Genomic DNA, 57,671 nt, shown 5'->3' with positions numbered 1-57,671 from the left:
GCTTCTTAAAGGAAAACGAGTTAAATAACGTGATCTCTGCAAACCGTACGGATCGTGGTGTAGTCCTTACTTTACAGGAACAAGTTCTATTTGAGTCAGCTAAAGCTGATATTATTGACGATGGAAAACCCTTTTTAGAAAAGGTTAGTAAGTTATTAACCAATATTCCTAACCATGTAAAAGTCGAAGGCCATACAGATGATCGACCTATATCAACGTTTCGATATCCTTCTAATTGGGAATTATCTGCAGCACGCGCAAGTAGTGTCATTCGATACTTAACCCAAGTTGAGCAACTTGATACAAATCGTTTCTCTGCGGTGGGATATGGTGCTACACGGCCTGTAGCAGCTAACAATTCACCAGATAATTGGGAAAAGAATAGACGTGTTGAAGTTGTTATATTAGATCCAAATTACGATGAAAATCAAAATAGCACATCAGCACCATAGCCTTTTCTTACATAAAATCCTAATACCTCTATAGAGGTATTAGGATTTTTTTTAGGTGAGGAACATATGGATTTAACATGTGAAGCTCTAGCTCCTATTCCACCATCTTCTTTACGCAGTCCTTCTAGCAAAAACAATAAAAAGACGATTATATACCGGAATTAGGTGAGTTATATTTTAACTGAATAAACTGGAGAGCTTTTTCAAGAGCCTTTTCATTCTTTTCCGTTATTTCCTCTTTGCGAGGTATTTCCTTATACATATTCGCTGGATCATTCCAATGGTCTGGTAAAGTTACTGGGGCTTGCTGTTGCCATTTTGTTGTCCACTCTACGGGAAGACTTCCCTTAAAGGATGTGTTACTGGACATAACCTTCCATATTTGTGCCCAAGCTCGTGGTACAACGCGCCAGATGTCATAGCCTCCACCACCTAAAGCAATCCATTTACCATCACAATACTCATGAGCCAGTTCATGAGCTAGTTTAGGAATGTACTCAAATATATTCATCGTACAGCACAAATGAGTAAGAGGATCGAGTACGTGTGCATCTGCTCCATTTTGAGTTACAATTACATCTGGCTTAAAATAGTACATAATTTCACGTAGTGCTTCCTCATAGACTTGAAGAAAGGATTCATCCTCTGTGAAGGCGTCAATTGGTATATTAAAACTATATCCGTAACCTTCCTTAATTCCTCGTTCATTTACATTACCAGTACCAGGGAAAAGGTATCGACCTGTTTCATGGATGGATAATGTGCATACATTAGGGTCATCATAGAAGGCCCACTGAACACCATCACCATGATGGGCATCAGTATCTACATACAATACTTTTGCATCATAGTGCTTTCTTATATACTCAATTGCGACGGCACCATCATTATATATACAAAATCCGGACGCCTTTTGCTGAAAACCATGATGTAGTCCACCACCAAGGTTAAGGGAGTGTTTCACTTCACCTTTCATCACTGCATCAACGGCAGTTAAGGAACCTCCGACTAACAGAGATGCAGCTTCATGCATATGCTCAAACATCGGTGTATCCTCTGTACCAATTCCATAAGGAAATCCTTCATCTTCTGTAAGTTTACCCTCACTAGCGAGCTTTACGGCTTGTATGTATTTTGGGTCATGAATGAGTCTTAATTCTTCTTCTGTTGCCACTCGGGGAGGAACTAGATGTTTATCTTCAATTGCATTGCTCATCTTTAATAATTCATAAGCTAACGTAACACGCAATTGGTTGAAGGGATGACCTTCTCGAAAACGATACTTTGTAAATTGGTCTGAGTACACAAATTTGGCTTCACAGGTCATTTCTCTATCCCCGGCATATTTGGCCACAACACCTCATACCCTTCTGAATTTAAATCTTCTATGATTGGCATTGGATTCATGGTTTGCAATCGAAAAACCAGTATTTTATAGCGCTGATCTGGCTCATAGGGATAGATGAGTACAGACGTGATATTTACTTTTCTACGTCCCAAAACAGCCGTTACTTCTGGTAGAATACCTGGTTTATTTATCACTTTAAGTTCTATTTGAGAACTTTGCACATTTACTCCTGTTAATTGGATCAATGTGTAAAGCATATCTTTCTCCGTTACTATGCCCACTAGTTTGTTTGCCTTTGTTACTGGTAAACAAGCAATCTCCTGCTCATAAAAAATAGAAGCAATCTCTTCAACAAAATCTAATGGATGAATGGTTGTTACAGGTGTACTCATAATAGAACGTAATTCATTTTGGAGTTCATTCTCATCATTATCCTGATGAACATGAAAAATAGACGGACTTGCATCTCTTACATCTCGGTCTGATACAATTCCTATCACTTGATTAGAATCATCAACAATCGGTATATGCCTAATATGGTGCTCATTCAACAACCTTAAAGCGCTTTCAATTGTTTCGGTAGGTTTGCAGGTGATTACTTGAGTTTTCATAATTTGTTCGACAAGCATCTTAATCTCCTCCTCGACTAGTGCGATAACGATTACGATTCAAAAAACGTAATTGTTCAAATCGTTTAACTGATTCTGGATCCACGCGCTCTCCAATTCTAGCCATAAGACAATTTGCAGGGTGGGAGACAATTTCTTCATCATCAGTAGGATATGGTGTGAGACCACCAGCACCCATCATTTTTTCCATCACTTTACGGTAATTCCAAATATTCAAACGTGTACCTGAGAGATCCCAATGCCAGTAATACTCAGTTGAAATCACAATGAAATCTTTCATTGCATCATCCATCATGGAAACCTTAAGTAGCCATGAACCTATTTTGTAGCCCCTGTAAGCAGGGATTACTTCAATAGCACCTAATTCAATGAGGTCTTCCATTTGAAATTTTGACCATCGTTCAAGAGGATCGGGATATAGATACGTAACATATCCAACAATGGTTTCTGAAGTTCTTGCCACAATAATACGACCTTCCTCAAAGTCAGCTATTTTCTTAACAGCTTCAAATTGTTTTTCAGAAGGACGGAATGCGGTTAAATGTTCATGAAATGAATAGTTGGCTAATTCCGAAGAAGAGAGAGGACCCTCAACTATCACTGTGCCTTCTTGGGTCTCTATTTCTTTGGAATGATACTCCTTTATATGCTTCATTCCTACACCACCTATAAATTCAAGCTTGATTTTCTTATCATTATACAGGAAAAACCATGAAAAATAATCCCAAAAGTCTGAAAAAATGTCACAAACTCTAGAACAAAGTCATTAGTTGCCAAAAGGGATTAACTCACTCTAGAAATAAAAAAAGGAAGAGGAATGTACATTCCTCTTCCTAGTTAAACTATGCTCTTTGTTCACGTTATTGAGAGTTGCTGTCTCCAGAGTTCTCACTATTGCCGGAATTTCCACCACTGTCAGAGGAATCTCCTCCACTAGAATTACTGGAGCCTCCGGAATCGCCACTAGAATCGCCGGAGTTACCTGTATTACCTCCGGAATTACCAGAGTTACCAGTATCTCCTCCATCATTACCAGAATCACCGGAGTTGCCACTATCTCCTGTACCACCAGTGTCTCCATCGGAATTACCGGAGTTACCAGAATCACCCGAATCGCCAGAATTATTATTGTTTCCAGAGTTACCACTGTTCCCTGAGTTATTATCATTGTCAGTTTCAGGAGGTGGATCTGGTGTGAAGTCACCGTATTGCGCTGATGGTGAAGCACCAGAGACACGACCATAGTAGTCTACAGCTTTGACAATATAGACACCTCTACCTCTAGAGCCTAATGAGGTATCTACAGAACTTCCTGTAAGCTGGAATGCTGCTCCTGGTGAAGGTGCACGATAGACTCGATAACCTACTACGTCATTACTGGCAGATGGTGACCATGTAACAGCGCCGCCACTAGCATTAACGCTTGCAGGTGCTGCAGGTGCTTGACCATCGTTAGGCAGTTTATTTGACGCAGGGACACTTACATTCGCCCAACGTTGATTATTAGGGATTAACTGACTAAAGTCATCTAATTTGTCATAACCGTTACGTTCAATCCAATCAGGATTAAAGTATATTCCACTATTGGTGAATTCATTTGGAGTCGCTTCGTCAGCTACATACGTATTTCCATTCACCGTAACAGATCTAGTTTGGATTAAACTATCATCTCTTTTGCTTGGTACTTGTCCTGAAGCGTAAATATCACTTTTAACAAGACCGAATTCAGAACATAGTTCAGAAGGAGCTAATCCTGATGTAGCACAATAGTTAGCTGTAACAATGCCACCAGGGTTCTTAAAGCTTTCTTCTGGTACCATGAGCTCTGGTCGTATATCAGAGGCAGCATTAACTACTTGCGACCAAAGGTTAATATTACGGTTACTGTAGCTTAAGTTACAACCATAGCATTTAATGGATTTAGGGGTATCATAGCCCATCCACATTCCCATTGTTACATTAGGGTTTGTAGCAACAAACCAAGTATCACGGAAGTTTTGGGATGTACCGGTTTTACCAGCCCAATCAACACCTGGATACTTAAGGCGAGAGTTGGCGTACCTTGCAGTTCCATAATCAAGAACATCTCGCATCATATCAATTGTGAGATAGGATGTTTGTTCACTAAATACTTTTGTTTTTTCACTTTTATGCTCATACAACATTTCACCGTCTTTATTTTCAATTCTGTCGATCATATAGGCATCGACAAACTGACCCATATTTCCGAATGTGGCATAAGCATTTGTATTTTCTTCAACTGTTACACCGTTCGTTACAGCACCCAAAGCCATCGATAAATTGGTACGGTCACCTTCTGTTAGAGTAGTGAAACCCATTTTATCTAAGAAGGAAACTGGGTTTTGATTAACTATGTCTGCATAGGTTCTTGCAGCAGGTACGTTAAAGGATTTCGCTAGTGCATAACGGACTGATGTTAAACCATGATAACGACCTGTGTAGTTTCCTGGTGACCACGTTTTTGTTCCTGCTTGGAAAGACGTATCAATATCAGCAACTACTGATCCTGGTTGAGCTTCACCAAGCTCAATGGCTGGAGCATACACTAGAATTGGCTTCATCGTACTCCCGTTTGAACGTTGTGAGTCTGTTGCGTGATTTACTTGATTTTGTTCATAATCACGACCACCAATGAAACTAAGTATTTTACCTGTACTGTTTTCCATTAGTAGACCACCAACCTGAACGGGTTCTTGAATGGTCTTTTCCTCACCATCAATTACGACTGTTTCCTTTTTCTCAGGTCCATATTGGTTGTACTTGTCTTTCACTTCTTGCATTTTGTCATAAATCTCTTGATCAATCGTGGTATGGATTTTATAACCATTGCCACGTAAATTACGATCAGCAAGAATGGAATATTGTTCTTGAAGAGCTTCGTTATTCTCTAAGTCTTCTTCATTGTATCCATCTTGTTTTGCAAGTTCTTTTGCAAGTATCTTCTTAGCGCGTTTTTCAATTTCAATAGTTAAATAAGGATACTCTTGAATAGGTGAAGCCTCAGGTTCAGCGAAATCAGCTGCAATATTATAGTTACGAGCTGTTTCTAATTCTTGATCTGAAATCATACCAGCTTCATGCATTCTAGTAAGAACCGTTTGCATTCGGTCCATAGCTGGAGCAATGTTTTCTTCGCTTTTAACTTGACCATTATTTAAAAATGGTGTGTATAGGTAAGGGCTTTGTGGTAAACCTGCGATAAATGCGGATTGAGCTAAATTCAACTCATCTGCACTTACGCCAAAGATCCCTTGTGCAGCTGTTTCAATTCCTGCTATGTTTCTACCAGACGCATTACGTCCGAAAGGGACAACGTTTAAGTATGCTTCAAGAATTTCATCTTTTTCGAAGAAGCGTTCTAAACGCATGGCTAGAAGAATTTCTTTCGCTTTACGTTCGAAAGATACTTCGTTTGTTAAGATTTGATTTTTAATTAATTGTTGAGTGAGTGTACTCCCGCCAGTTTTCGTACTTGCGTTAGTTACTTCTTGGTATATAGCCCTTAAGATTGCTTTTGGAACAATACCATCATGAGTTTCAAAATATTCATCCTCTGTAGCAATAACAGCATTTCGAACATAATCCGAAACGTTTTCTAATTGAACTTCTTCACGATATAGATCAGAGCGAATTTTTCCTAAATACTTATTATCCCCAAAAAAGATTTCTGTCGTTTCTTCATAGTTGTAAATATCCTGTTTCATATCTTCTTCGGCTCGAATAGGTTCATCTTTGACTAGTGAAGCAAAATAGCCTGCACCCATGCCTCCTGCGAAAAAGAATCCTACTACACCTATGATTAAGAAGAATAAGACGACATTCCATAGGACATCGTAAGTAATCCTGGAAGCTTTTTGGATTTTTCCGTCTTGCCACCACTTCACAAATGGTGATTTATCAGAACCATTAGAATGGTTTTTACTCATATTTTGATTCCCCCCTATACTTACAACGAATATTATATCATAATCCAACATTAGGAGACATGATTCTACTATTATTTATAGTTGCTTTTTTAAAAAAATTGTGCTATAAATTAAAAATACAAATGAAAATACTTACGTCGAAGGGTATGCAGTAATAATTTGTTCCCTGTTATAGAGAGCTGGCGGTTGGTGAGAGTCAGTACAAAACAAATTGTGAATTACGTCCTGGAGTTTCTTCTGCTAAATCAGAAGACGGTTCTAACCGTTATATTTCCGAGTGGTAACAGAATAGTTGTTACAACAAGGGTGGTACCGCGAGATGAATCTCGTCCCTTTTTAGGGATGGGGTTTTTTTTATGTCTTTATAGATGCTTTTAAAAAATAGTATATCCTTTACTAGCCTTTAGTATTGATTAGATATGATATACATACCAAAAAGGAGTGACACTCATGCATATTTTAGAGGATTTACAAGCAAGAGGGTTAGTAAATCAAACCACGGATGAAGAAGGTTTGCAAAAGCATTTAAGTCAAGAGCAAGTTACATTGTATTGTGGATTTGATCCTACAGGTGATAGCTTACACATTGGACATCTACTTCCTTTGTTAATCTTAAAAAGGTTTCAAAAAGCAGGTCATCGCCCTATAGCGCTTGTAGGAGGCGGTACAGGAATGATCGGTGACCCAAGTGGACGTTCAACAGAGCGTCAGTTGAATAGCGAAGATACCGTACGCTACTTTAGTAATCAAATCGAAGGTCAAATGGCTAAAATCCTTGAGTTCGATCAAGGGGAAAACGCTGCAGTAGCACGTAATAATTTAGATTGGCTAAAGGATTTAACTATGATTGAGTTCCTACGAGATGTAGGGAAGCATTTTGGAATTAACTACATGTTAGCCAAGGATTCTGTAGAATCAAGAATTGAACATGGTATTTCGTTTACAGAATTTAGTTACATGATTCTACAATCATATGATTTCTTGAACCTCTTTAGGGAGGAGAACTGTACACTCCAACTTGGTGGAAGTGACCAGTGGGGGAATATTACTGCAGGTCTAGAGCTCATTCGCCGTACATCCTCTGAAGGGGAAGAAGCAAAAGCATTTGGATTAACCGTTCCGCTTATTACTAAGGCAGATGGAAGTAAGTTTGGAAAGACAGCAGGTGGAGCGATTTGGTTAGACCCAGAAAAAACGACACCATATGAGTTTTACCAATTTTGGATTAATACAGATGACCGCGATGTGATTAATTTCCTTCATTATTTTACATTCTTATCATTGGATGAAATTGATGAATTAAGAAAAGAAGTGGAGGAACAGCCTGAAAAACGTGTTGCGCAACGTAGATTAGCTGAAGAAGTAACGAGACTTGTACATGATGATCAAGCACTACAACAAGCACAAAAAATCACAGAAGCTTTGTTTAGTGGTGAGCTAAAAGATCTTACTGGCAGTGAGATAGAACAGGGTTTCAAAGACGTGCCAACACATTATTTAGAAGAACAAGAAAAGGGGCTCATTGATCTATTAGTGGAAGCGAAGATTTCTTCTTCCAAGCGTCAGGCAAGAGAGGACATTCAAAATGGAGCTATTTATATTAATGGCGAGCGACAACAAGATATGAAATACACGGTTACAGAGAAAGATCGAATAGACGAAACCTTTACCATTATTCGTAGAGGGAAGAAGAAATACTTCTTAATTCGTTTTAGTTAATAAAGAAGCTGTTCCATTATTGCTATGGAACAGCTTCTTTTTTCATGGCTGTGTTGAAGTTTGTGGTTGATATAATATTGAACTAGTTTTATGTTTTTTCATAATAGCACCATAATCTTGAATAACTGGTGAGGCTTCTTAATCCGTTACTTTTGTGAGGAAGGGGCTGCGGTGAAATGGTTCGCTTTCCGCGGAGGAACATGCAAGCCTCCTCGTTCGGCTACGCCTCTCTGTGGGGTCTCGCATTGTCCCTTCTTCCGCAGGAGTCTCACCATTTCCCTTCGCCCATCGATATGAGGGATAACGGATCCATCGTAGTTAATGCTAGGTGGAATGTTATGATGTTAACAGATTAGTCATTCTAATTATCGTCTTAGCCCCCTTGATATCAAAGGGATTTAAGCATGTTTTACCACCTTGAATATATGAATCAATAGTGTTGAAACTTTCCCCTTAATCCAAGTAATGAAGCACATACCTTCTTTGATAAGAACTCCAAAACATGGCGTTGATTCGGTGGGAATTTGCGAGACTCCTGCGGAAAAACGATCGAGTGAAGACCCCGCAGAGAGGCGAAGCCGAACGAGGAGGCTTCACCGATTGTCCGCGGAAAGCGAGTGAATTCCCACCGAATCAACCACTCAGCACCAAAACTCCATATTCCAGATTATGCTTCTTATCTTGAATAAGCCTATTTTGATTAGTTAATTCAACAATCAATACGAAACTTTAACAGAGCCTATTTCTAAGATTTGTGTAATTAAAGTACAGTATAGTCCCGCCATTCTGGAGGGAGCAGTGTTTTGTAGCTTGCTTGTAAAAAGCGGTCATCTATCAACACTATAAATCCTTTATCACTCTCGGTACGAATTAACCTACCGCCTGCTTGGAGCACTTTATTCATACCTGGATAACGATAGGCATAATCAAATCCATTTTTATTTATGTTCGCAAAATAATCTTTAATAATATTACGTTCTAATCCAATTTGAGGAAAGCCTACACCTATGATAAACACACCAGAAAGTCTGTTACCTTTTAAATCAATACCTTCTGAAAAGATCCCCCCTAATACGGCGAAACCGATAAGCGTCTGAGTTGGGTCAGCCACAAAATTATCTAAATAGGCAGCTCTATTTTTTTCATTCATATCTTGATGTTGAAGAATTGTTTCTACTTCTGGATAAAGATCCTGAAATGCGTCATAAATACGATACATATACTCATAAGAGGGCAAGAAGACGATATAGTTACCTGTCTCTTCCATAGTAAAATTTCTTATGGTTTTGGCAATTTGATTAATAGACTGATCGCGGTCCCTATATCTTGTTGAGATTGGCTTAATAAACGTTTGTGTATGCTCAGAAGCGAAAGGGGAAGGTATAGCTAATTGATAATCCTCTTCTTTAGCTCCCAACATATCCTTGTAATAATCGAGAGGTGTTAATGTTGCAGAGAAGTAGGTCTTCGATTGAAAATCCTTGCCGGCCTTCTTTAACAATAAAGAAGGGTTCACACAAAACATCTTCACTACAACTTCTTGTCTCCATTGTTCTAAGTAAGTTACGTAAGACTCATTGTATAGTTGACCAATTTTAATAAAAGAATTAGCTGTGAAATAGGTTTCGAGTAAATGCTCGGATTCTTCTCCTTCTATTTTGGGATCTAGTAACTCTTCTTCAGCGGCTTTAATGAACGGAGAAAGTAGAGTTAGTAGACTAGAAGGTGCGCTAGAAAAAACCTCTTGCTTATTCTCTGCCTGTTTTTCAAAAGTAGAAAATGCTTCCTTAAGTGCTGATGCAGTTTCGACAAGGTCATTGTTATGATGGTTGTACATTGTGATTATTTTAGTAAAAGATGACTTGAATAGTTCTGCAGAAAACATTGTCCGAGCTCGGTCCACTAAATTATGAGCTTCATCAATTAATAGAGCAGTGTGTTTCTTTTGGTCATTACCTAATCGTTTTAATGATACTCTAGGGTCAAAAATATAATTGTAATCGCAAATTACAGCATCAGCTGAGTAAGCAAGATCTAGTGACAGCTCAAATGGACAAACCATGTGTTTCTTAGCATACGACTCAATAACGGGCTGATTTAATAAGGATTCATTCGTTAAGACATCGATGATGGTGTCATTTATGCGATCATAATAGCCTTCCGTAAAAGGGCAATGCTCATTTGTACAGCCATCTTCTTTGAAGCATATTTTGTCTTTAGCGGTTATGGTAACAGCTTTCACTTCTAGACCTTTTTGTATCATAAGTGTTAATGCTTCCTCTGCGATCTGTCTCGTAACCGTTTTAGCTGTTAAATAATAAAATTGGGTTAAATGCCCTTCTCCCATAGCCTTAATGGCAGGAAAGGTGGTTGAAATGGTTTTCCCTGTTCCGGTAGGGGCATTTGCAAACAAATCACTCTGTTCTTTAATTGATTTATAGACAGCTCCAGCAAAATAGCGTTGACCATCGCGAAAGGTCGGGAAAGGGAAAGTTAATGCTTGAGCACTCTTATTTCTATTTTTTTGATGATTGTGAAGTAAAATAGCATAGGGATAAAAACCTTCCAATACATCATTCAAAAATGCTTCTAACTCATTAAAAGAATACGTTTCTTTAAAATGAAGTTGTTCATATGTTTCTACTTGAATGTAAGTTAGTTGAATATCAATTTCAGTAAGCTTATGTTGAAAAGCATATATATAAGCATAAACTTTAGCCTGCGCCCAGTGGACTGGTTTATCTTCCTTGCTAATTTCGTGGATGTCTTTTTGAGTTGATTTTATCTCCTCAATAACGACCTGGTCATCGTGAAAAAGTAATCCATCGCATCGACCTTCTATCTCGAATACAAGGTCTCGAAAAGGGATGCTTTGTTGGAATAAGACTTCTTTTTTATCCGTGTCCTTGTATTGGGACTGGATATATTGGTGAGCTTTTGTACCTTCCGTCATGGTACTTGTACTTTGGAAGCCACTAGTTATACTCCCGCTACGAAATACATACTCTACTAAAGGGCGAACGGATGTATGTATAATATGTTCGATAAAAATCACCCCTAATTCTTTAACAATACTCTTTATTATAGCATGTACTCATAAAGTTTTAATCCACACACGATGGATGGACGTTCGCAAAATATATCTATAAAAAAATCCTGATCGAAGAATTCGATCAGGATTTTAATCAATCTATTAACGAGAGTAGTACTCAACGATAAGCGCTTCGTTGATTTCAGAAGGCATTTCATTACGTTCAGGGTAACGAGAATACGTTCCTTCTAGCTTTTCAGCATCGAAAGAAAGGAATTCTGGTACATAGTTACTTGCTTCAAGAGCATCTGCAATAGCAGAAAGCTTTTGAGACTTTTCACGTACTGCAATAACTTGACCTGGTTTAACACGGTAAGATGGGATGTTCACACGACCACCATCTACTGTGATATGACCATGGTTTACAAGTTGACGTGCTTGAGCACGAGTACGAGCAAGACCGAAGCGGTAAACAATGTTATCAAGACGAGATTCTAATAGCATTAAGAAGTTCTCACCATGAATACCTTGCATGTTACCAGCTTGTTCGAAAAGGCTGTTAAATTGACGTTCGTTTAAACCGAACATGAAACGTAGCTTTTGCTTTTCTTGAAGCTGTAAACCGAACTCTGAAAGTTTTTTACGTTGATTAGGACCATGTTGTCCTGGAGCGTATGGGCGCTTTTCAAGCTCTTTCCCAGTACCGCTTAATGAAATACCTAGACGACGAGACTTTTTCCAAGTTGAATCTGTATAACGTGCCATTGGAAATTTCTCTCCTTTATTTTATATTTGCATAAAATAAAAACAGTGTGTCCTTCTTCACGCTGCTCATTTTGTTTTCATGTACCTTCGCCCCAGCAGCAGAGGGTTACACAATACACCTCATAGTAGAGGAACAAAATGATTACAACGGCGGCTCACCTAAGCTGCCTTTTATTTTACACAAAGGCTATTATAATGTCTCTATGTATATAAGTCAAGGGGATCATAGTAAAAGAATTGTGAAGGATGTATGCTTAGAAGCTATGATACAATGATAACAGTTAATTTTTATTGATGGAGGGGGTTATTTGCATTCAACTGGCCCTTTTACTGAAACAAAGCGAGCTAAAAGAATAAGGTTCGTTGTTATAGGTATTTCTATTATTAGTGTTATCTTTGCCTTTACTGTACAGAATCAACTGCTTGTTAGTATTACAAAAGATAAAAAACAAGAGCAAATGATAACTTCTTCAGTTAAGCCTGATGGCATAACTGAGGTTGCAATGATAAAGAATAGAGACAATCAATCGTTCTTAGTACTATATGAAGTAGAAGAAAAAAGCTTTAAGTTTAATACCAAGTCATATGTTAAAATTCAAACACCTATCTCCAGCATTTTGTATGATCGACAAGATCGATTATGGATGAAGCAGAAGGACAAATGGGTTCGACTCAATCAGTCATTAGAAAAGGTAGAATTCAATGAATCTTCTCCAGAAGAAAAAGGGATAGATAAACGTATTTTAAAAACTACAAAAAAAGATAACGTTTATAAAGCCAAATTGAAATATGATCATAACTTAGTGTGGTCTAATACGTTTACTAGTAATCCTATCCAAACCGTTCCACTGGATAAGGAACAAGAGGTTTGGTTGGTACTTTTCCAAAACGGAGAAACGAAAGTTATAACTACTACATAATGGAAGCGTTTCTTCCTCTTAATTAAAAGTTTATTAAAAATAGTCGAAAAGAATAGGAAAATAAACCTATGACCTATATAATAGAGAAAGGTTAAGCACAATGATATTGCTTGGAAAAGGTGATGGATGAATGCAATCAAATAATTACCTATCACATATATCGAAAGAGCTTAAGTTACATTTTTATGATCTACTTACTAGCGGAAAAAATCGCTCGTACCATGAGCTGTTGATAGAGGTAGCTCGTGTGCTGGAGGATGTACTTACTGCGCAATATGTAGGGGTATATGTATATAACGCTTCAGAAGGTCAATTTTTCCTACATAGTTCTAATGCGAAATTGACTCAACAAAAGCTTGATTATCAAGATTGGATTTCATTTCAACATGGTCATTCGGATATTGGTCATAAAGTAATGGATGGTCGAGCATTTTTTAACAAAGAGAACAGTTATATTATTCCCTTGTATGATGCCCAAGAAGTTATTGGTTTTGTTTATATTGTACACCCTAGTGAAAATTATGAAGAAATTGTTCAATCTACCCTTCATTTAATAGTAGATGAAGTAGCAAAAGTGGTATGGAACATAAAAAGAAATTATCAAACATTGGGTAATGAAAAAAAATACAAACAACTATTTGAAGTAACTGCTAAATTTCACTCCTCTATGAATATGGAAGAGATCCTAATGGGAATAATGGATACGCTAAGGGAAGTATATTCACAGTATGAATATTACTTATTACTTTCTCATGACTATTCAAGTACACAACACCTTCCTATTAAAGAATTAAATTTTGATAATAATGAAATAGAATCTGCTAGTGCCAAAGCATACTTAACAGGTGAGATTCAATTTGAGGATATCGACGAACAATGCTCTTGCTTTTATGCTCCATTAAAAGGGAAGCAAGGTGTATATGGCGTTCTTCAAATCGTTTCTGCAGTCGACATGTTTTTTAATGAAGAAGATGTAGAGTTTATTAAATTATTATCTAACACTGCAGGTAATGCGTTAGAAAATGCAAGACTCTACCAGCAATCAAAACGATTAATATCAGACTTGCAATTAATAAATGAAACATCACATAAGTTAAATTCAAACTTACGCCTTACAGAAACAATTGCGTTTATGGCAAATCAAATTAAAACCTCCTTCCATGCAGAGGAAATAGGATTCATTTTATATAAAGATTATCCAAATCGTAATCAAGATGTTTTGAGTGGTAGTACAGCACATTTTTATGAAGTAGACTCAGATGCTTTAAAAGAGTTTGTTAGACATAAGGTTAGTACTACACATGATTCATTATTTATTGGAGACATTTCTACTAAGATAACTAGTAAATATTGTTCTGTAATGGCAATTCCTATGATTCAAAATGGATCATTAAATGGAGTCGTAATTGTGCTGCATACAGAACCTTACTATTTTTCATTTGAAACATTTAAATTATTACAATCATTGGTGCACCATTCTACACTCGCCTTTGCAAACTCTATGCTTCGTGAGGAGTTAGAACAACTAGTTAGAACAGATTACTTAACTAAGTTATGCTCGAGGAAATACTTAGATGAGACGATTCATAAACACATTGAAGAACATAATGATGGGTCATTCCTGATAATAGATATTGATGACTTTAAGAAAGTTAATGATTGTTTTGGTCATCAAGTTGGGGACAGGATTTTGGTGCAAGTTGCAACTATTGTGAAAGAACATATTGGTTTTAAAGGTATTGTGGCTAGATGGGGCGGGGAAGAATTAGCTATTTACCTACCTCACACATCCTTGCTAGAAGGGTATGTTATTGGAAGGGAATTAGTAGAAAAAGTAAACCAGCACACCAATCCGAACGTTACTATTTCTTGTGGAGTTTCATATTGGGATCCAACCCTACACACAGAGGTGAAGGACTTCTTTATTCGAGCAGACCGTGCTCTTTATGAAGCTAAGGATGCGGGTAAAAATGCAATAAGAAGAGATGAAGTATCAAATGTATAATTCATGCTACTTTGGTTTGCATAAAAAAATATAATCATTTAGAGAAGTACTGGGTTAGTTATAAGCTAACCTGGTACTTTTTTGATTTATGGGAAAGAGGTGAATCAACGTTTATTTCATAAAAGAGGCATAATCTTTTATATAGAGGGGGGGCACGCTGAAGTTTTGCAATCAGATTCTAGACAATACGTAGGACATCTTCTACCGGACATACGTTCTCTTATTTACTGTGAAAACCCTCTTTTGGAGGAGTTGACGGACATATGGTACCTTATTTGTGAAAGAACACCCTTCATTAAGGTGATTTTGGCTAAATAGCGTACTGAATGTCCGTTACAAATGGAAAAAAGCCTTGAAATTGAAGAATAAGAGACTATATGTCCGTTGGCATAACATCACTTTGTGTCCAGAACCATTCCTCGCTTCGTGATACCACGATTCAGAAAATGTCCAACTCTAATCGGGTCATGCTTCCGTTCATCACAATATCGCGGGAGGTAGCCTTGGACAACATAACAGGGCGATTATTAAATAAAAAACGTCTAGGCTATTAGATAGCACTAGACGTCTTTGCGGTGATTCAAGCGTATTAATACTTAATTAGTACGCTATACATATTGTTTCACGACTTCAACAAATTGTTCTAGATATTGTTCGTCTGTTTCGTCAAAGCGGTTTTTGATAGGACTATCAATATCAAGTACACCAAAGATTTCACCATTTTTATAGAATGGTACTACAATTTCTGATTGGCTGGCTGCGTCACAGGCTATATGACCAGGGAATTGATGTACATCAGCGACGCGTTGTGTTTTACCTTCAGAAAGGGCTGTTCCACAAACGCCTTTTCCGTATGGGATTCGTACACAAGCAGGTAGTCCTTGAAAAGGTCCTAAGACGAGCTGGTCATTCTTCCATAAATAAAATCCAACCCAGTTTACTTCATCTAAAAATTGATTTAAAAGTGCTGATGCATTAGAGAGATTGGCCACTTGGTCAGGCTCATCCTCTAGTAACGCTTTAAGTTGCTTAAGTAAGAGGTCATAATTTTGATCCTTCGTACCTGTATAATGTTCAACATTAAACATTTAATATACCTCCTTAGGTAAAATGCTGGTTAGTAGTGGTTTTTTCGACAATTCCTATGCAGAATATGGCGAGCGAAACATGCAGGAAATCCACTCTTCAAGACGAAATTATTCGTTAGTAGGAGGAGGATTTAAGCATGACATCATCAAATACGAAACAAAAAGTAATGGATGCTGCTTGTTCCCTTTTTTATACAAAAGGGTATAATGGTACTTCTGTAAGGGATATTGCCGCTAAAGCTAAAGTGAATGTTTCTTTAATTAGCTATCATTTTAAAAACAAGCAAGGATTATTGGAATACATGATGGTTCATTATTTTGAGTCCTATATAGAACTTCTAGATACTGTTCAACTTGAAGAAGCGGAACATTCTCCTAGAGAATCACTCCGCCGAATGATAGAAGTCATTATACACTATAAACAAACAAACTATCAATTTACTTGTTTTATTCACCGTGAATTAACACTTGATAATGTGCTTGTTAGAGAAATGATGGTTACTTATCTAGCGAAAGAGAAGTACTTATTATTTGGTATGTTTAAACGTTCCCTCCAAACACTCGGACTTAAAAACCTGCAAATTAACTACTATTATATACAATTCAAAGGAATGCTAATGACCCCATTCTTGATGCCTTATGAGATGAGAGAACATGTATCCTTTGACCAATCTCATGATTATTTCATGAAGCAGTATTCCCTTACAATCATCAATTGGTTGGAATATATTTATCATACGAATCAGAAACCTGGTTTTAAACAAAGTATTATGTAACGCTATAAAGTATAATATGGTAAGACTAATGAAGCACTATTCCTGTTTAGGGAGTAGTGCTTCATATATTTTCTAGAAAAGTATCAGTTTCTTCTACAAGACTAGTTTAGCGTATCCCTAAAGGTCTTAAGTCAATCTCCGCAGTAGTAATAATACAACTTAGAGGATTTCCGTAAGCAACCAAGCGCATATGCCTTTACTTTATGTAAAGGTCAAAATACCTATTTTTCCATTTTACATTAAAGGTGTTGTATGTTTTACTGAAAAATCATAATTGTACGTTTCCAAGCGTTCAAGATAGGGTATGGCAAGGTTAAAGATTACGAGAGGAGCAATGCTACCAGAGCAATACAGTTCATAAATCAGGTAGATTGTGTAGAACAATGTGATGCAATAAACAACGCTTCGAGCTTATGCGGTAGCAGAAATTGTAAATCTCTTAATTATTTTGAAAAATTTTAGCCAAAATGAAGGTTTACATGGTATCATTATTACCATACATATACATAATTTGTCGTTAATTTAATAGATGTACTTGACAAGTGTTAGGAGGCTTTTTATGGAGTACGTCATCATAGTGGTACTAGTATTAATTGTAGCATTTATTTACGGGTTAATATTACGTAAAAAGATTTATGATGAAGTGGATCGTCTTGAAAATTGGAAATTGAATATTACAAATCGAAACGTAACAGAAGAACTTTCAAAAGTGAAGAACTTAAACTTGTCAGGTGAAACACAGGAGCGTTTTGAAAAGTGGCGTTCAGAATGGGATGATATTCTGTCAAAACATCTTCCGGACTTAGAAGAAGGGTTGTTTGATGCAGAAGAGCATGCAGACCGTTATCGCTTTAAAAAAGCAAAAGCGGTTTTGAACAATATAGAACAGTCACTACAATCTATTGAAGCCTCCATAGAAGGAATGTTTGAAGAGTTAGATACTTTGTTGAACTCAGAAGAGAATAGTCGGAAACATGTCGAGGAGATTGAACCTAGGCTCAAAGAATTAAAAAAGAAATTGCTACAACAACGTCATTTATTTGAGAAAGCAGAAACATATTTCGAAAAAGAGATAGAGGAAACCCAAGAAAAGCTAACGAAATACTATGAGCTTATTGAAGAAGGAAATTATTTTGAAGCAAATGAAATGGTCCAAAATCTTCAAGAAGAGTTAACCACTATCGAACAAAGGATAGAGTCTTTTCCTGCCCTTTATAAATCTTGTAAGAAAGAGTTACCTGATCAAATTGATGAGTTGATTAGTGGAGTTCGGGACATGAGGGAAGATGGATATCGTATTGATCATTACGAGTATGAAGCAGAGGCTCTGGAGTACCAGGAACGTTTAAATGACTATTTGAATCAGTTAGAAAAAGCTGAAATGGAAGAAGCTCAACACGGTATTCAAGAAATTGAGGAACGAATAAAGGAAATGTATGCTCAACTTGAAAAAGAAGCCTTAGCTCGAAACTATGTTGAGAAATATCATCCTCAATTAGTGGAGCAGTTAAATGTCATTAAAGATGAAGTAGCTGAAACCAAGAATGAAGTAAATATACTCCAAAATTCCTACCATGTTGAAGAACGGGATTTAGAATTACACTTGAGTTTAGAAAAGTGGATAAATAATTTAACAAAACAACTAGATGACATTAAGTTGAACTTGGAAGATGAAGAAACATCACATGTTACCATACGTGCTCAGTTAGAAACTCTAACAACTCAATTAGATGAGCTGGTTGACCAACATGAGCAATTTAAAGAACGTTTACATACGTTGCGTAAGGGTGAAAGGGATGCGAAGCAACAACTTTCCCAAATGAAACAAGAATTGCTAGCTGTTTATCGTAAATTACAAAAGAGCAATATACCGGGTGTACCAAACTATATAGAAGATGTATTAGAGAAAAGTCGTTCTTCTTTATTAAATGTACAACGTCAAGTAGAAGCACAACAACTAGATATGACAAAGGTTCAAAGTGCTATGGAGGATGCTGTAAAAGATACAGAAAACGCCAAACAGCAAACAGAAGATTTGTTAGAGACAGCATATATGGCTGAAAGTGTTATTCAATATGGCAATCGATATAGAAGTAAATACCCATTGTTGGCTGCTAAATTATCGGAAGCAGAACAAGCTTTTCGCTCCTATCAGTATGATGTGGCTCTAGAAGAAGCATCACATGCGTTAGAAGAGGTTGAACCAGGAGCTATAAAACGAATACAGGATATGGTCCAAACCCCTGTAGGATAAGGAGATAGATATGCAAAAAAAATTAGTACTTAGTTTATCTCTTAGTTCCATTATAGTTTGGGCGATTGCAATTAGTATATTGTTCGTTCAAGGGGAAACCTATCAAGTGATTTCCCATTCCGAAAAAGAACAATACCAACAGATGACAAAAGCACCTATGGATTCTGATTCATTCCTTCAAGCAGAAAAAAAGGATAGTGCTGATACTACAAAGACAACCAATTCTAAGCAGCCCACAAAAATGAGTATTAAAGAAGTAGGACTAACTAAAGAATGGGTAACTCAACATTCAAAAAATCAGGTATTATCCATAAACAAGCTTCTAGCTACTTTAGAAATTGATCCTAAAAACCCCCTTTCTTCTAATTGAAGGAACGGGGGTTTTATATTGAGAATCTAAAAAAATCATTGCACTAAGGATGGCACGATAAAATCGTTTGTTATAATAATAGGAAATAACAAGGATGATTGACATTTAAAGCTTTAGGAAAGTATGATAATATAATTGATTGCACAAGAAAATAAAAAGGGGTCAGGCCAAATGATCTATTTTGATAATAGTGCCACAACAAAGCCATATCCCGAAGTATTACAAAGTTTTCACCAAGTAGCCGAAACCTATTATGGTAATCCTTCCTCTATTCATCGCTTTGGAAGTGATTCGGAACGGTTATTAAATCAGTCAAAAAAACAAGCTGCTCAGCTATTATCGATTGATCCAGAGGAAATCATTTTTACATCGGGTGGAACAGAGGGAAACAACTTAGCCATTAAGGGCATTGCACTTCAACATCAAAATCGCGGTAAGCATATTATTACATCATCCATTGAACATCCTTCTGTATTAGAAGCATGCAAAGCTCTAGAAGGATTAGGATTTGAAGTAACTTATTTACCAGTGAATGAACAGGGAATTATTGATATATCTGATTTAGAAAAGTCTATAAGAGAAGATACGATACTGATTAGTGTTATGCACGTGAATAATGAACTCGGGTCGATACAACCTATACAACAAATCGGTAAGATTGCCAATCGTTATCCGAAGCTATATTTCCATGTCGATTATGTACAAGGACTAGGAAAGGTCCCATTAGATTTCCATAAAAGTAAAATTGATTTATGTACAATGTCGAGCCATAAAATACATGGATTAAAAGGTACGGGAATACTGTTCGTGAAGAAAAACACATCCCTTTTTCCTTTAATGCATGGAGGTAGCCAAGAAACATCCTATCGAGCAGGAACAGAAAATTTACCAGGTATAGTATCTATGGTTAAAGCATTAAGGATGACACTTGAATACCAACGAAGCCATCTATCTTCCTTAAAGAAAATGCATGAAAAAATCAGGCGAAGTTTAGAAGAAATAAACGGAGTGGTTGTGAATACACCAGAAAATAGTGCTCCGCATATTCTTAATTTCTCTATGCCAGGGTTTAAGCCAGAAGTGGTTATTCATGCGCTAGGAGAACATGGTGTATTCATATCAACAAAATCAGCATGTTCTTCTAAGGATGCTGACGAGAGCGCTATTCTTAAAGCCTGTGGTGCTGATCATGAACGAGCGTCTTCTGCACTTAGGGTTAGTCTCTCTTATTTTAATACAGATGAAGAAGTGGATACTTTCCTAAGTACGTTTAGAACTGTAATCGATCAATTAAGTGAAGTAATGGGGTAGATAAAATGCAATATGATCATATATTAATCCGTTATGGAGAAATGTCTCTAAAAGGGAAGAATCGCAAACACTTTGTAGCAAAGCTATATGAAAATGTGAAGTCGAAGTTGCAATCTTTCCCAGATATAAAAATCAAACGAAATCGTGACCGTATGTATATCCTTTTAAATGGTGAAGACCCTCAACCAGTTATGGATCAAATTAAAGATGTCTTCGGAATTCAATCATTTAGCTTAGCTGTAAAAGTGAACAGTACAGAAGAAGAAATTAATGAAGGAGCTTTGTTCGCTTTGACAAAGCCAGAGAATGTGAAGACATTCAAAGTATCTGTTCGCAGAGTTGATAAGCAGTTTCCTGTCAGCTCACAAGATATGAACCGTGTCATTGGCGGACATCTCTTACGAAACACAGAGGGGTATCAAGTCGATGTTCATCAACCTGATATGGAAATTATGGTAGAAATAAGAAGGGATGGCACCTATATTACTTCTGAGAAGGTTAAAGGTGCAGGTGGACTTCCGGTAGGTACCACCGGAAAGAGTCTCCTCCTTTTATCGGGTGGCATTGACAGTCCTGTAGCAGGTTATTTGACTATGAAGCGAGGCGTTGAAATTGAAGCCATTCACTTTCATTCACCTCCATATACTAGTGAAAGATCAAAGCAGAAAGTATTAGAACTTGCACAGAAGTTAACACGATTTGGTAATAAAGTGCGTGTCCATGTTGTTCCATTCACGAAACTTCAGCAGTCGCTATATCGACAGGTACCTGAACATTATGGGATGACGGTAATGAGACGTCTTATGATGCGTATTAGTGAACGTGTAGCGGATCGAGAAGGTATTTTGTCCTTTACAACAGGGGAAAGTCTTGGTCAGGTAGCAAGTCAAACAATGGAAAGTATGAATGTTATTAATGAGGTTACGAATTATCCCATTATACGACCATTAATATCAATGGATAAACTTGATATAATCGAACTTTCCAAGCAAATCGATACGTACGAAATATCCATTCGCCCATATGAAGATTGCTGTACAGTCTTCGTTCCTAGTCAGCCTAAAACAAGACCTACACGTGAAAAAGTTAATGAGGTTGAAGCTAAAGTGGACTTTACTCAAGAGTTAGAAGAAACGTTAGAAAATATTGAAACACTAGAGTTCAGTGAAGAACATAGTGAAAAAGAGAATGAATTTTCTGATCTGTTATAACTAACAGAATTGCCAAAAATTGATTAGTATTTCCCTCGGGTTGCTGCACAAGCTAGTAGTAACAAGGAGGTGAATTCATCATGGCATATAACAACTCTAACGAACTTGTAGTACCTGGCGTACAACAAGCTTTAGATCAAATGAAAACTGAAATTGCTCAAGAATTTGGTGTGCAACTTGGTCCAGATTCAACTTCTCGTCAAAACGGATCAGTTGGCGGTGAAATCACGAAGCGTCTAGTTCAAATGGCAGAGCAACAATACGGTGGTAAACAATAACTGAATACAGTTGGCTAAGAGGAGAGTAGCAATATTGCTGCTCTTCTTTTTTTTTGGGAGAGTTTTTAGTTGCGGCTTTAAAATGTCTGAATACAATACTCACTAACAAAAAAGGTTCTCTACCTTCTTATGATTTCTGTAAATTACTTAAAAGAAATGGAGCAGAAGTTTATGGCGTTTACGTTTCTTATTCCAGCACTTCAACTCCTTTAAAGTGAAAAAGGCTCTGTGAGCTTATCTTATATCAATCACCACTTCCTTTTTACAACAACATGTGCTATGGTACATAAAAAGTAGCAGAGGGGATGAACGTATGGGAGAGCTATGGTTTGGTGGAACAATATATACGATGGAGATGCCTGAGGAGACAGTTGAGGCTTTATATGTACATAATGGAATGATAATAGCTACCGGAGCGGTAGATGAACTTCGTTACAAATATAAAAAAGAAATCGAACAAGAACATAATCTGCAAGGTCATGTAATGTACCCAGGGTTTGTAGATAGTCACTTACATATTATTAATCATGGGGAAAAGTTACTTCGTTTAAACCTTGCATATTTTAAAACACCAGAAGAGGTAAAAGATGCTTTACGGACTCAGGTTCCACATTTAGAAGATGGAGAATGGATGATAGGAGAAGGTTGGAATGAAAATCAATGGGAAGAGCCACGAATTATTCATAAAACAGAATTAGATGAAATCTCAACCACACATCCAATTATGCTAACTAGAGTTTGTCGACATGCGCTTATAGCAAATAGTAAGGCAATGGAGTTAGCAGGGGTAACTACAGAAACAAAAGATCCACAAGGTGGGAAGATAATCCGTGATGAAAATGGCATAACAGGCTATTTCTTAGATACAGCACAAGATTTAATTAAAAAAGCTATGCCTACTCATTCTCAATCTTTCCTACAAAAAGCAATTAGAAGTGCTGTTGAGGATTTAATGAAGAACGGTATTGTCGGAGGTCATAGTGAAGATTTAGCTTATTATGGTGACTTCGGTAAGACTTATAATGCTTTTTTGGAAACCATACAAAACGATTTTCCTTTTCGTGCTCATTTGCTAGTACATCACCATGTAGTAGATGACATGCAACAGGTAAAAGAGCTAGCACATAATCCTTATGTAGAGTTTGGAGCGATGAAGGTTTTTAGTGATGGAGCCCTCGGTGGCAGAACGGCTTGGTTATCAGAGGATTATTCAGATGACCCTGGAAACAAAGGGATGCCTATTCATACAGATAAAGACTTATCAGCATTAGTTCGAAAAGCTCGGGAATATAATATGCCGGTGGCTATTCATGCTATCGGAGATGCTGCAGTAGAGGCAGTAATCGAGGTTATGGAAGAACACCCTGCAAATCGTGCTAATATACCTGACCGTATTATACATGCTCAAATCATGCGAGATGACTTGTACGAAAGGTTACGTTCGTTGCACGCTATTGTAGATATTCAGCCAACATTCGTTGGTTCTGATTTTCCTTGGGTGATTGAGAGGATAGGAGAAGGACGCATCCCCAATGCATATCCTTGGAAAAAGTTGCTTCAACACGAAATACCTTGCGCAGGTGGGTCAGACGCCCCTATTGAAGAAATAAATCCACTCTTAGGTATTCAAGCTGCAGTTTTAAGACAATCCTATCATGACCATGAAGCATATGGTGATGAACAAAAACTAACGATGTTTGAAGCGATTTCCTTATACACTACAGGAAGCGCATATGCGATAGGAAAAGAAAAGGAAACAGGAAAGATCCTTCCTGGTTATAAAGCAGACTTAACCGTGTTAGATCGTGACCTTTTTTCTATGACACCAGAGAATTTACTACAAGTAGTGGTTAGTAAGACAATTATAGCAGGAAATATTGTTTATGACGGCTTTGCTTAATAGACAAATGACTTAATATAAATCAAATTTTTAACGGACATCTGGTTAGCTTATGTGGATGAAGGACCCCTTTTGATAGGGGGCAACTTCCACAAAGAATCAGATGTCCGTTCTATATTTCTATCTTTATATCAATTAGGTTGAGAAAGCAATCATGGTGCTTGTATGTTTTTTTATAAAAAAGTACGTTTAACGCGTTCCCAATAAGAATTATTTTTTAGCTTAATGGTCTTTATGAGCTTGTCACTTAGTTTAACGGTTACATCATGCACATTACGAATCGGTAATGCCTCATTATCTAATCCGATAATTGGATGGTCGTTTCCGTCTTGGGTGATTTGTAAGGCTAGTGTTCGTTCTGCCCCTAGAATAAAGGAGGAGCCAAGTGTACGGTACCGATTGTTGTTTAATGAGGCAAGCTCTGAAACTTGAAAGCATGGTAGCTTAGGATCTACTACTGCCCCATTAATTGACTTGTTATAAGCAGTACTACCAGTTGGTGTGGAAACGATTAATCCATCTCCTTGGAATGTTTCGAAATGTAAATCATCGATATATACATCCATGGTAATCGTTTTGATTAAGCTAGAACGAATACTAACCTCATTCAAGCAATAGAACGATGTATTGTTGTTTACATTCGTTTCGATAACAGGGAAGCGTCTTACCTCTAATTCCTCATGCATCATAGAATGCACCATTTCATCAAATCGCTCTAAATTAAAGTCGCAGTATAAGCCTGCCTCACCTTCTGCTCTTGTAATACCAGTATATAAACAATCTTGCCTAAATCCAGTTTTTCGAACAGCTTGTAAGAACATGCCATCACCACCAACACTAATGATGATATTAGCTTTATCTGCATGATCTACAATGTCAAATCCATTTTCTCTAGCAAGCTCAAATAAGGGCTGTAGTTTTTTCTCTAATTCATCATCTTTCTTGTAATAAAAATATAAATTGCTTCGTTCAGCCACAAGTATCCCTCCAAATCCATCATTGCCCTCATCATATCACGAAAGAAATCGATTTCATAGTTTCACTTCTAAAGTTTCAAAATATGTTTAAAAGTTTGTATAAAAGCTGACACTAATGGGGAGGAGGGCTGAAATATGTGGTGGATTATCGGTATTATCTTATTCTTAATCATCAATATTTGTATTATTATTCTATCTCGTTTGTATATTACCCTACTATATCTACATCGTGATGATCGTGATTTTCTACAAGTGGAATTGCGTTTTCTTCGTTGGGTCAAAATAAAAAAAGAAGTTCCACTTATCGCGATTGACAAGGAAGAGATGTCCATAAAAACAAAAGAAAAGACAGAGGTTGGTAGCAAAGATAAAGGGGAGCAATCTAAATCTTATACCCCAAAGGATATCTATAATCAAATCAAATCTATCCAGGATTTTCTTAAACGTGTAGTAGGGCTTCACAAAATAATAAGGCGATTTTTACAGAAAGTGCACGTTGAATCGTTTAAATGGGATACGCAAGTTGGAACTCCAAGTGCAAGTACTACTGGCACAATTTGTGGTGCCATTTGGTCCGTGAAAGGCTGTATAGTTGGAATCCTTTCTCAATACTTACAATTAAAACAAAAGCCTGAGATGTATGTTACACCGTTTTTTCAACAAAAACATTCCGTTACTAGATTAGAATGTATGATTTCGTTCAGATTTGGGCAAGCTATTTTCGCAGTATTTCAAATCGTCCGGTACACCAAAGGGAAAATCCCGAAGTGGAGAAAAAAGACGGCATAATGAATTAAAGGAGGACTTATCATGTCAGAACACCCAATTCAAGGTCTTATGACCACAGCTATGGAAAACTTGAAAGATATGATTGACGTGAATACAATTATCGGTGATCCGGTTGAAACTCCTGACGGGAGTACACTAATCATTACAGTCTCCAAAGTAGGTTTTGGTTTTGCTGCTGGAGGCAGTGAGTTCCATATCAATAGCAATAACGATCAAAATAATGGAGGCCAAGGTAGTGACTCAGATAGTGAACTGCCATTTGGTGGAGGTAGTGGTGGTGGTGTCTCTATCACACCAATTGCCTTCTTAATAGTTAATAAATCTTCAGGTGTGAAGATGATTCATTTAGATGAGCATACTCACCTTTATGAGCGGCTATTGGATTTAGCACCTCAAGCTGTAGAAAAAATACAAGAGGCATTAGGCAAAAAATCAGATCAAGATAAGAAGGATGGACGTCATTCTTCTAAACAACAATCTCAACATAATAACCAGGATAACTCACAACATAATCCAAACGGCTCGCAAAATAATCAAAACTTTTCTTGGTAAGCTATGATTAGACATCAGAGAAAACTGCCTTCATAATTAGATGTGGAGGCAGTTTTTTATTTTAATAAAAACTGCTAATTTCTAATGGACGATAATCATAAAGGAGGATATATGAATGGCAAACGTAACATTTAAAAACAACCCAGTAACACTAGTAGGCGAAGAAGTAAAAACAGGTGACAAAGCTCCTAATTTCACAGTACTTGCGAATGATTTATCAGAAGTTTCATTAGAAGATTACAAAGGCAGTGTAAAACTTATTAGTGTTGTACCATCCATCGACACAGGAGTTTGTGATGCTCAAACTCGCCGTTTTAACGAAGAGGCAGACAAGCTTGATAATGTAAAGGTACTTACTATTAGTATGGACCTTCCATTTGCTCAGAAGCGCTGGTGCGGTGCTAATGGTATTGAAAATGTTGATGTTCTATCCGATCATCGTGACGCTTATTTTGGTGAGGCATTCGGTGTACTAATTAAGGAGATGCGCTTACTTACTCGCTCTGTTTTTGTAGTAAACAGTAACGATGAAGTTGTATATGCAGAATATGTACCTGAAGCTACGGACCATCCAGATTATGAAGCAGCACTAGAAGCGGCAAAACAAGCAGAATAACAACAAAGCCCGGCAAATAGCCGGGCTTATTCATGCATATGTGGAACGACTCAAGAATTTAGAGAAACATTCAACAAGAAGAAAGTTGTCTATAGATGGTAAACCTCACTCTTGGTAAATACCAAAACCATTTGCTAGAATGGGTAAGGTTAACGTCTGGATTAGAGGAGGATGAAGAACGTGGAAGAATCAAAAATAGAACAATTATATACATGGTTAGATGAAGCAGCAGAGAAGATGGGAGAGGAACTAGACCTTTCCTACTTAGAGCTACTTCCTCTAGCAGGAAGAATTTTATTCGATCAGGAAATCCCTGAAGAATATAGTGAAACCATTAGAAATTACTTGAGTGATAAACTAACTAGTATTTCTCTTGAGGACTATAAACGAGAAGAAGTCCGTAAAGGAATACAACTTGCAATCCTTAAAGGAATGAAAGGGTCTACACAACAGCAACACATGATAACACCAGATTCTGTAGCCATTTTTATGGGGTATATTTTAGAAAAGGTTATGGACACTAAGAAAACCATTCGAATATTTGATCCTGTAGCAGGAACTGGTAACTTGTTAACAGCTGTCGTGAACCAAATAGATAAAGATGTAGAGGCATACGGAAGTGACGTTGATCAAACACTACTTCAATTAGCCTTGATGAATGCAAACCTTCAGCATACAGAAATTGAGTTTTTCCACCAGGATAGCTTGCGTTCCTTTTTACTAGAGCCTGTGGACTATGTAATTGCTGATCTTCCTGTAGGTTATTATCCTGATGATGTGCAGGCAAGTGAGTTTGAATTAAAAGCAGAATCAGGTCACTCCTATTCGCACCACTTGTTAATGGAACAAAGTTTAAATTACATGAATGAAGGTGGATATGGATTATTCCTCATTCCAAACTTTTTATTCGAAGGAGATCAATCCGCTCAACTCCATGCGTTTCTTCAAAAACATGTGCACGTAGTAGGTGTATTGCAATTACCTGACTCTATGTTTAAGAATGAGCAGTTTGGAAAGAGTATCTTCATTGTGCAGAAAAAAGGAGAGTCAACGGAAGCTCCAAAAGAAGCATTAATTGCGAAATTACCTTCATTCTCCAATCCAAACTCTATGAACGAAATGGTTGAAAAGATTAACAATTGGTTCCTAGAATATACCTCGTCAAAATAGTGAGAAAATAAAGATTTTGGGTGGAAAGCGTTAACAATAACACATGTGTCTTGAAAACGTTCATGACGGGTGTTTAAATGGATAATGGTAATCATGAACCTAGTGTATAAGGGGATGAATAAAGTGAGCAAAATTTTAGCCATAAACGCAGGCAGTTCTTCTTTAAAATTCCAGCTAATCGAAATGCCATCAGAAGAAGTGGTAACCAAAGGATTAGTTGAACGAATTGGACTGGATGACGCGGTATTCACTATTGAAGTGAACGACGAAAAAGATAAAACCGTAACAGATATACCGAATCACGAAAAAGCAGTTGAAATTCTAGTGGACAAGCTTCAAACAACAGGTGTCATTGAATCCTTAGAAGAGATTGAAGGTATTGGCCACCGTGTTGTTCATGGAGGAGAGCGTTTTAGTGATTCTGCACTAGTAACAGAAGAGGTTCTTAAAGAGATTGAAGAAGTATCAGATTTAGCACCTCTTCATAACCCAGCAAATATTACTGGTATTCGAGCATTCCAAGAAATCTTACCGAATGTTCCTGCTGTTGTTGTATTTGACACAGCATTTCACCAGTCAATGCCAGAACAATCATATTTATACAGCCTTCCATATGAATACTACGAGAAATATGGAATCCGTAAGTATGGTTTCCATGGAACATCTCACAAGTATGTATCTCAACGTGCTTCAGAGATGCTTAATCGCCCTGAAGAGCAATTACGCATTCTTTCTTGCCACCTAGGTAACGGTGCGAGTATTGCTGCTATTGAAGGTGGAAACTCTGTTGATACGTCAATGGGATTCACACCACTTGCAGGTGTAACAATGGGAACGCGTTCTGGTAATATTGACCCTGCATTGATCCCATATATCATGGACAAAACAGGTAAATCTGCAGAAGAAGTGCTTCATGTACTAAACAAAGAAAGTGGTCTTCTAGCATTATCTGGATTCTCTAGTGACCTACGTGACATCGAAGATAAGGCAAAAGAAGGCGATGAACGTGCTGAACTAGCACTTGAAGTATTTGCTGCTCGAGTGCACAAGTACATTGGCTCTTACGCTGCTCGTATGCACGGCGTTGATGCGATTGTCTTCACAGCAGGTGTTGGTGAGAACAGTACAGCAATCCGTGAACGTGTTCTAAAAGGTCTTGAATTCATGGGCGTGTACTGGGACCCATCCCTAAACCAAACTCGCGGCGAAGAAACATTCATTAACTACCCTCATTCTCCAGTAAAAGTGATGGTTATTCCTACCAATGAGGAAGTAATGATCGCTCGTGATACGGTTCGTTTGATTGAAGAGAATAAATAATAATTGAAAGCTACTGATTTTATTCAGTAGCTTTTTTTATGGTTAATTATAAACTGCTTTGTTCAATAAATCAGGCATAATATTGAAGACTTGGATTCGCGAAAAATTAGGTTGGTCCGATTCTCAAGCTACCTTCTGGAAGAACGCCCCTAGGGTATCTTGCCTACCTCTTTCTCCGGCGGGAGTCTCTCCGTTTCCCACCCATTCCTGCTGAAATGTTACGATCGGACTCTTGAAAATACGTTGGACATCTTCAAACGGACATATAATCTCTTATTTTCAGTAAAAGCCCTCTTATGGAGGGCTAACGGACATATAGTATCTTATTTGTAAAAAAACCCATTATATTAAGGTGATTTTGGCTAAATAGCGTACTGGATGTCCGTTCCGAATGCAAAATAGCCTTTAAATCGAAGAATAGGAGACTATATGTCCGCATAGCATCACTTTTGTGTCATGTACCTTACCTTGCTTTGTGAAAACCAATATTCAGTCTAGCCTGGCTACGTTTCCGTTAAGCCACATGAACCCAAAGATTGGCCGGGAAATGGCGGGACTCCAGCGGAAGAACGGTTGTGTCGAGAACCCACAGGGCCGCATTTTGGCCCGATGAGACTCTTTAAGTAATCAAGGAAGGTCGAGTAAGTTCACTGCATCCTGAAGCAAACGCGACCGTCCTCACGTCGTGTGAGGCAACAGGAAAGCGAGCTATTTCCCGACCCATCTTTTTTCTGATTAACACAACGAAAACATCTCTCTTAAAATTATCTCGATTCCAAGTCTTCAACATAATGAGATGGGGCAATTATGAAGTATCAAATGATATAGCTAAAAAACCCCTTATGATATCGATGAAGCAAAAATACCTCATATTCACATAAATATTATCCTCAGTAATGTTCGCAATTTTATGGAAATAAGCTAGAATAAAGATAACAAACCTGTTAAGGGGTGACGGTATTATGAGTGAAGAAAAAGTGTACCAGGATATTCTGAAATGGGAAGAGCAGTGGCAGGATTATCGTGCTAATGACTTTGAAATGATTTATGAGCAATGGATGAATAAAACTTTCTCGAACTTAAATCCAAAAACGAAGAAAAAAGTCTTTCACCAGATGGATCAAGGGCTTTTTCACACACACGCCTACATACAAGGAACAGCATTTCAAAATGAAGCTAGAGTACGAATTTTAACAAGTGGCCGTATATTCCGCTCAGACATTGATAATTTAGAAGATATGAAAGAATTATCCATTGATCAATTAACCTACTTAGCTCACCAACATATCGCAAAAGGTAAGCTGTATTCTTTTGCTCAAGGGGGGCTTACAGGAACAGGAGGGTACCTTCTATTAGGAGTAGACTTTCCGCTAATGATGATATTAAACTTACGAGCTGTTCAGCTTATAGGTTTAACGTTTGGATATGAAGTTAATCACCCTTATGAAATGATGCTTTCCTTAAAGATTTTTCATGCAGCTACCTTACCAAAACGACTTCAAAAAGGAGCTTGGGAGAAATTGAAGAAAGAGCTAGAACATCATACCTCTCCATTTATTTATGAAGGAGAGGACGAATTTACAGATGAAACATGGTTGGAACAACCACTTAAGCAAGGAATGAAATCATTATTTATTTTAACTTTCCGTAAAAAACTCATTCAAGGCATGCCAATTCTAAGTATGGTCATAGGAGCTACATTAAATTATCAATTAACCCGCCAAGTGACCGATTTTGCACTTCGATTTTATCAATACCGTTATCTTGTCGAGCAAGGAGAAATCGAATAATGTCTGTCTCAGAACATAAACAGCATTCAAAAGCATCGATTACCTGTAAAGTAATTACCATTTCCGATACAAGGGACCAGTCTACTGATAAAAGTGGGAAGTTAATGATGGACTTTTTAACAACTTCTGGTCATGTGATTAAAGATTATGTAATTGTAGAAGATAATCAGCAAGCGATTAGAGAAGCAATTGATCTAGGGTGTAAAGATGATGAAATTGAAGCCGTTTTAACCAATGGAGGAACTGGAATGGCAAAGCGAGATGTAACCATTGAGACCGTTGAAGACATGCTTGATAAAGAGATGGTTGGCTTTGGTGAACTGTTTCGTATGCTTAGCTACACAGAAGATATAGGTTCCGCTGCAATCCTATCAAGGGCCATAGCAGGTGTGCGAAATAAAACCGTTTTGTTTTCAACTCCCGGATCCACTGGAGCGGTTCGTCTAGCCATGGAAAAATTGATTATACCAGAATTACCTCACGTCGTTTGGGAATTATCAAAGTAATAAATAGCTGAGTCATTATTTTTCATGTAATATATTATTAATATAACACTCCAATTTATCATAGATATTGGAGTGTTTTTTCGTTTGGGAAAATCGGGTCGTTATGGGTGCTAGCGCGCTTAATATGATATTTTTTCAAACTATCTACATACATATTTTCTACATGAAGAGGCTGTTACGTATTATTAAAATTCAAAACATGAAATAAGGAATAAAATGGAATTTCAAACCAAAATATAGTAGAATTGTTATTAACAGAAAATTTAATAATTTCGACAAAATTATTGTAGGAAAAAATATTTTGAGAACAAATTCTAACAATCTTTTTAGGACAAGTTTTGTATAGTGGTTTTATACTAATCCTTCAGAAAAAGGCAAACTAATTGAAAAATTAGGACGCAAAGTCACAGATCTAACGTAACTATTACTAAGATGGCTGGTCTACCTGAAAAATTCAGGTTTGGAGGAGTAATATGCATACCAATAAGGTTACTAAGCACGAAGAACTGGATGTTGAATGGGTAGAGTTGATTAAACAGGCAAAGGAGTTGGGATTAACTAAAGAAGAAATTAAAGGTTTTTTCTATCGGAATGAAGATCAACTGGTTGCTTATAAAAAGTGAAAACGTAAGGATTTAGGAATGATTTTTACTAATATTTTTTATAGCAGGAATGAAACCTTTAATTCAAATATGGTATACTTCATTGCAGGAAGAAGGTGAAGTGCCATGATAGGAGAACAAATAAAGGCTTTACGGAAAGAAAAACAACTATCCTTGTCAGAATTAGCAGAACGAGCCGGTGTTGCTAAATCATATCTTAGTTCCATTGAACGTAACCTACAAAAAAATCCCTCTATTCAATTTCTGGAAAAAATTTCTAAGGTACTACATGTCCCTTTAGAACAGTTGCTACATAATGACCAACAGCGGGAAGAAGGGTCATCCTCTTTAGATGAAGATTGGGTAGACTTGGTTAGAGAAGCCCAGGACTCTGGAGTAACTAAAGATCAATTTAAAGAATTTCTTGAGTTTAATAAATGGCGACTACACCAGGGTGAATACACCCAGGAAAAAAACAATAATTCAAAATGAAATAAGAAAATGTAGTACACAATAAAACGAAGCTGTCTCGGTAACAGCTTCGTTTTTATTATAGTAATATGATATAAAGAACTCCCAGTAATAGCGAATATTTGGAAAATACTACGTCGAGTTTTCTTTAATCCTGTTGAAGTCCTACATTGCATCCCCAATCCTTTAATCTTGATCCGCTCTTATAACTAATACATCACAGCTGGCGTAGCGAGTGATATGTTCAGATACGCTGCCAATAAAGAAGCGTTCTACAGCGTTTAATCCAGTTGCTCCACAGATAATTAAGTCTGCTTTGAATTTTGGTGCTACTTCTTTTGCAATTTTCACCTTAGGAGACCCATATTCTATATCCACTTCGACTTGCTGCACGCCTGCTTCTTTAGCTTGTTTTTCATATTTATTTAAGAGTTCTGTCGCATACCCTTCCGCTCTTTCAGCTAAAGAGCGATCATAAGCTTCCACCGTTGCAAAAGCTCGAGTGTCCACGACGTGACAGATAAATAGGTGTGCATCATTCCGTCTGGCAATATCAATTGCTTTTTCAAAAGCATGTTCAGAAGCTTCCGAGCCATCTACTGCAATAACGATACGTTTGTACTCAAATGGCATATGGTATCCCTCCCTTTACTTTTATTATAACATGGTAACGCTTTCATTTGGAAAAAGATGTAGCGAAGAATAAGGCGATTATGTGACATACTAATAGTGGGAGGTGCTTTATGATGGATAAAAAGAATAAATTAGGTTTACAATTTGATCCTGAAGGGGAAAAGATTGTAGCAGAACAACTTTCTGATAGCTATCAGAGTGGTGTTATTGATCAGTTTGAGCAACAGGAAAGAAGCAAGAAAGGTAAAAAGGAACAGAAACGTTCTTAGTGATGACTAATATAAATTAATACCCACCCTTCACCTTACACGAGTGAAGGGTGGGTATTTGTTTATGACGAGGTTAATTTTGAATGGTTGAATGCAGCTAACACGCCATAAACTATTCCAACGATAACAAAGGTAAGAAAGCCAGGAGAATAGCTTTCTGGTATGACGAAATAAATCGCTGTACCTATGAGCACAGAGATGAACGGTAATCGATAGACACTCCCTGTTTCTTGTAGTGATAACAAAGCTGATGTAGGTATGCTTGCTCGCTTTACCCATAAATAATCCACTACAATAACGGCTGAAATAGGTATGATTAGCCCTCCTAAAGCGGATATGAATTGTTCTGCTTGATTAACAAGCGTAGGAGTGGCACTTAACACTACACCTAACACCCCAAAGATGACTGCGCTTTGGACTCTTGATAAACGAGAAAAGGTATTTAAAAGGCTGTATCCCCCTGTATAGGCATTACTCATATTAATGGAGAGCATTGAAACCATAGCGGTTAAGGTGATGATTGTAATCATCCATGGAGATGATGTTACTGCTGTTGAAGAAACATAAGGATTAACATCGTTAAATAAATAAGCCGAACCACTACCTAAAATAGCAGTTAACAAGAAACCAAAGCTATTCCCTAAGAACAATCCAAGAGCACCTTGGTTTGGCGTTTTTGCATAGCGAGTCATATCAGCTGAAGCACTAACCCCCGATACATATTGAACAAATGCTAAACTAGAGAAGAATGCCATCATCGTAAAGCTACCGTGTCCACTTTCTGGTGCAAGTTCTAATAGTGAACGATTGGTTTCATTTGTAGTAAAGTATATATAGAGCATAGTTCCTTCTCCTACTAATAATAAAGGGAGAAAGTAAGACGTAGCTTTTTTAACTGCTTCAAAGCCTATAATGGCTAGGATGACCATGACAATGGAGATAGGAATGGAGAACATTAAGAATGGATATTCTGTTCCTGTTAGACGTAAAATGAGTTGTTGTAGGACATATGTACCTCCAATGGTTTGTACGCTAAACCAATATAGCGAAGTAAGACTTCGAATGGGAGAGGAAAGAAACCTTGCTCCTTTGACACCAAGCATGGTACGAATAGCGTATTGCGCTGGGATACCATGTATGCTTCCGGGGTATGAAAGCAAGGAAACAAAGATAAAACCGAGCACAGCGCCAATTGTTGTAGCAATAATAGCTGCCAAGAAAGATAATCCACCTTCCATGACAGCTAAAGCTGGAATAAGGAAGTTCCCTGCGTTTGCAGATATGGCAATTTGAATGATCATATATCGATACCATGGAGTTTTTCTTGAAGCTACTGGTACTGCTTCTAATCCCATTTTTTCTATAATTGTTGACTTTAATTCGCGTTGATTAGTACTCATGATTACACCCTTTCATAGCACACATATTGTACATAAGGAACTTCAGGTTGTAAATGAATAAGGAGGGATTGGATATGCAACATGCAATTATTACAGCAGGCTCAAAAGGGCTAGGAAGAAAAGTAGCAGAGGATTTCCTTAATAAAGGCTATTCTGTTACTGTAACGTACCGACAAGATAAAGAAAAAGCAGAGACATTATTCACGCAATATCCTACCTATACAGATCGCATTCAATGTGTACAAGCTGACGTTACCAATCAAAATGATCTATCAAATCTGGTGGAAGAAGTCATGAAACGATTTGGTAGGATTGATGTTCTTGTGAATAACGCTGGACCATATATCTTTCAACGTAAAAAAGTAATGGATTATTCCGAAGAGGAATGGAATGATATGATAAGGGGAAATTTAGATGCAGTCTTTCATCTACTGAAAAAGGTCATTCCTGTTATGAGGGAGCAACAGTTTGGGCGAATTATTACTTATGGGTTTCAAGATGCGAGTTCTGCACCTGGTTGGATGTACCGGGGAGCTTTTGCAGCAGCGAAAACGGGTTTAGTTTCTCTTACCAAGACCATCGCATATGAGGAAGCAGAGAATGGAATTACAGTTAATATGATCTCACCAGGAAAAATTGAAGGTGAGCTTAAAGAAGGCACAATTGACCAAAGCCGTAAACACACGGATCCCAATACCCCTGTTGGCCGACCAGGTTCCGGAGAAGATATTTCTAGATCTATTCTGTTTTTATGTGATACAGAGTCCGATATGGTGACAGGAACGGTGTTAGAGGTAACAGGTGGAGTGGATGTTATTCATAAATATCGAACAAAAAAATAAATATGAAAAATGTTATTTGATTTGTTACAATGAAAAGGCTTACATTATAAAGGTGAAAACTATTCTTCCGTCCACCTTGATTGGAATGCTATAGTTATATCAATCCATTCGTACAAGGACGATAAGCTAAAGTTTTTAATGGGAGGTTGCATAGCATATGAAAATTGGGGTACCTAAAGAGATTAAAAACAATGAAAACCGTGTTGCAATGACACCAGCTGGGGTAATTACATTAAAAAGTTCAGGACATGAAATTTTTGTGGAATCTACAGCAGGTGAAGGATCTGGATTTACAAATGAGGAGTACCAAGAAGCAGGAGCGACAATTGTTTCTACTGCGAAAGAAGCTTGGAGTCAGGATATGGTGATGAAAGTAAAAGAACCACTTCCAGAAGAGTATGAGTACTTCCATAATGGACTTATTTTATTTACTTATTTACATTTAGCGCCAGAGCCAGAGTTAACAAAAGCTTTAATTGAAAATAAAGTTGTCGCAATTGCGTATGAAACGGTTCAATCGAAGAAAGGCTCCCTGCCATTGCTAACTCCGATGAGTGAAGTTGCCGGTCGAATGGCTTCACAAATAGGGGCGCAGTTCTTGGAAAAATCAAGAGGTGGCATGGGCATTTTATTAAGCGGTATTCCAGGTGTAAAACGTGGACGAGTTTCTATTATTGGCGGAGGCGTTGTAGGCACAAACGCTGCTAAGATAGCTATGGGTCTTGGTGCAGACGTAACCATTATAGATTTAAACCCTGAGCGTCTTCGTGAGTTAGATGATATTTTTGGTTCTAAAATAAATACCCTAATGTCTAACCCACTTAATATCGCTCATGCTTTGAGTGAGTCTGATTTAGTAATAGGAGCTGTGTTAATACCAGGAGCCAAAGCTCCGAAGCTAGTTACAGAAGATATGGTGAAGGACATGCAAGACGGATCTGTTATTGTAGACGTGGCCATTGACCAAGGTGGCATTTTCGAAACAACCGATCGTATTACGACACACGACAATCCTACGTATGAAAAACATGGTGTTTTACACTATGCAGTAGCCAATATGCCTGGCGCTGTACCTCGTACATCTACAATTGGCTTAACCAATGTGACTGTTCCTTATGCACTTCAGTTAGCTAATAAAGGTTATCAAAAGGCTTGTTTAGATGATGAGTCATTACTTAAAGGAATTAACACCCTAGATGGATATGTAACTTACAAGGCAGTGGCAGAAGCACATGGACTTGAATACTGCGATGCGCATTCTTTATTGAAATAGTCTATCTTGAAGCGGACAAGCTATTCATGCTTGTCCGCATTTTTTTGTCTTACATCATAAACGGAGTGAGGTTCTGGATAACTTTAAAATGGCCATCGACTAGCAACCTTCCTGCTCCTCCTAGCCACTCGAACCAAAAGAGAGAATTGAGCATATATTCGCGCATTTTTTATTACTTATGTAGAGTGATATTGGACTATTAAGTACAAAATCATATATGATGAAAGAAATAATAAAAAAAATGAAACATTTTGATTAATAAGTCGTATTACACTAATGACTAAGGAATCATCCATGAAAAAGAGGTGAAGAAATGGGTTTGTTTTCTAAGCTTTTTTCCAAACAGAAAAACCGAAATCAACCCGAAGTTCAAGAACGAACTCCATTGAATATTCAAATAGGCGATATTGTTTCGTATGATCTCGTTGATTATGAAGTTGTAGGAAAAATCACGTATCAAGATGGCTCGTATAAGTGGTATTCTTACCAGCTACTAGAAGGTCGAAATACAATATGGCTAGCAGTTGAAATGGATGAGGAGTTAGAACTAGGAGTATATAAAAGCATTGTCTTGCCAGTATCAGAACCTTTTCCGAAAAAATTGGAACATGATGGGGTAACCTATTATCTAGATGAGAAAGGGGAGGCAAATGTAACAGGTGAGGGCCGAAGTGAAAATGTGAATGGTCGGAAAACACGCTATGCGGATTATTGTGATGAAGAAGAAGAGCAGTTCTTAAGTGTGGAAACTTGGGGGTCAGAAACTGAAGTTAGTCATGGTCACCCAATTGAAGAATATGAAATTAAAATTATAGCGGGATCAATGTAAAGGGAGGAATTGTAAATGTTTAAATTTTTTAAACGTGTAGGTACAGTAGTCAATTCTGAATTAAATTCGATGCTTGATAAAGCAGAAGATCCAGTGAAAATGCTAGATCAGTTTATGAGGGATATGGAAACAGATATCCGTGAAGCCGAAAGTGCTGTAGCTAAGCAGATTGCAAATGAAAAAATGCTAAAAAGAAAATATGATGATGCTCAAGCCTTGGCCGAAAAGCGTCAAGAGCAGGCAGAGAAAGCTGTAGAAGCAGGGAATGAAGACTTAGCAAAACGAGCACTTCAAGATAAGAAGAATCATCAAGAACAGGCTGATTCCTTAAAAGAATCCTACGATCGTGCTCAAGCTGATTCTCAAAGTTTGCGTACGAAGCTTGAAGAAATGAAAAAAGAATACCAAGAAATGAAGCTAAAGAAAGATTCCTTAAAAGCGCGTGCAGAGTCAGCTAAGACACGTACAAAAATGAACCGTTCCATGTCTAATATAAGTAATGATGAATCAAAACGAGGCTTTGAACGGATGGAAGAAAAAGTTATGCAACATGAAGCGGAAGCAGAAACAAGTGAAGACTTATCAGAATCGAATCGTTCGCTAGATGATGAATTTGATGAGTTAGAAAAAGACGATGTGGATGATGAATTAGCTTCCCTTAAAAAGAAATTAGGAAAAGAATAGCCCTCTCCTAGATTGGCCTACCTTTTAAGGATAGGCCAATCCTTTAATGTACACTATATAATAGAGAAGGGAGGGATTATAGTTGAGAAAGAATATGGCCATCATACCGTTATTTTTATCTGCTTTACTGGTACTATCCAGTTGTGCACAAGGTGGTTTACTTTCAGAATCAGATGAATTCTTTGGAGATGCTGGTAGTGGAATGTCTGGTACGCAATCCAATACATATACATTTCCAGATGAACCTACCAAGGAAACATTACAGCAAGAAATTAAAGATGGGAGTTTTCAAGACCCACAGGGCTTGGTGTCCAACGTGTTCCCATTAATTGATACTGTCAGGGGTCAAAATAATCAAGAAGCTCGAATTTATGCTACCCAGCAATTCACTATTGAAGAGCTATCTACTATTCTTACTGAACGATTTAAACCTGATAGGGAAAGTGACCTAGTAGATGGTAAAAAAGCTTTGATTTACTCTAATTATTTTATAACTCTACAACAAAGTGAACAGAATCAAGATGCTATCTTGATGGAAATTGCTTCTGATCGATTTGTAAGAGACAACTATTCGCCCAATTTCTTTAATGGTTTATTTGCGTTGTGGATTTTAGATGAAGTTCTAGATGTAGATGATTGGCATAAAAAACGAAAACGAGAGTGTTTAACAGGAAATTGTTATGGAGGATATTCCAGTAGTAAATATCGTCCAGGCAGTACAGGTGGTATTAGAGGATCCTCCGGTACTCGCGGTGGAGGTCCAAGTACAGGGAAATAATAAAAGGAGGGGTTTTACATGGGTGTACTACAACCATTCATATTAACGTTGTTATATTTCATTGTTGCAATTGTAATCGTAGTAATTGGTTTGTTCATTTTTGAAAAAATTACACAGAATTATAAGGATTGGGATGAAATTAAAAATGGCAATACGGCTATTGCCTTGTCGATTACAGGAAAGGTCATTGGAATTTGTATTATTTTAGCATTTGCTATTTATCATTCTACTCAAGTTTGGGATACATTGATTTGGGGAGCATTTGGAGTCATTTTACAAATGATTGCTTACCTCATATTCGAAGGATTAACACGTAAGTTTTCAGTGGAAACGCAGCTGCATAAAAATAATGTAGCAGTAGGTGTTGTGACTATGGGTGTTTCAATTGGCTTAGCTTTTGTAATTGGTGCATCCATCACCTAACTAAAAAAGGAATATAATTATTTTGTGAGAACCTCACATCATTTACTAAATCCTGCTGCTTATGTAGCAGGATTTCCTTTACATATGAGTAGAATAGAATGACGTTGGGTTATTCTAAGAAGCAGCGGAGTGATGGAATATGAACAAGGAAGCTGAACGGAAAAGTAAGTTTATTTATTGGGCTTCAGGAATCGTATCGATATGTGGAATTATCTTTGAGGTTTTATTTGGAGCATTAGGATCGTACATATTAGGAGATGGAGTGAAGCAATATACACTAACCATTTCGTTATTTTTAACAGGGATGGGTGTTGGAGCTTCCCTTAGTGAACGGGTACTAAAGAATTTAATTGTAGCATTTGTGCTGGTAGAATTTGCTGTTGCATTTCTTGGTGGCTTTTCAAGTTTAACGATGTTTGCTATCACTGCCTTTACATCTTCAGGTACAGATGCATTGTATTTATATTTTATTACATTTGTTATTGGAGCTTTGACAGGAATTGAACTTCCGATCCTTATTCGTAAAGCAAATGAAATTGGCGTAGAGTTGAACAAAAGTACAGCTAGGGTTTTGTTCTCAGATTATGCAGGAGGACTTATTGGTGGCCTATTATTTGTATTCCTGCTTCGACCGCAAATGGGAATGGTGCAGAGTGCATTTGTCGTAGGTTGCATCAACTTAGCAGTAGCCCTCGTAATTGTTTGGCTGTTTCGACATGAAATTAAACATGTCAAAAGGTTAGTGACTATCGGTGCTTTAATTGGGATAAGCTTAGTTTGGGGTGTGTTGTTTGGGGAGGAGCAAGCCGTTTCTTTTGAGAAGAAATTATATCAAGATCCGATTATTCATCTTGAGGATACAGCTTATCAAAGAATTGTCTTAACGAAAGAGCAAGGAGATACGAGGCTTTATTTAAATGGAGCACTACAATTTAGTTCTTCTGATGAATATCGTTACCACGAGCCGCTCATCCACATACCTATGGGACAAGCAGAAAAGCGTAAGAAAGTTTTAATATTAGGTGGAGGCGACGGGATAGCTGTAAGAGAAGTTTTAAAACATGAAGAAGTAGATTCTATTACGCTAGTTGAGCTTGATCCCAGGATGACTGAATTAGCAAATAATAACTTTCACCTTCTGCAAGTAAATAAAGGATCATTACAAAATGAGAAAGTAAACATTGTTCATCAAGATGCGTTTGAATTTATGGAAAATAATGATGAATGGTACGACATTATAATTTCAGATCTTCCAGATCCAAACAATGAAAGCTTAAATAAGCTTTACACAAAAGAATTTTATTCATTGCTTCGAAATCATTTAAATCCTGAGGGAGCCATGATGGTGCAATCCACAAGCCCTGTTTTTGCAACATCTGTGTACTGGACTATCTCAAATACAATAGCTGCTACAGGGTTATACACTGAAAATATACATGTTGATATACCTAGCTTTGGGAATTGGGGATTCGTACTGGCAAGTAGAAGGCCGATTCAGGTAGAATCTATTAACATTAATGTCCCGACTGAATTTTTAACAACTGATATGATTCCGAGTCTAACGTATTTTGGAAAGGATGAGGATGAAGTGATTGAAAAAAATGGCTCAACGCTCCCACTTCAACCCAACACACTCATTGATCCTCATTTAATTCAAAAATATGAAGAAGCATGGAATAACTACTAAACGGGTAGAAGGACAATGGAGGTTCTATTGAATGAATTCAATAGATAGCAAACTTATAAAAGGAGAGGTTATTCATGAAGGTATCTTATCACGGACATTCAGTAGTAAAGATTGAAACAAATGAGAATACTATTCTCATTGACCCATTCATTACGGGAAATGGGAATTGTGATTTGGATGCGAGCACTGTGAAAGCTGATGTAATCCTACTCACCCACGGTCACAACGACCACGTTGGTGATACAGTGGACATAGCGAAGCGAAATGACTCCTTCGTTGTAGCTCCATTTGAGCTAGCTACTTATTTAGGATTTAAAGGGTTAAATACTCATCCAATGCATATCGGTGGAGCACATGAATTTGATTTTGGTAAAGTGAAGCTAACTCAAGCATTTCATGGTTCAGCTTATACAGAAGAAGAAAATCAGCAAATTGTTTACACGGGCATGCCTACTGGAATTTTATTTACGTATGAAGGAAAAACATTATTCCATGCAGGCGACACAGGGTTATTTTCAGATATGAAATTAATTGGAGAGCGCAATGACATTGATCTTGCTTTCCTACCAATTGGCGATAACTTTACTATGGGACCAGAAGATGCTTCTGTTGCGGCAGAATGGTTGCAGGCAAAACAAGTGGTTCCGATTCACTATAATACGTTCCCATTAATTGAGCAAGATGGTCAGGCATTTGCCAATTCTTTATCAAGTGGAATGGGGAAAGTCATGGAAGTGGGAGAATCAACCGAATTATAAATACTATTAAGCTGGCATCTCACATGAGGTGCCAGCTTTTTGTATGTTGGGAAGAACTTTAGAACGAATGAACACATATTAGGAATCATACATTAGGACAAGGAGCGAATAATAAAGGAGGAGTTTGGTATGAGACAAAATGCCATTCTACGTTTAATGCTAGCTTGTTTCTTGTTATATGTTGCGTGGCCATATTTACGAGTACAGGGAAGTCCAATAGGTTCTTATTTTTGGTTAACATGGCTTTTTTTCTTTTTACTAGTTGCAGGTGCAAACTTGGCTGTAATATTAAGAATCCCTAATAAAATGGACGTTTCGTCACCGTCTCATGAAAAGAAAAGGCAACAATCCTATGGAAAAAATTGAAGCTTCTTTCATTCATCTGTATAATAACAATAGATTAACAAATGACTAGTACAGTTCAGAATAGAAAGATTGGTGAATGAAGTGGCTACGAAGCATGAACAAATACTTAATCATATAGATTCCTTAACGGTAGGTAGTAAAATCTCGGTTCGAGGTATTGCGAAAGCGTTATCGGTTAGTGAAGGAACAGCATATCGTGCGATTAAAGAAGCAGAGAACCAAGGTCTTGTAAGTACGATTGAACGGGTAGGTACCATTCGAATCGAACGAAAACAAAAAGATAACATTGAAAGACTAACTTTCGCAGAGATTGTTAATATTGTGGAAGGTCAAGTGTTAGGGGGAAGAACTGGTCTCTACAAAACGTTAAATAAATTTGTCATTGGAGCGATGAAACTTGATGCCATGATGCGTTACACAGAGGCGGGTTCTTTACTGATTGTTGGGAATCGAACGAATGCTCACGAGTTAGCATTACAAGAAGGCGCAGCTGTACTAATCACTGGTGGTTTTGATACAGATGAGCATGTTAAGCGTCTCGCAGATGAAAAGGAGCTGCCAATCATATCTTCAAGCTATGATTCATTTACGGTAGCCACGATGATCAACCGAGCCATCTATGATCAAATGATTAAAAAAGAGATTGTACTAGTAGATGACATATACACGCCACTTGATCGGTCCTATTTCTTATACATTGATGATAAGGTTGAAAAATGGCACGAACTGAATGAAGAAACGATGCATAATCGCTACCCTGTTGTGGATTTCCAAATGAGGGTTGTTGGAATGGTAACGTCGAAAGATATTATCGGGAAAGAGCGAAATGTTTCGGTTGAGAAAGTCATGACGCGAAATCCAATGACCGTTCAAACGAAAACTTCGTTAGCTAATGCTGCGCATATTATGGTTTGGGAAGGGATTGAGGTAATGCCTGTCGTAAACCAATCCCATAAAATTCAAGGCATTATCTCTCGTCAAGACGTATTAAAAGCTCTCCAACACATTCAAAGACAACCACAAGTAGGTGAAACCATTGATGATTTAGCAACTAGCCAACTTGTAGAATCGGTGGACGATACAGAGGAGACCGTTTATCAGACGGAAGTTACACCTCAGATGACGAACCAGCTTGGAACGTTATCCTATGGTGTTTTTACATCTCTTGTTATAGGGGCAAGTAGTCGTTTGCTTCACCACTATAAAAAAGGAGATCTTGTCGTAGAGAATTTGTCTGTGTATTTTATTAAACCAGTTCAACTTGAGAGCATGTTAGTCATAAAACCTCGAATCTTAGAAGTGGGACGGAAGTTTGCCAAAGTAGATGTAGAGGTGTTTAACGATGGAGCTTTAGTAGGGAAAGCACTGCTCATGGCTCAGCTCATTGATAAATAAACGAACGTAATCTGGATAGAAAAGATTATGTTTCATTCTCAACTATAGACATAAATTAAAAAGAGCTTGGATTCGTCCAAGCTCTTTGGTGGTTCTATAAGGATAAGAATACGTTTTTAGTACGGTTCAGATTCCATTTGAAGTAGAAATAATGCCGATCACGCACTTGAATCCGCTCGTTCAATGATTTGTTTTCCATAGAATTTAGTCGTTTTCACACCATGAACTAACTGCATGATGCCAAGTATAAGTAGTACCAAGCAAATATATAGAGCTACTTTTGTTTGGTAGAAAGCATATTGGTTTATTGCAAATGCTATTAGGAGGCTGCCTAAGGCAATGCGTGCTTTGGAGTTTGTGTACTCTTGATACAATGGGTCACTTTGGCGAAGTATAGACACTTTGAAATATAAATACAATGTAGCTGAGAGTACAATTATGATTGGGAAGATTACCATTCATCATCGACCTTTCTAAGTATATAACTTTAACTCTACTCATTGTATCGATATTCACAAAATTATGCTACCGGTTTTTTTCATGATATGGTTTAATGGAAATTAAGGATTATAGGTAAGGAGACTAGTTATGAGCAAACAAGAAATCGTGGAATTGATTGAAGAGTATCAAACGATTATTGTACATCGCCATGTGAGACCAGATCCAGATGCATTAGGGTCTCAAGGTGGGTTGGCGCAGCTAATACGTGATACATATCCTGAGAAGCAAGTATTTAAAGTTGGTGAGGAAGATGAGTCACTCACTTTTTTATCAAAAATGGATGACGTAAGTGATGAACAGTTTGAACAATCATTAGTCATTGTTTGTGACACAGCCAATCAGGCTCGTATTAGTGATCAGCGATACAATAAAGGAAAGAAATTAATTAAAATTGATCATCATCCTATTGTGGATACTTATGGAGATGTGCAATGGGTAGATACCAATGCGAGTTCAGCTTCAGAGATGATTTATGAGCTTTTTGAGGCAGGTAAACATAAAGGGCTAACTCTTACGAAAGAGTCTGCTCGATTATTGTATGCGGGAATTGTAGGAGATACAGGACGCTTTTTGTTTCCTAGCTCCACAAAACGTACCTTACAAATTGCAGCCGATTTAGTCGCTTATGATTTCAATCGACCTGAATTGTATGAAAGTATGTATAAAACACCACATGACATCGCGCGATTAAAAGGATATATATTGCAACATTTTTCGGTCTCCCCATCAGGGTTAAGTACCGTGAAATTATCAAAAGATCTGCTAGATGAGTATGGGATTGCTCCTTCACAAACTTCAAGTCTAGTAGGTGTTCTTGGAGATGTTGAAGGTATTATTGCATGGGTTATATTTGTTGAGGAAGAGGAACAAATTAGAGTTCGATTACGCTCAAAAGGTCCTGTTATCAATGAAGTAGCTGCAAAGTATAACGGGGGAGGTCACCCGATGGCTTCGGGAGCAACCATCTATTCCTGGGATGAGATGAGTAATGTTACTGCAGACCTCGAAAAAGTATGTAAAGACTATCAAAAAAAGCATGAGTAGTTTTTACTCACACTCGAAATCCTTAATTCTGAAATAAAAACGTCTGGGTTTCTCCCAGACGTGCTTCTATGTTTTGGTACTTATTGAGCTTGTTTTTGTTTAGGTATAAACCAGCAGCCGCTATCTGTTTCATCCATGTACACTGGTAGGTTTTGACGTTCTAATTCTCTTTTGACTAGGCGGATGAGTTCTTTTGATTCAGCATATGCTGTTTGCCCGCTAACAATTCTTTGGATTTTATCCTCGACTAATCTTCTACGGTTCATGATAAGCATTTACCCTCACCCCTTTCGTAATAAGTAAAGAAAAATAAGTTTCAGGATCTTGCGCTTTTCTTATAATACTTATCTTCATCTTTATTGTATAAAAGAACTACAGAAAAAGCTATTGTTTTCAGAATTCTTCACATATTGTTCATTATTTAGCTCTTTGTGGGAATGATATTAACTCCAATTTTTAGCTCTTGTGAAATTACAACTCGTTCTACCTTAAGTTCATACAGTAGATCATCAATTTTGTACCGTTTGTTTTCAATAGATGTATATAGAAGGGTGACATTTTCTGATAAACTTGTGATGCTTTTTCCAACTAGGTCAGGAAGTTGGTCCTTCGTTAGTTCTCTTAGCTTATATATGGTGAGACGATCGATTGTGTGCTGACTCAGTAGTTTTTTTTCATTTAGAAATATGATTTCTACGGAATGTATCCTGATTTTTTCTTTCTGTTTTTCGTCTAATTCATTCTTATCTTCCCTTAGCATGGAATATTGATCCTGTAGATCATTTATGTCCTCTCTTAGTTGCATATTTTCTTTAATCCATCTTTCAACATAAGTGCCGTACATAAAAAGGAATACTGCGTATGCGATTATACCTCCTAGAAAAACCCCAGCTAAGAACCTCTGCCAATTCCTTTTCTTATAATATGGAGGAATATGCATTATGTGATTTCCTCCTGTATAAGCCACTCAATAATGAGTAATGCAGTTTGGACGCCTCCCATGGCTGATATGATACAAAGAATTTGTTTAAACATATCAATTGTAGACCCTTCAAAAAGTCCTTTTTCAAATGTTGTAATCGCATCGAATGTACCTCCTATTGCTGCAACAATAGCCCAAATTCGTAGACTCTTGGCTAGACGTGCTATATATGTGTATGGGGCTTCCCCGGCTGCAAATGCACCAATACTACCAATTAAAGTACCTCCGATCATAACCCCAAGAGCAATAAAATAATATTGAAAAATGGTTTCAAAAAAACGTTGTTCTTCCATTTGTTGGACCCTCTCCTTAAGGTTTGTACATAAGTCCTTATTGTATGTCTATGGAAGGGAAGAGCAAGGTATGTCATGGATTTCAGTATATATTAGTAGAATTAAGAGGATTCGTGTTTTCCTATTGCCATGTGGATACGCTATAATGAAACAATAATTAAACTTTGAGGCAGGAGAATCAATATGGATTTTGTTCACTTACAGGTTCGAAGTGGATATAGTTTTATGAAAAGTACCAACACCATAGAAAAGGTTGTCGAACAGGCTAAGCAATATGGGTACACCTCCCTTGCACTTACAGATGAAAGTGTTATGTATGGAGCTATTTCGTTCTACCAAACCTGTAAGAAACACGGGATTAAACCAATCATTGGCCTTTCTGTGCCTGTATACATAGATGAAGAACAGGTGGATGAACTTATTTTATTAGCTCAAGACCAGCAGGGATATGAAAATCTCATGCAACTGAGTAGTTATGTGCAAATGTCTAAGGAATCTGTAGAGCGAAGAGAGCTTTCTCAGTACACTCAAGGTTGTATTGGTATCTTGCCTATCTATAACTCTCATTTACAACCTCTTATTTTACATAACCAGCGTGATGAATTAATCAAAGAGTTAGATCAGTGGAAGAACATTATAGGTCCTTCTGATTTTTACTTAGGTGTGGAAGACCATGGTATCGAGGGTGAGAGACACTTACAAGTGGCAACGGAACAAGTCATGTCTGCCATTGGAACCCCTATGGTAGCAGTGAATGATGTTCGCTACATAAAAGAAGATGATGTATTAGCCTATGACTGTTTGCAAAGTATTCGAACAAATAAACATTGGTCACAACAAATAGAAGATTATTCTATTAAGTATCGTCACCTACGTAGTAAGGAGGAGATGTATGCTCTTTTCGGAGAGTGGTCTAATGATTTACTCAAAAACACAAGGGTGATTGCTGATCGCTGTAATTTGGAATTGACTCTGAATAATATGATGCTTCCTGAATACCCTGTCCCACATGAATTAAGTTCTGGGGATTATTTAAGACAGCTCTGTGAAAAAGGATTAAGACGTAGGTACAGTCATCCAGATGAGCAGGTTAAATCCAGGCTAACTCATGAACTACAGGTTATTGAATCCATGGGGTTTAGTGATTATTTTCTTATTGTTTGGGATTTTATTTCCTATGCAACCAAACATAATATTTCAACAGGACCAGGGCGTGGGTCTGCTGCGGGGTCACTTGTATCGTACTTATTAGGTATTACAGACGTAGATCCAATACAGTATGATTTATTATTTGAACGGTTTCTAAACCCTGAACGTGTCACCATGCCCGATATTGATATTGACTTTTCTGATGTGAAGCGAGACGAAGTTATTCAGTACGTCGTGCAGAAGTACGGAGCTGATCACGTAGCACAAATCATCACTTTTGGTACATTTGGAGCACGATCCACTATACGTGAATTAATTAAGGTGATGGGAGTAGATAGTCAAGAAGCTAGTTACTTAATGAAATTTATCCCTCAAACTACGTCACAATCCATTGTGCAGATTGTACAAGATTCTAAGGATTTACAAACATATATTCAACAATCCCAAACCTTAAAACGATTATTTAAGATTGCTGCTAGACTTGAAGGACTTCCAAGGCATGCTTCTACACATGCTGCAGGAGTAATCATAAGTAAACAACCATTGATGAAGCATGTTGCATTAACCGATGGACATGATGGTGTCCCACTAACACAATATGCTATGAATGAGTTAGAAGCGATAGGTTTATTAAAAATGGATTTCCTTGGTTTGCGTAATTTAACGCTAATCGAAAAGATGACACAGACTATTTATGAGAACGAGGGGAAAGACATTTCATTTAACCATAAAGAAATGGATGATGAAAAAACATTTGCTTTACTAAGAAGTGGTAAGACGACTGGAGTTTTTCAGCTTGAGTCTAAAGGGATGAAGGATGTACTAATGCAATTACGACCTACCCACTTTGAAGATATTGTGGCTGTAAATGCACTTTATAGGCCAGGTCCAATGGAATATATTCCAACTTATATTCGTAGAAAACATGGAAAAGAATCTATATCTTATCCTCATCCAGACTTAGCACCTATACTAGAAAAAACATATGGTGTATTAGTCTATCAGGAACAAATTATGCAAATCGCAAACAAAATGGCTGGATTTACGCTAGGACAAGCAGATTTACTAAGGAGAGCGGTTAGTAAAAAGCAACAGGATATCATGGCTGACCAACAAAAAGCTTTTGTAGCTGGATGTATAGAAAATGGATACTCAAAAGAAGTTGGAGACCAACTCTATCAATGGATTGTCCGCTTTTCAAACTATGGGTTCAATAGGAGCCATGCAGTAGCTTACAGCGTAATCTCCTATCAATTAGCTTATTTAAAGGCTCATCACCCTGCGTGTTTTATGGCAGAATTAATGAGCACTGTTTCGTCAGACAAAATACTTAGTTACCTTCGTGAAGCAAAAGAATTAGGGCTCTCGGTCCAAGCTCCTTCTATTAATCAAAGCTTTGGAAAGTTTACTGTAGAAAATGGTCAAATCCGTATGGGGCTTGGCATGATTAAAGGAGTAGGCAGGAATGCGTTATTAGAAATCCTCCAAGCACGAAAGCAGAAGCCATTTTTAAATCTATTCGATTTTTGTAGGCGTGTTTCCTTAACGGTCATTAATCGTCAAGTACTTGAATCACTAATATTAGCTGGTTGCTTCGATGAAACCTATAATAATCGGGCTTCTCTGTTGGCTACCATTCAACATGCGATGGAACAGGGAGAATTATTCAGTGATATGAATGACCAGGAATCCTTATTTGATGATGAAATAGAATTAGACGCTACCTACGTAGAGTCTGAACCCTTTGATATACTAAAACGTCTTTCATTTGAAAAAGAAGTGCTTGGTATGTATGTTTCCTCTCATCCGCTAGAATCTTATCGATCCTTGTTAAGGAGCACAGGTTACCTTTCCTTACAAGATGTAGTTAAGTCTGCAAGAAAGAAGCGACTTAAGGCGGCAGTGGTCGTAGAGGAAATCAAAACGATACGTACTAAAAGAGGAGACCCTATGGCCTTTCTCTCTATTATTGATGAACATACAGAAATGGAAGCCGTTATTTTTCCTGATGTATTTCGAGATGTAAAGAGATGGCTGGTAGAAGAAATGCTTGTTTTTATAGAGGGGAGAGTAGAGGATAGGAATGGGAAGCAACAGTGGATAATTGAACACATAACCCCGTTTGATTCAGAAAGCTTACAAGAGTCTACACAACAAAGATTATTCTTGAAGATAGAAGGGGAAGAGGCAGATAGCATTACGCGCTCTATTAAGGCTATCTCTAAACGTTATCCTGGAGAAGTCCCAATTATCCTTTATTATGCTTTGCGAAAAGAGACATTTAAATTAGCCCATGATTATTCGGTGTCAGCAAATCGAGAGTCATTGGAACAGTTCAAACAGCTGTTAGGTGATGCTAATGTTGTTCTGAAGTGAGGACTTCCATAGACAGCTGGAGCAATTCTTTTACATGCTGAGCGTTATATTCTATACTTTACAAGCAAAAGCCATTTGTTATAATGAAGTAGATTAGTGGTCAGACCACTCAACGCCAATAATTACAACAAATATAAATACTCTTTATTCATAAAAGGAGCGGGTTGCTTTGTCAAACATTCGCGAAGAGGCGCTACATATGCATCGTGTTCACAAAGGTAAATTAGCTACACATTCTAAGGTACGTGTGAGAAATAAGAAAGATTTAAGTTTAGCTTATTCACCTGGTGTGGCTGAACCTTGTAAAGAAATCTATGAACAGAAGGAATCTGTATATGATTACACAATGAAGGGGAATATGGTAGCGGTAGTTAGTGATGGATCTGCCGTTTTAGGTTTAGGGAATATCGGTGCAGAAGCCTCTTTACCAGTAATGGAAGGTAAAGCTGCTTTATTCAAAAGTTTTGCCGGTGTAGATGCTTTTCCAATCTGTTTAAGTACCAATGACATTGAACAAATTGTACAAACAGTTAAATTGATGGAGCCTACGTTTGGCGGAGTTAATCTTGAAGATATAGCTGCTCCAAATTGCTTTATTATAGAAGAACGCTTAAAGAAAGAAACTAGCATTCCTATCTTCCATGATGACCAACATGGCACAGCTATTGTAACAGTAGCAGCTTTAATGAATGCATTGAAGCTTTCCGGCAAAAAATGGTCCGATATAAAAGTGGTAGCAAACGGAGCTGGAGCTGCTGGTATTGCAATTATTAAACTTTTATATCATTTCGGAGTTCGTGACATTATTATGTGTGATTCAAAAGGTGCCATTTTTGAAGGTCGTAGTTATGGTATGAATGACATTAAAGATGAAATCGCCAAAATGACAAACAAAGACCGTCAGGAAGGTAAGCTAGAAGACATGATGGAAGGGGCAGACGTATTTGTAGGTGTTTCTGTTGGAGGGTTATTATCCAAAGAAATGGTACAAAATATGAATGATGACCCTATCATTTTTGCTATGGCAAATCCAGAACCTGAAATAATGCCAGAGGATGCTAAAGAAGCTGGAGCTAGTGTTATTGGTACGGGACGTTCTGACTTCCCAAATCAGGTAAACAACGTACTAGCCTTTCCTGGTATATTCCGTGGAGCACTAGATGTACGCGCTACAAGAATTAATGAAAAAATGAAAATAGCAGCTGCAGAGGCGATTGCATCTCTAGTAAGTGAAGAGGAATTAAATGCTGATTATGTTATTCCAGCTCCTTTTGACCCTCGAGTAGCACCTGCTGTAGCAGCTAGTGTTGCAAAAGCAGCGATGGATTCCGGTGTTGCACGTCACCATGTCGATCCTGAAGACGTAGCTGAAAAAACAAGACAGCTTGCATTAATCGACGAATCCTAAAATAAGGATTTGATGGAAGGAGTGATCCTAATCCGTGACAATGCCATCTAAATCCAAAGTGTATGAAGAGGTATTGAAAGAGCTCCGTCGCTTTATTGAAGAACAAGGATTATCTCCGGGAGATAAGCTTCCCTCAGAACGAGAACTAGCTGAACGATTGAACGCTGGTCGCTCCTCTGTGAGGGAAGCTTTGCGTGCAATGGAGCTTCTTGGTCTGATTGAAACACGAAGAGGAGAAGGAACGTTTCTTAGTTCTTATCAGCCGTATCATATGGTCGAAATTCTTTCAGCATTCATACTCCAAGAGGCTAAAACGAAAGAGAATCTTAAAGCTACCAAACAATTAATAGAAAAAGAAGCGTTAAAGATTGCAAAGAATCATTTAACAGATTACGACTATCAAGTACTGCAATCTAAGATTGACCAGTTTGAACCAGGAACAGAGACATTTCATTACGAGTTCTTCTCAATCATTTTCGAGGTAGGAGAGAACCAGTTGTTAATGAAAATATGGAGACTTATGGAAGAGTTCTCTCGTACATTCCATAAGCCAGCCTATGATATAAATCTTTATATACGTTTAGTCCAAGCCCTCTCTGACCAAGATAATATCCAAATAGAAACACTAAGCAACCAACTCTATCAGGAGAAATTGTCGAAATAAAATAGACATCGTTCTACAACACTTTCATAGTACTTTAGCTAAAGTAGGATAGACAGGCTCTATTTGTTTTAAAGGAGGAATCCCCTTGCTTAAAGACTTTTTTAGCAAGAAGAAAAAATACGCATCGATTCCAAGGGAAGAAGCTAAACAAGATATTCCTGAAGGTTTAATGCAAAAATGTCCAGATTGTCATAAAATCTTCTATCGTAAAGAATTGAAAAAAAATTTAAATGTATGCCCAAATTGCGAATATCATCATCAAATGACAGCTTATGAGAGAATTGACAGCTTGTTTGATGAAGGTACCTTCGAAGAATGGGATCAAGAGATAATATCTGAAAATCCTCTCGGTTTTCCAGAGTATCTTGAGAAATTAGAGAAGGATCGTAAGAAGACAGGATTAAATGAAGCTGTCGTGACAGGCAAAGCACAAATGGAAGGCTTGGAAACAGCCTTTGCTGTAATGGATTCTCGTTTTCGTATGGGAAGCATGGGTTCTGCAGTCGGTGAAAAAATAGCCAGAGCTGTTGAACGGGCTAAAGAATTACATATCCCATTTATTATCTTCACTGCTAGTGGTGGTGCCCGCATGCAGGAAGGCGTATTGAGTTTAATGCAGATGTCTAAAACCTCCGTTGCTATTCAACGATTCAATGAAGCTGGAGGATTAATGATTTCTGTTATGACTCATCCAACAACTGGTGGGGTTTCAGCTAGTTTCGCCTCAATCGGAGATTATAATTTTGCAGAACCAGGAGCATTAATAGGTTTTGCGGGACGTCGTATTATTGAACAAACCATTCGTGAGGAATTGCCTGAAGACTTCCAGACTGCTGAATTTTTACTAAAGCATGGACAACTTGACCAAGTTATTCAACGACACGATATGAAAAATGTGTTATCAACTCTTCTAGACCTTCATGCAGAGGGGAGTCAGCCATCATGAAACAAAAACAAGTATTAGAATTTGAAAAACCAGTTATGGAGCTTCGTGAAAAAATTGCTGAACTAAAAGAGTTTACAAGTGAAAGTGATATGGATTTAACAGATGAAATTCGTACATTAGAAGCTCGACTCGTTAAAGTTGAAGAAGACGTTTATGGAAACATGAGGCCGTGGGACCGTGTTCAAATGGCTCGTCATAGTGAACGTCCTACTACATTAGATTATATCAATGAATTGTTTACTAATTTCCTTGAATTTCATGGAGATCGATTATATGGGGATGATGAAGCTATCGTTGCAGGGATAGCGAAATATAATGATCAGCCTGTTACAGTAATTGGTCACCAACGAGGGAAAGATACAAAAGAAAATATCCGCCGCAACTTCGGTATGCCTCATCCAGAAGGATATCGTAAGGCATTACGACATATGAAACAAGCAGAGAAGTTTAACCGTCCTATTGTGTGTTTCATTGATACAAAAGGAGCTTATCCAGGTAAAGCTGCTGAAGAGAGAGGCCAAAGTGAAGCCATCGCTCGTAACTTAATGGAAATGGCAGGTCTTAAAGTACCCGTTATATGTTTCGTTATAGGTGAAGGGGGAAGTGGAGGAGCTCTTGGTCTTGGAGTTGGAGACCGAATCCACATGCTCGAAAACTCAACCTATTCCGTTATTTCCCCAGAAGGAGCTGCTGCCTTATTGTGGAAGGATTCTGGCCAAGCTCAAAAAGCTGCAGAGACGATGATGATTACGTCTTATGATCTTAAGAAACTAGAAGTCATAGATGAAATAATTCCCGAGATTAAAGGTGGCGCCCACCGTGATATAAAAACACAAGCTACTTATATTGCTCCCGTTCTGGAACAATCTCTTAACTATTTAAAAGAATTAACTCCAGATGAATTACTTGAGGAAAGATGGGAAAAATATAAAAAGATAGGTTCCTACACTACAGACTTATAGTATTTGAAATACCTAAGCGTGCAATCCAACCTTGCACGCCTCTTTAGTTTTACATAACATGACGGTTAAATTCTTATGTATAGAAGCAATGGTGTTTTTTACAAATGAGATTCCGTTTTTCCAGGCTTTGTAATATAAAACGTTTACAACTATTTTTTCTGAAGATTAATGAAGTTCTAACATTTGCTGATTGATGGATTATGGTTGTCAAATAAAGCGTTTAGCATTATCTTTGAATGGGGAGACAAGTAGAAGAATGACTACGATATAGTTCAATGAGGTGATGAGGGATGAAAAAGATTGGTGTGTTAACCAGTGGTGGAGATGCGCCTGGTATGAATGCTGCCATTCGTGCAGTTGCGCGTAAATGTATCTATCACAATGTAGAAGTATATGGTATTTATTATGGATATCAAGGATTGATAGAAGGACATATCAAGAAAATGGAGTTAGGCTCGGTTGGTGACATCATTCAACGTGGTGGTACTACACTTTATACAGCGCGGTGCCCGGAATTCAAGACAGAGGAAGGGCGAGCAAAAGCTATTGAGCAATTGAAAAGCCATGGTATTGAAGGCTTAGTTGTTATTGGCGGAGATGGCTCTTTTATGGGTGCAAAGAAATTAACAGAACTAGGTTATCCTTGTATCGGTGTGCCTGGTACAATTGATAACGATATACCAGCAACTGATTTTACAATAGGATTTGACACGGCACTAAACACAGTAATTGAAGCTATTGACAAAATACGTGACACAGCTACTTCACATGAACGTACCTATGTTATTGAAGTTATGGGTCGTAATGCGGGAGATATCGCATTATGGGCTGGATTAGCTGATGGTGCGGAAACGATCATTATACCTGAAGTGGACGACAGCTTTGATGATATCGTCGACCGATTAAATCGTGGACATGAGCGTGGAAAGCGTCATAGTATTATAATTGTGGCTGAAGGTGTTGGTTCTGGTTTTGACTACGGGAAACGTATTCAGGAAGCTACAGAATTAGAAACACGTGTAACAGTACTAGGTCACACTCAGCGTGGCGGATCGCCAACTGCATTCGATCGAGTGCTAGCTAGTCGTCTAGGTGCTCAAGCTGTTGATTTATTACTCGAAGGAAAAGCAGGCCGTATGGTGGGGATACAAAATAATCAACTTGTTGATCATGATATTATTGAAGCATTAGAAACCAAGCATGAACTTGATCTAAGCATGTACCAGTTATCAAAGGAACTATCTATATAAGACATATCGAGATTTTGGGAACGATCTCAGGATTCAATGTGATATATGGATGAGGAGGATATAAGAAATGAAAAAGACGAAAATCGTATGTACGATTGGACCAGCATCTGAGTCTGTAGAAACGTTAAAAGAGTTAATTGAAAATGGAATGAATGTAGCACGCTTGAACTTCTCACACGGTGATTATGAAGAGCATGGTCAGCGCATTAAAAATATACGCGAGGCTTCTCGCCAAACGGGTCAAACGGTAGGGATTTTGTTAGACACGAAAGGTCCTGAAATCCGAACAGGAATTCTAAGAGAAGAAGAAGTATATCTAGAAAAAGACGCTATTGCTTACGTCACAATGGACGAAATCGAAGGAGATGCAGAGCGTTTTTCTGTAACATATCCTGGATTGATAGATGACGTCCATATTGGTGGTAAGATTCTATTAGATGATGGATTAGTTGAACTAGAAGTTCTTGAAATACTTAAAGATAAAAATGAAATTAAAACTCGAGTACTAAACTCTGGCCCATTAAAAAATAAAAAAGGTGTTAATGTTCCGAATGTAAGCGTAAGTCTACCTGGCATTACTGAAAAAGACGCCAATGACATCGTATTTGGTATTGAGCAAGGAATTGACTTTATTGCAGCTTCCTTTGTACGCCGTGCATCTGATGTTCTAGAAATTCGCGAACTTCTAGAAAACCATGAGGCAACGCATATTCAAATTATTCCAAAGATCGAGAACCAAGAAGGTGTAGACAATATCCGCGAAATTATTGAAGTCAGCGATGGACTAATGGTTGCTCGTGGTGACCTTGGTGTTGAAATTCCAGCTGAAGAAGTACCACTAGTGCAAAAGGAATTAATTCGCCAGTGTAACACTGCTGGTAAGCCAGTTATCACGGCTACACAAATGCTTGATTCTATGCAGCGCAATCCTCGACCAACTCGTGCGGAGGCAAGTGACGTAGCGAATGCTATTTTTGATGGTACTGACGCTATTATGTTAAGTGGTGAGACTGCTGCCGGAACGTATCCTGTTGAAGCTGTAACAACAATGTTTAACATCGCGGTTCGTGCTGAATCAGCCCTAGATCATCAGGTTATCTTAAGCAATCGTTCCCGTACGAGTGATATGACTATTACGGATGCAATTAGCCAATCTGTAACACATACTGCAATGAATTTAAACGTTACGGCTATTCTAGCTCCTACCGAAAGTGGTCATACAGCACGTATGATTTCTAAATATCGTCCTAAGGCACCTCTAGTTGCTGTAACCTTTAATGATAAGGTACAACGCATGCTAACCCTAGTTTGGGGTGTTCAAGCTGTTATGGGTGAACCGTCTGAGACAACGGACGATATGTTATCTGTTGCAATTGACAGTGGACTGAAAACAGGTGAATTCAACAGAGGCGACCGTGTTATTATCACTGCAGGTGTACCTGTAGGTGAAAGTGGTACAACGAACATGATGAAGGTTCATGTAGTTGGAGACGTTCTTGCTAAAGGACAAGGTATTGGTAAAAAGTCCGCTTACGGTAATGCAACAGTTGCAAAAACTGCAGATGAAGCAATCAACAATATCCAAGATGGTGAGATATTAGTAACCGTAAGCACGGATAAAGATATGATGCCTGCCATTGAAAAAGCAGGAGGCATCGTAACCGAAGAAGGCGGCCTAACATCTCATGCTGCTGTTGTAGGTCTTAGCCTTGGTATTCCAGTTATCGTAGGTGTGAAAGACGCTACTAACCTTGTAAAAGATGGCGACGAAATCACAATCGATTCGTCCCGTGGAGATATCTACGAAGGACATGCAAGCGTACTGTAAAAGAAGAGGTTTCTCCTCTTCTTTTTTTTGTCTAAATGAGTTCAGTTGTATTGGTATTAGATATCAGAAGATATATTCTATAATCGCCCCATTATCTTGAAGACTTGGAATCGAGATATTATGGATTAGAGAAA

The 57,671-nt window shown here is 37.7% G+C and carries 53 protein-coding genes, 1 riboswitch and 1 other annotated feature (1 of these 55 running past the window's edge); of the genes, 39 read left to right on the top strand and 14 right to left on the bottom strand.

Features of this window, described 5'->3' with window-relative positions:
* On the top strand, positions 1 to 452 hold the 3' portion of the coding sequence (motS, locus tag N782_RS05560; protein WP_036817200.1) for a flagellar motor protein MotS. It extends 346 nt beyond the left edge of the window; only the last 452 of its 798 coding nucleotides appear in the window; the start codon falls outside the window, past its left edge; it ends in the stop codon at positions 450 to 452.
* 148 nt (positions 453 to 600) lie between these two features.
* On the opposite strand, the gene N782_RS05555 is transcribed toward motS, so the two are convergent.
* The 4 genes from N782_RS05555 to N782_RS05540 form a co-directional block, all read right to left on the bottom strand.
* Positions 601 to 1,779, bottom strand: a complete 1,179-nt coding sequence (locus N782_RS05555) for an acetoin utilization protein AcuC (RefSeq protein ID WP_036817197.1) — start codon at positions 1,777 to 1,779, stop codon at positions 601 to 603.
* Positions 1,776 to 2,429, bottom strand: coding sequence for an acetoin utilization AcuB family protein (locus N782_RS05550; protein WP_036817195.1), 654 nt, complete (start codon positions 2,427 to 2,429; stop codon positions 1,776 to 1,778). The genes N782_RS05555 and N782_RS05550 overlap by 4 nt, the downstream gene beginning before the upstream one ends.
* 1 nt (position 2,430) lies before the next feature.
* Positions 2,431 to 3,084, bottom strand: coding sequence for a GNAT family N-acetyltransferase (locus N782_RS05545; protein ID WP_036817192.1), 654 nt, complete (start codon positions 3,082 to 3,084; stop codon positions 2,431 to 2,433).
* A 205-nt stretch (positions 3,085 to 3,289) separates the two neighbouring features.
* Positions 3,290 to 6,376 (bottom strand): transglycosylase domain-containing protein, encoded by a 3,087-nt coding sequence (locus tag N782_RS05540; protein WP_052111192.1) that lies wholly within the window; start codon positions 6,374 to 6,376, stop codon positions 3,290 to 3,292.
* Positions 6,377 to 6,504: 128 nt separating this feature from the next.
* Positions 6,505 to 6,713 (top strand) — a binding site (T-box leader).
* Positions 6,714 to 6,826: 113 nt separating this feature from the next.
* On the opposite strand from N782_RS05540, the gene tyrS reads away from it, so the two are divergent.
* On the top strand, positions 6,827 to 8,095 hold the full coding sequence (tyrS, locus tag N782_RS05535; RefSeq protein WP_036817189.1) for a tyrosine--tRNA ligase: 1,269 nt from the start codon (positions 6,827 to 6,829) through the stop codon (positions 8,093 to 8,095).
* Positions 8,096 to 8,855: 760 nt separating this feature from the next.
* Here the strand turns inward: tyrS and N782_RS05530 are convergent.
* Entirely contained in the window at positions 8,856 to 11,150 is a 2,295-nt protein-coding gene (locus tag N782_RS05530; protein WP_338048240.1) for a helicase C-terminal domain-containing protein, read from the bottom strand.
* 138 nt (positions 11,151 to 11,288) lie between these two features.
* Positions 11,289 to 11,891 carry a 30S ribosomal protein S4 gene (rpsD, locus tag N782_RS05525; protein WP_036817187.1) on the bottom strand — a complete coding sequence of 201 codons (603 nt, stop codon included), beginning with the start codon at positions 11,889 to 11,891 and terminating at the stop codon, positions 11,289 to 11,291.
* Between the two features lie 308 nt (positions 11,892 to 12,199).
* Between rpsD and N782_RS05520 the strand changes: the two genes are divergently transcribed.
* Together N782_RS05520 and N782_RS05515 are read left to right on the top strand one after the other, a co-directional pair.
* Positions 12,200 to 12,811: a hypothetical protein gene (locus N782_RS05520; protein WP_036817185.1), complete on the top strand. Its 612-nt coding sequence runs from the start codon at positions 12,200 to 12,202 to the stop codon at positions 12,809 to 12,811.
* 130 nt (positions 12,812 to 12,941) lie between these two features.
* Positions 12,942 to 14,816, top strand: a complete 1,875-nt coding sequence (locus N782_RS05515; protein WP_036817183.1) for a sensor domain-containing diguanylate cyclase — start codon at positions 12,942 to 12,944, stop codon at positions 14,814 to 14,816.
* Between the two features lie 608 nt (positions 14,817 to 15,424).
* Here the strand turns inward: N782_RS05515 and N782_RS05510 are convergent.
* Positions 15,425 to 15,904, bottom strand: a complete 480-nt coding sequence (locus tag N782_RS05510; RefSeq protein WP_036817180.1) for a GAF domain-containing protein — start codon at positions 15,902 to 15,904, stop codon at positions 15,425 to 15,427.
* Positions 15,905 to 16,041: 137 nt separating this feature from the next.
* Here N782_RS05510 and refZ point away from each other — a divergent pair, with 137 nt between their 5' ends.
* The 7 genes from refZ (at position 16,042) to N782_RS05475 (ending at position 24,004) form a co-directional block, all read left to right on the top strand.
* Complete coding sequence (refZ, locus tag N782_RS05505) at positions 16,042 to 16,680, top strand: forespore capture DNA-binding protein RefZ (RefSeq protein WP_036817177.1); 639 nt, start codon at positions 16,042 to 16,044, stop codon at positions 16,678 to 16,680.
* Positions 16,681 to 17,239: 559 nt separating this feature from the next.
* Positions 17,240 to 18,934 carry a septation ring formation regulator EzrA gene (ezrA, locus tag N782_RS05500; protein WP_036817174.1) on the top strand — a complete coding sequence of 565 codons (1,695 nt, stop codon included), beginning with the start codon at positions 17,240 to 17,242 and terminating at the stop codon, positions 18,932 to 18,934.
* Positions 18,935 to 18,944: 10 nt separating this feature from the next.
* Positions 18,945 to 19,304 (top strand): hypothetical protein, encoded by a 360-nt coding sequence (locus tag N782_RS05495; protein WP_036817171.1) that lies wholly within the window; start codon positions 18,945 to 18,947, stop codon positions 19,302 to 19,304.
* Between the two features lie 171 nt (positions 19,305 to 19,475).
* Positions 19,476 to 20,615, top strand: coding sequence for a cysteine desulfurase family protein (locus N782_RS05490; RefSeq protein ID WP_036817169.1), 1,140 nt, complete (start codon positions 19,476 to 19,478; stop codon positions 20,613 to 20,615).
* A 5-nt stretch (positions 20,616 to 20,620) separates the two neighbouring features.
* Positions 20,621 to 21,826 (top strand): tRNA uracil 4-sulfurtransferase ThiI, encoded by a 1,206-nt coding sequence (gene thiI / locus N782_RS05485; protein WP_036817166.1) that lies wholly within the window; start codon positions 20,621 to 20,623, stop codon positions 21,824 to 21,826.
* An 80-nt stretch (positions 21,827 to 21,906) separates the two neighbouring features.
* Positions 21,907 to 22,104 carry an alpha/beta-type small acid-soluble spore protein gene (locus N782_RS05480; RefSeq protein WP_036817163.1) on the top strand — a complete coding sequence of 66 codons (198 nt, stop codon included), beginning with the start codon at positions 21,907 to 21,909 and terminating at the stop codon, positions 22,102 to 22,104.
* Positions 22,105 to 22,417: 313 nt separating this feature from the next.
* Positions 22,418 to 24,004: an amidohydrolase gene (locus N782_RS05475; protein ID WP_036817161.1), complete on the top strand. Its 1,587-nt coding sequence runs from the start codon at positions 22,418 to 22,420 to the stop codon at positions 24,002 to 24,004.
* Between the two features lie 173 nt (positions 24,005 to 24,177).
* On the opposite strand, the gene N782_RS05470 is transcribed toward N782_RS05475, so the two are convergent.
* Positions 24,178 to 24,981 carry an NAD kinase gene (locus N782_RS05470; RefSeq protein WP_036817158.1) on the bottom strand — a complete coding sequence of 268 codons (804 nt, stop codon included), beginning with the start codon at positions 24,979 to 24,981 and terminating at the stop codon, positions 24,178 to 24,180.
* Between the two features lie 135 nt (positions 24,982 to 25,116).
* Here N782_RS05470 and N782_RS05465 point away from each other — a divergent pair, with 135 nt between their 5' ends.
* The 9 genes from N782_RS05465 to N782_RS05430 all read left to right on the top strand — a co-directional run bounded on the left by N782_RS05465 (position 25,117) and on the right by N782_RS05430 (position 32,818).
* Complete coding sequence (locus N782_RS05465; protein ID WP_036817156.1) at positions 25,117 to 25,770, top strand: DUF2953 domain-containing protein; 654 nt, start codon at positions 25,117 to 25,119, stop codon at positions 25,768 to 25,770.
* 21 nt (positions 25,771 to 25,791) lie between these two features.
* On the top strand, positions 25,792 to 26,322 hold the full coding sequence (gene ytfJ / locus N782_RS05460) for a GerW family sporulation protein (protein WP_036817153.1): 531 nt from the start codon (positions 25,792 to 25,794) through the stop codon (positions 26,320 to 26,322).
* A gap of 115 nt (positions 26,323 to 26,437) precedes the next feature.
* A complete protein-coding gene (gene tpx, locus N782_RS05455; RefSeq protein WP_036817152.1) occupies positions 26,438 to 26,938 on the top strand; it encodes a thiol peroxidase in 501 nt (166 codons plus the stop codon).
* Positions 26,939 to 27,109: 171 nt separating this feature from the next.
* Positions 27,110 to 28,108 carry a class I SAM-dependent methyltransferase gene (locus tag N782_RS05450; protein ID WP_338048239.1) on the top strand — a complete coding sequence of 333 codons (999 nt, stop codon included), beginning with the start codon at positions 27,110 to 27,112 and terminating at the stop codon, positions 28,106 to 28,108.
* Positions 28,109 to 28,231: 123 nt separating this feature from the next.
* Positions 28,232 to 29,428 carry an acetate kinase gene (locus tag N782_RS05445; protein WP_036817147.1) on the top strand — a complete coding sequence of 399 codons (1,197 nt, stop codon included), beginning with the start codon at positions 28,232 to 28,234 and terminating at the stop codon, positions 29,426 to 29,428.
* Between the two features lie 962 nt (positions 29,429 to 30,390).
* Positions 30,391 to 31,218 carry an EcsC family protein gene (locus N782_RS05440; RefSeq protein WP_036817144.1) on the top strand — a complete coding sequence of 276 codons (828 nt, stop codon included), beginning with the start codon at positions 30,391 to 30,393 and terminating at the stop codon, positions 31,216 to 31,218.
* Entirely contained in the window at positions 31,218 to 31,724 is a 507-nt protein-coding gene (locus N782_RS05435; protein WP_036817141.1) for a MogA/MoaB family molybdenum cofactor biosynthesis protein, read from the top strand. The genes N782_RS05440 and N782_RS05435 overlap by 1 nt, the downstream gene beginning before the upstream one ends.
* A gap of 363 nt (positions 31,725 to 32,087) precedes the next feature.
* A riboswitch (cyclic di-GMP riboswitch) is annotated at positions 32,088 to 32,173 on the top strand.
* Between the two features lie 24 nt (positions 32,174 to 32,197).
* Entirely contained in the window at positions 32,198 to 32,347 is a 150-nt protein-coding gene (locus N782_RS20950) for an anti-repressor SinI family protein (RefSeq protein WP_084102989.1), read from the top strand.
* 105 nt (positions 32,348 to 32,452) lie between these two features.
* Entirely contained in the window at positions 32,453 to 32,818 is a 366-nt protein-coding gene (locus tag N782_RS05430) for a helix-turn-helix domain-containing protein (RefSeq protein ID WP_036817139.1), read from the top strand.
* A gap of 165 nt (positions 32,819 to 32,983) precedes the next feature.
* Here the strand turns inward: N782_RS05430 and N782_RS05425 are convergent, their stop codons facing one another.
* Entirely contained in the window at positions 32,984 to 33,430 is a 447-nt protein-coding gene (locus N782_RS05425; protein WP_036817138.1) for a universal stress protein, read from the bottom strand.
* 110 nt (positions 33,431 to 33,540) lie between these two features.
* Here N782_RS05425 and N782_RS21455 point away from each other — a divergent pair, with 110 nt between their 5' ends.
* Positions 33,541 to 33,699: a hypothetical protein gene (locus N782_RS21455; protein WP_161783074.1), complete on the top strand. Its 159-nt coding sequence runs from the start codon at positions 33,541 to 33,543 to the stop codon at positions 33,697 to 33,699.
* 62 nt (positions 33,700 to 33,761) lie between these two features.
* On the opposite strand, the gene N782_RS05420 is transcribed toward N782_RS21455, so the two are convergent.
* Positions 33,762 to 35,099 (bottom strand): purine-cytosine permease family protein, encoded by a 1,338-nt coding sequence (locus N782_RS05420; RefSeq protein ID WP_036817135.1) that lies wholly within the window; start codon positions 35,097 to 35,099, stop codon positions 33,762 to 33,764.
* Positions 35,100 to 35,152: 53 nt separating this feature from the next.
* On the opposite strand from N782_RS05420, the gene N782_RS05415 reads away from it, so the two are divergent.
* The 10 genes from N782_RS05415 (at position 35,153) to N782_RS05370 (ending at position 44,134) form a co-directional block, all read left to right on the top strand.
* The gene (locus tag N782_RS05415) at positions 35,153 to 35,941 is read left to right on the top strand and encodes an SDR family oxidoreductase (RefSeq protein WP_036817133.1); all 789 of its coding nucleotides are present in this window, start codon (positions 35,153 to 35,155) and stop codon (positions 35,939 to 35,941) included.
* A gap of 157 nt (positions 35,942 to 36,098) precedes the next feature.
* Positions 36,099 to 37,214 carry an alanine dehydrogenase gene (ald, locus tag N782_RS05410; RefSeq protein ID WP_036817131.1) on the top strand — a complete coding sequence of 372 codons (1,116 nt, stop codon included), beginning with the start codon at positions 36,099 to 36,101 and terminating at the stop codon, positions 37,212 to 37,214.
* Between the two features lie 313 nt (positions 37,215 to 37,527).
* On the top strand, positions 37,528 to 38,043 hold the full coding sequence (locus tag N782_RS05405) for a DUF4178 domain-containing protein (protein ID WP_036817128.1): 516 nt from the start codon (positions 37,528 to 37,530) through the stop codon (positions 38,041 to 38,043).
* Positions 38,044 to 38,058: 15 nt separating this feature from the next.
* Positions 38,059 to 38,727, top strand: a complete 669-nt coding sequence (locus N782_RS05400) for a PspA/IM30 family protein (protein WP_036817124.1) — start codon at positions 38,059 to 38,061, stop codon at positions 38,725 to 38,727.
* Between the two features lie 82 nt (positions 38,728 to 38,809).
* Entirely contained in the window at positions 38,810 to 39,505 is a 696-nt protein-coding gene (locus N782_RS05395; RefSeq protein ID WP_052111191.1) for a DUF4247 domain-containing protein, read from the top strand.
* A gap of 18 nt (positions 39,506 to 39,523) precedes the next feature.
* Complete coding sequence (locus tag N782_RS05390; protein WP_036817120.1) at positions 39,524 to 39,928, top strand: DUF350 domain-containing protein; 405 nt, start codon at positions 39,524 to 39,526, stop codon at positions 39,926 to 39,928.
* Between the two features lie 139 nt (positions 39,929 to 40,067).
* Positions 40,068 to 41,615, top strand: a complete 1,548-nt coding sequence (locus N782_RS05385) for a polyamine aminopropyltransferase (protein WP_036817119.1) — start codon at positions 40,068 to 40,070, stop codon at positions 41,613 to 41,615.
* A 74-nt stretch (positions 41,616 to 41,689) separates the two neighbouring features.
* Positions 41,690 to 42,373 carry a metal-dependent hydrolase gene (locus N782_RS05380; RefSeq protein ID WP_036817117.1) on the top strand — a complete coding sequence of 228 codons (684 nt, stop codon included), beginning with the start codon at positions 41,690 to 41,692 and terminating at the stop codon, positions 42,371 to 42,373.
* 129 nt (positions 42,374 to 42,502) lie between these two features.
* Entirely contained in the window at positions 42,503 to 42,739 is a 237-nt protein-coding gene (locus tag N782_RS21760; protein ID WP_036817115.1) for a hypothetical protein, read from the top strand.
* A gap of 81 nt (positions 42,740 to 42,820) precedes the next feature.
* Complete coding sequence (locus N782_RS05370; protein ID WP_036817114.1) at positions 42,821 to 44,134, top strand: CBS domain-containing protein; 1,314 nt, start codon at positions 42,821 to 42,823, stop codon at positions 44,132 to 44,134.
* Between the two features lie 158 nt (positions 44,135 to 44,292).
* On the opposite strand, the gene N782_RS05365 is transcribed toward N782_RS05370, so the two are convergent.
* Positions 44,293 to 44,592, bottom strand: coding sequence for a YtpI family protein (locus N782_RS05365; protein ID WP_036817112.1), 300 nt, complete (start codon positions 44,590 to 44,592; stop codon positions 44,293 to 44,295).
* A 130-nt stretch (positions 44,593 to 44,722) separates the two neighbouring features.
* On the opposite strand from N782_RS05365, the gene N782_RS05360 reads away from it, so the two are divergent.
* Complete coding sequence (locus tag N782_RS05360) at positions 44,723 to 45,679, top strand: DHH family phosphoesterase (protein WP_036817109.1); 957 nt, start codon at positions 44,723 to 44,725, stop codon at positions 45,677 to 45,679.
* Between the two features lie 80 nt (positions 45,680 to 45,759).
* Here N782_RS05360 and N782_RS05355 read toward each other — a convergent pair whose 3' ends face one another.
* The 3 genes from N782_RS05355 to ytrH form a co-directional block, all read right to left on the bottom strand.
* The gene (locus N782_RS05355) at positions 45,760 to 45,945 is read right to left on the bottom strand and encodes a YtzJ family protein (protein WP_237582574.1); all 186 of its coding nucleotides are present in this window, start codon (positions 45,943 to 45,945) and stop codon (positions 45,760 to 45,762) included.
* A gap of 155 nt (positions 45,946 to 46,100) precedes the next feature.
* Positions 46,101 to 46,619, bottom strand: coding sequence for a sporulation membrane protein YtrI (gene ytrI / locus N782_RS05350; protein WP_036817105.1), 519 nt, complete (start codon positions 46,617 to 46,619; stop codon positions 46,101 to 46,103).
* Complete coding sequence (gene ytrH / locus N782_RS05345) at positions 46,619 to 46,954, bottom strand: sporulation membrane protein YtrH (RefSeq protein WP_036817103.1); 336 nt, start codon at positions 46,952 to 46,954, stop codon at positions 46,619 to 46,621. Before ytrH ends, ytrI begins: the two co-directional genes overlap by 1 nt.
* 183 nt (positions 46,955 to 47,137) lie before the next feature.
* Between ytrH and dnaE the strand changes: the two genes are divergently transcribed.
* From dnaE to pyk, 7 genes are all read left to right on the top strand, one after another.
* Entirely contained in the window at positions 47,138 to 50,479 is a 3,342-nt protein-coding gene (gene dnaE / locus N782_RS05340; RefSeq protein WP_036817102.1) for a DNA polymerase III subunit alpha, read from the top strand.
* A gap of 199 nt (positions 50,480 to 50,678) precedes the next feature.
* Entirely contained in the window at positions 50,679 to 51,887 is a 1,209-nt protein-coding gene (gene ystJ, locus N782_RS05335) for an NADP-dependent malic enzyme (protein ID WP_052111190.1), read from the top strand.
* Positions 51,888 to 51,927: 40 nt separating this feature from the next.
* A complete protein-coding gene (locus N782_RS05330; protein WP_152600718.1) occupies positions 51,928 to 52,551 on the top strand; it encodes a FadR/GntR family transcriptional regulator in 624 nt (207 codons plus the stop codon).
* An 85-nt stretch (positions 52,552 to 52,636) separates the two neighbouring features.
* Complete coding sequence (gene accD, locus N782_RS05325; protein WP_036817093.1) at positions 52,637 to 53,497, top strand: acetyl-CoA carboxylase, carboxyltransferase subunit beta; 861 nt, start codon at positions 52,637 to 52,639, stop codon at positions 53,495 to 53,497.
* Positions 53,494 to 54,459: an acetyl-CoA carboxylase carboxyl transferase subunit alpha gene (gene accA, locus N782_RS05320; RefSeq protein WP_036817091.1), complete on the top strand. Its 966-nt coding sequence runs from the start codon at positions 53,494 to 53,496 to the stop codon at positions 54,457 to 54,459. The genes accD and accA overlap by 4 nt, the downstream gene beginning before the upstream one ends.
* 290 nt (positions 54,460 to 54,749) lie before the next feature.
* Positions 54,750 to 55,709 (top strand): 6-phosphofructokinase, encoded by a 960-nt coding sequence (gene pfkA, locus N782_RS05315; RefSeq protein WP_036817090.1) that lies wholly within the window; start codon positions 54,750 to 54,752, stop codon positions 55,707 to 55,709.
* Positions 55,710 to 55,776: 67 nt separating this feature from the next.
* Positions 55,777 to 57,537, top strand: coding sequence for a pyruvate kinase (gene pyk / locus N782_RS05310; protein ID WP_036817088.1), 1,761 nt, complete (start codon positions 55,777 to 55,779; stop codon positions 57,535 to 57,537).
* Positions 57,538 to 57,671 lie beyond the last annotated feature (134 nt).

The organism is Pontibacillus yanchengensis Y32 (genome assembly GCF_000770635.1).
Taxonomy (GTDB): Bacteria; Bacillota; Bacilli; order Bacillales; family BH030062; genus Pontibacillus; species Pontibacillus yanchengensis.
This window is presented reverse-complemented; position numbering and strand designations above follow the sequence as displayed.

Bases quoted from the DNA above. Each gene is read 5' to 3' on its own strand.
- ystJ (WP_052111190.1), top strand. From the start codon at position 50,679: ATGCATCGTGTTCACAAAGGTAAATTAGCTACACATTCTAAGGTACGT.
- N782_RS05555 (WP_036817197.1), bottom strand. From the start codon at position 1,779: ATGACCTGTGAAGCCAAATTTGTGTACTCAGACCAATTTACAAAGTAT.
- N782_RS05490 (WP_036817169.1), top strand. From the start codon at position 19,476: ATGATCTATTTTGATAATAGTGCCACAACAAAGCCATATCCCGAAGTA.
- N782_RS05405 (WP_036817128.1), top strand. From the start codon at position 37,528: ATGGGTTTGTTTTCTAAGCTTTTTTCCAAACAGAAAAACCGAAATCAA.
- pyk (WP_036817088.1), top strand. From the start codon at position 55,777: ATGAAAAAGACGAAAATCGTATGTACGATTGGACCAGCATCTGAGTCT.
- N782_RS05480 (WP_036817163.1), top strand. From the start codon at position 21,907: ATGGCATATAACAACTCTAACGAACTTGTAGTACCTGGCGTACAACAA.
- N782_RS05380 (WP_036817117.1), top strand. From the start codon at position 41,690: ATGAAGGTATCTTATCACGGACATTCAGTAGTAAAGATTGAAACAAAT.
- N782_RS05385 (WP_036817119.1), top strand. From the start codon at position 40,068: ATGAACAAGGAAGCTGAACGGAAAAGTAAGTTTATTTATTGGGCTTCA.
- N782_RS05450 (WP_338048239.1), top strand. From the start codon at position 27,110: ATGAAGAACGTGGAAGAATCAAAAATAGAACAATTATATACATGGTTA.
- N782_RS05440 (WP_036817144.1), top strand. From the start codon at position 30,391: ATGAGTGAAGAAAAAGTGTACCAGGATATTCTGAAATGGGAAGAGCAG.
- rpsD (WP_036817187.1), bottom strand. From the start codon at position 11,891: ATGGCACGTTATACAGATTCAACTTGGAAAAAGTCTCGTCGTCTAGGT.
- N782_RS05360 (WP_036817109.1), top strand. From the start codon at position 44,723: ATGAGCAAACAAGAAATCGTGGAATTGATTGAAGAGTATCAAACGATT.
- N782_RS05545 (WP_036817192.1), bottom strand. From the start codon at position 3,084: ATGAAGCATATAAAGGAGTATCATTCCAAAGAAATAGAGACCCAAGAA.
- N782_RS05465 (WP_036817156.1), top strand. From the start codon at position 25,117: ATGTGGTGGATTATCGGTATTATCTTATTCTTAATCATCAATATTTGT.
- accA (WP_036817091.1), top strand. From the start codon at position 53,494: ATGAAACAAAAACAAGTATTAGAATTTGAAAAACCAGTTATGGAGCTT.
- refZ (WP_036817177.1), top strand. From the start codon at position 16,042: ATGACATCATCAAATACGAAACAAAAAGTAATGGATGCTGCTTGTTCC.
- ald (WP_036817131.1), top strand. From the start codon at position 36,099: ATGAAAATTGGGGTACCTAAAGAGATTAAAAACAATGAAAACCGTGTT.
- N782_RS05390 (WP_036817120.1), top strand. From the start codon at position 39,524: ATGGGTGTACTACAACCATTCATATTAACGTTGTTATATTTCATTGTT.
- N782_RS05510 (WP_036817180.1), bottom strand. From the start codon at position 15,904: ATGTTTAATGTTGAACATTATACAGGTACGAAGGATCAAAATTATGAC.
- N782_RS05420 (WP_036817135.1), bottom strand. From the start codon at position 35,099: ATGAGTACTAATCAACGCGAATTAAAGTCAACAATTATAGAAAAAATG.
- N782_RS05430 (WP_036817139.1), top strand. From the start codon at position 32,453: ATGATAGGAGAACAAATAAAGGCTTTACGGAAAGAAAAACAACTATCC.
- ytrI (WP_036817105.1), bottom strand. From the start codon at position 46,619: ATGCATATTCCTCCATATTATAAGAAAAGGAATTGGCAGAGGTTCTTA.
- dnaE (WP_036817102.1), top strand. From the start codon at position 47,138: ATGGATTTTGTTCACTTACAGGTTCGAAGTGGATATAGTTTTATGAAA.
- N782_RS20950 (WP_084102989.1), top strand. From the start codon at position 32,198: ATGCATACCAATAAGGTTACTAAGCACGAAGAACTGGATGTTGAATGG.
- thiI (WP_036817166.1), top strand. From the start codon at position 20,621: ATGCAATATGATCATATATTAATCCGTTATGGAGAAATGTCTCTAAAA.
- N782_RS05400 (WP_036817124.1), top strand. From the start codon at position 38,059: ATGTTTAAATTTTTTAAACGTGTAGGTACAGTAGTCAATTCTGAATTA.
- N782_RS05435 (WP_036817141.1), top strand. From the start codon at position 31,218: ATGTCTGTCTCAGAACATAAACAGCATTCAAAAGCATCGATTACCTGT.
- N782_RS05425 (WP_036817138.1), bottom strand. From the start codon at position 33,430: ATGCCATTTGAGTACAAACGTATCGTTATTGCAGTAGATGGCTCGGAA.
- pfkA (WP_036817090.1), top strand. From the start codon at position 54,750: ATGAAAAAGATTGGTGTGTTAACCAGTGGTGGAGATGCGCCTGGTATG.
- N782_RS05495 (WP_036817171.1), top strand. From the start codon at position 18,945: ATGCAAAAAAAATTAGTACTTAGTTTATCTCTTAGTTCCATTATAGTT.
- N782_RS05415 (WP_036817133.1), top strand. From the start codon at position 35,153: ATGAATAAGGAGGGATTGGATATGCAACATGCAATTATTACAGCAGGC.
- ytfJ (WP_036817153.1), top strand. From the start codon at position 25,792: ATGTCAGAACACCCAATTCAAGGTCTTATGACCACAGCTATGGAAAAC.
- ytrH (WP_036817103.1), bottom strand. From the start codon at position 46,954: ATGGAAGAACAACGTTTTTTTGAAACCATTTTTCAATATTATTTTATT.
- N782_RS05540 (WP_052111192.1), bottom strand. From the start codon at position 6,376: ATGAGTAAAAACCATTCTAATGGTTCTGATAAATCACCATTTGTGAAG.
- N782_RS05515 (WP_036817183.1), top strand. From the start codon at position 12,942: ATGCAATCAAATAATTACCTATCACATATATCGAAAGAGCTTAAGTTA.
- tpx (WP_036817152.1), top strand. From the start codon at position 26,438: ATGGCAAACGTAACATTTAAAAACAACCCAGTAACACTAGTAGGCGAA.
- N782_RS05475 (WP_036817161.1), top strand. From the start codon at position 22,418: ATGGGAGAGCTATGGTTTGGTGGAACAATATATACGATGGAGATGCCT.
- N782_RS21455 (WP_161783074.1), top strand. From the start codon at position 33,541: ATGATGGATAAAAAGAATAAATTAGGTTTACAATTTGATCCTGAAGGG.
- ezrA (WP_036817174.1), top strand. From the start codon at position 17,240: ATGGAGTACGTCATCATAGTGGTACTAGTATTAATTGTAGCATTTATT.
- N782_RS05330 (WP_152600718.1), top strand. From the start codon at position 51,928: ATGCCATCTAAATCCAAAGTGTATGAAGAGGTATTGAAAGAGCTCCGT.
- N782_RS21760 (WP_036817115.1), top strand. From the start codon at position 42,503: ATGAGACAAAATGCCATTCTACGTTTAATGCTAGCTTGTTTCTTGTTA.
- N782_RS05365 (WP_036817112.1), bottom strand. From the start codon at position 44,592: ATGGTAATCTTCCCAATCATAATTGTACTCTCAGCTACATTGTATTTA.
- tyrS (WP_036817189.1), top strand. From the start codon at position 6,827: ATGCATATTTTAGAGGATTTACAAGCAAGAGGGTTAGTAAATCAAACC.
- N782_RS05550 (WP_036817195.1), bottom strand. From the start codon at position 2,429: ATGCTTGTCGAACAAATTATGAAAACTCAAGTAATCACCTGCAAACCT.
- N782_RS05355 (WP_237582574.1), bottom strand. From the start codon at position 45,945: ATGAACCGTAGAAGATTAGTCGAGGATAAAATCCAAAGAATTGTTAGC.